The 56809-nt window shown below is 70.0% G+C and carries 51 protein-coding genes and 2 pseudogenes (1 of these 53 running past the window's edge); 29 read left to right on the forward strand and 24 right to left on the reverse strand.

What is annotated here, in order from left to right; genetic code table 11:
* Positions 1 to 143: 143 nt before the first annotated feature.
* Genes ACFXC1_RS04770 through ACFXC1_RS04780 form a run of 3 tightly spaced genes read right to left on the reverse strand, consistent with a single transcriptional unit; the run spans position 144 to position 5118 of the window.
* Entirely contained in the window at positions 144 to 1442 is a 1299-nt protein-coding gene (locus ACFXC1_RS04770; RefSeq protein ID WP_381238736.1) for a ThuA domain-containing protein, read from the reverse strand.
* Positions 1443 to 1469: 27 nt separating this feature from the next.
* The gene (locus ACFXC1_RS04775; protein WP_381238739.1) at positions 1470 to 3695 is read right to left on the reverse strand and encodes an RICIN domain-containing protein; all 2226 of its coding nucleotides are present in this window, start codon (positions 3693 to 3695) and stop codon (positions 1470 to 1472) included.
* Between the two features lie 52 nt (positions 3696 to 3747).
* On the reverse strand, positions 3748 to 5118 hold the full coding sequence (locus ACFXC1_RS04780; RefSeq protein ID WP_381238741.1) for a lectin: 1371 nt from the start codon (positions 5116 to 5118) through the stop codon (positions 3748 to 3750).
* 306 nt (positions 5119 to 5424) lie between these two features.
* On the opposite strand from ACFXC1_RS04780, the gene ACFXC1_RS04785 reads away from it, so the two are divergent.
* From ACFXC1_RS04785 to ACFXC1_RS04795, 3 genes are all read left to right on the forward strand, one after another.
* Positions 5425 to 5934, forward strand: a complete 510-nt coding sequence (locus ACFXC1_RS04785; RefSeq protein WP_381238744.1) for a hypothetical protein — start codon at positions 5425 to 5427, stop codon at positions 5932 to 5934.
* A 105-nt stretch (positions 5935 to 6039) separates the two neighbouring features.
* Positions 6040 to 8640: a helix-turn-helix transcriptional regulator gene (locus ACFXC1_RS04790; protein ID WP_381238746.1), complete on the forward strand. Its 2601-nt coding sequence runs from the start codon at positions 6040 to 6042 to the stop codon at positions 8638 to 8640.
* A gap of 102 nt (positions 8641 to 8742) precedes the next feature.
* The gene (locus ACFXC1_RS04795; RefSeq protein ID WP_381238749.1) at positions 8743 to 10158 is read left to right on the forward strand and encodes an FAD-binding oxidoreductase; all 1416 of its coding nucleotides are present in this window, start codon (positions 8743 to 8745) and stop codon (positions 10156 to 10158) included.
* A 25-nt stretch (positions 10159 to 10183) separates the two neighbouring features.
* Here the strand turns inward: ACFXC1_RS04795 and ACFXC1_RS04800 are convergent, their stop codons facing one another.
* From ACFXC1_RS04800 to mgrA, 4 genes are all read right to left on the reverse strand, one after another.
* Positions 10184 to 10936: an NPP1 family protein gene (locus tag ACFXC1_RS04800; RefSeq protein WP_381239455.1), complete on the reverse strand. Its 753-nt coding sequence runs from the start codon at positions 10934 to 10936 to the stop codon at positions 10184 to 10186.
* A gap of 305 nt (positions 10937 to 11241) precedes the next feature.
* Positions 11242 to 12123, reverse strand: a complete 882-nt coding sequence (locus ACFXC1_RS04805; RefSeq protein ID WP_381238752.1) for an FAD binding domain-containing protein — start codon at positions 12121 to 12123, stop codon at positions 11242 to 11244.
* Positions 12124 to 12233: 110 nt separating this feature from the next.
* Complete coding sequence (locus ACFXC1_RS04810) at positions 12234 to 13229, reverse strand: Dyp-type peroxidase (RefSeq protein WP_381239458.1); 996 nt, start codon at positions 13227 to 13229, stop codon at positions 12234 to 12236.
* Between the two features lie 52 nt (positions 13230 to 13281).
* Positions 13282 to 14325 (reverse strand): L-glyceraldehyde 3-phosphate reductase, encoded by a 1044-nt coding sequence (mgrA, locus tag ACFXC1_RS04815; RefSeq protein WP_381238755.1) that lies wholly within the window; start codon positions 14323 to 14325, stop codon positions 13282 to 13284.
* Positions 14326 to 14470: 145 nt separating this feature from the next.
* Between mgrA and ACFXC1_RS04820 the strand changes: the two are divergent.
* The 6 genes and pseudogenes from ACFXC1_RS04820 (at position 14471) to ACFXC1_RS04845 (ending at position 20760) form a co-directional block, all read left to right on the forward strand.
* A pseudogene (locus ACFXC1_RS04820) lies at positions 14471 to 15406 on the forward strand (LLM class flavin-dependent oxidoreductase).
* Between the two features lie 166 nt (positions 15407 to 15572).
* Positions 15573 to 16010 (forward strand): Fur family transcriptional regulator, encoded by a 438-nt coding sequence (locus ACFXC1_RS04825; RefSeq protein ID WP_381238757.1) that lies wholly within the window; start codon positions 15573 to 15575, stop codon positions 16008 to 16010.
* A gap of 33 nt (positions 16011 to 16043) precedes the next feature.
* On the forward strand, positions 16044 to 18254 hold the full coding sequence (katG, locus tag ACFXC1_RS04830) for a catalase/peroxidase HPI (RefSeq protein ID WP_381238759.1): 2211 nt from the start codon (positions 16044 to 16046) through the stop codon (positions 18252 to 18254).
* A 111-nt stretch (positions 18255 to 18365) separates the two neighbouring features.
* Positions 18366 to 19943 (forward strand): serine/threonine-protein kinase, encoded by a 1578-nt coding sequence (locus tag ACFXC1_RS04835; protein WP_381238762.1) that lies wholly within the window; start codon positions 18366 to 18368, stop codon positions 19941 to 19943.
* 9 nt (positions 19944 to 19952) lie between these two features.
* Positions 19953 to 20405, forward strand: a complete 453-nt coding sequence (locus ACFXC1_RS04840) for a flavodoxin family protein (protein WP_381238764.1) — start codon at positions 19953 to 19955, stop codon at positions 20403 to 20405.
* A 124-nt stretch (positions 20406 to 20529) separates the two neighbouring features.
* On the forward strand, positions 20530 to 20760 hold the full coding sequence (locus tag ACFXC1_RS04845) for a chaplin (protein WP_381238767.1): 231 nt from the start codon (positions 20530 to 20532) through the stop codon (positions 20758 to 20760).
* 54 nt (positions 20761 to 20814) lie between these two features.
* On the opposite strand, the gene ACFXC1_RS04850 is transcribed toward ACFXC1_RS04845, so the two are convergent.
* On the reverse strand, positions 20815 to 21489 hold the full coding sequence (locus ACFXC1_RS04850; protein WP_381238770.1) for a hypothetical protein: 675 nt from the start codon (positions 21487 to 21489) through the stop codon (positions 20815 to 20817).
* Positions 21490 to 21752: 263 nt separating this feature from the next.
* On the opposite strand from ACFXC1_RS04850, the gene ACFXC1_RS04855 reads away from it, so the two are divergent.
* The 8 genes from ACFXC1_RS04855 to ACFXC1_RS04890 all read left to right on the forward strand — a co-directional run bounded on the left by ACFXC1_RS04855 (position 21753) and on the right by ACFXC1_RS04890 (position 29087).
* Entirely contained in the window at positions 21753 to 22673 is a 921-nt protein-coding gene (locus ACFXC1_RS04855; protein WP_381238772.1) for an SGNH/GDSL hydrolase family protein, read from the forward strand.
* Between the two features lie 115 nt (positions 22674 to 22788).
* Positions 22789 to 24429 (forward strand): phosphoglucomutase (alpha-D-glucose-1,6-bisphosphate-dependent), encoded by a 1641-nt coding sequence (gene pgm, locus ACFXC1_RS04860; protein WP_381238773.1) that lies wholly within the window; start codon positions 22789 to 22791, stop codon positions 24427 to 24429.
* Positions 24430 to 24531: 102 nt separating this feature from the next.
* Positions 24532 to 26415 carry a Na+/H+ antiporter NhaA gene (gene nhaA, locus ACFXC1_RS04865; protein ID WP_381238775.1) on the forward strand — a complete coding sequence of 628 codons (1884 nt, stop codon included), beginning with the start codon at positions 24532 to 24534 and terminating at the stop codon, positions 26413 to 26415.
* A gap of 94 nt (positions 26416 to 26509) precedes the next feature.
* Entirely contained in the window at positions 26510 to 26674 is a 165-nt protein-coding gene (gene rpmG, locus ACFXC1_RS04870; protein ID WP_381238778.1) for a 50S ribosomal protein L33, read from the forward strand.
* Between the two features lie 50 nt (positions 26675 to 26724).
* The gene (locus tag ACFXC1_RS04875; RefSeq protein WP_381238780.1) at positions 26725 to 26973 is read left to right on the forward strand and encodes a type B 50S ribosomal protein L31; all 249 of its coding nucleotides are present in this window, start codon (positions 26725 to 26727) and stop codon (positions 26971 to 26973) included.
* Positions 26970 to 27092, forward strand: a complete 123-nt coding sequence (gene ykgO, locus ACFXC1_RS04880) for a type B 50S ribosomal protein L36 (RefSeq protein WP_006130958.1) — start codon at positions 26970 to 26972, stop codon at positions 27090 to 27092. The genes ACFXC1_RS04875 and ykgO overlap by 4 nt, the downstream gene beginning before the upstream one ends.
* 141 nt (positions 27093 to 27233) lie before the next feature.
* Positions 27234 to 28064 (forward strand): PP2C family protein-serine/threonine phosphatase, encoded by an 831-nt coding sequence (locus ACFXC1_RS04885; RefSeq protein WP_381238783.1) that lies wholly within the window; start codon positions 27234 to 27236, stop codon positions 28062 to 28064.
* 48 nt (positions 28065 to 28112) lie between these two features.
* Positions 28113 to 29087, forward strand: a complete 975-nt coding sequence (locus tag ACFXC1_RS04890) for an MASE1 domain-containing protein (protein WP_381238785.1) — start codon at positions 28113 to 28115, stop codon at positions 29085 to 29087.
* A gap of 13 nt (positions 29088 to 29100) precedes the next feature.
* Here ACFXC1_RS04890 and ACFXC1_RS04895 read toward each other — a convergent pair whose 3' ends face one another.
* The gene (locus ACFXC1_RS04895; protein WP_381238788.1) at positions 29101 to 30237 is read right to left on the reverse strand and encodes a PP2C family protein-serine/threonine phosphatase; all 1137 of its coding nucleotides are present in this window, start codon (positions 30235 to 30237) and stop codon (positions 29101 to 29103) included.
* 186 nt (positions 30238 to 30423) lie between these two features.
* Here ACFXC1_RS04895 and ACFXC1_RS04900 point away from each other — a divergent pair, with 186 nt between their 5' ends.
* Positions 30424 to 31152 carry a hypothetical protein gene (locus ACFXC1_RS04900; protein ID WP_381238791.1) on the forward strand — a complete coding sequence of 243 codons (729 nt, stop codon included), beginning with the start codon at positions 30424 to 30426 and terminating at the stop codon, positions 31150 to 31152.
* Here ACFXC1_RS04900 and ACFXC1_RS04905 read toward each other — a convergent pair.
* From ACFXC1_RS04905 to ACFXC1_RS04930, 6 genes are all read right to left on the reverse strand, one after another.
* Positions 31118 to 31651 carry a TerD family protein gene (locus ACFXC1_RS04905; RefSeq protein WP_381238793.1) on the reverse strand — a complete coding sequence of 178 codons (534 nt, stop codon included), beginning with the start codon at positions 31649 to 31651 and terminating at the stop codon, positions 31118 to 31120. The two genes, ACFXC1_RS04900 and ACFXC1_RS04905, sit on opposite strands and share 35 nt — an antisense overlap.
* Positions 31652 to 31761: 110 nt before the next feature.
* Entirely contained in the window at positions 31762 to 32838 is a 1077-nt protein-coding gene (locus ACFXC1_RS04910; RefSeq protein WP_381239460.1) for a M20/M25/M40 family metallo-hydrolase, read from the reverse strand.
* Between the two features lie 130 nt (positions 32839 to 32968).
* The gene (argG, locus tag ACFXC1_RS04915; protein WP_381238796.1) at positions 32969 to 34414 is read right to left on the reverse strand and encodes an argininosuccinate synthase; all 1446 of its coding nucleotides are present in this window, start codon (positions 34412 to 34414) and stop codon (positions 32969 to 32971) included.
* A gap of 113 nt (positions 34415 to 34527) precedes the next feature.
* Complete coding sequence (locus ACFXC1_RS04920; RefSeq protein ID WP_381238799.1) at positions 34528 to 35529, reverse strand: ABC transporter substrate-binding protein; 1002 nt, start codon at positions 35527 to 35529, stop codon at positions 34528 to 34530.
* A gap of 52 nt (positions 35530 to 35581) precedes the next feature.
* The gene (locus ACFXC1_RS04925) at positions 35582 to 36643 is read right to left on the reverse strand and encodes an ABC transporter permease (protein ID WP_381238801.1); all 1062 of its coding nucleotides are present in this window, start codon (positions 36641 to 36643) and stop codon (positions 35582 to 35584) included.
* Positions 36640 to 37449, reverse strand: a complete 810-nt coding sequence (locus tag ACFXC1_RS04930) for an ATP-binding cassette domain-containing protein (protein ID WP_381238804.1) — start codon at positions 37447 to 37449, stop codon at positions 36640 to 36642. The genes ACFXC1_RS04925 and ACFXC1_RS04930 overlap by 4 nt, the downstream gene beginning before the upstream one ends.
* Positions 37450 to 37594: 145 nt before the next feature.
* Here ACFXC1_RS04930 and ACFXC1_RS04935 point away from each other — a divergent pair, with 145 nt between their 5' ends.
* The gene (locus ACFXC1_RS04935; RefSeq protein WP_381238807.1) at positions 37595 to 38620 is read left to right on the forward strand and encodes a LacI family DNA-binding transcriptional regulator; all 1026 of its coding nucleotides are present in this window, start codon (positions 37595 to 37597) and stop codon (positions 38618 to 38620) included.
* A gap of 123 nt (positions 38621 to 38743) precedes the next feature.
* On the opposite strand, the gene ACFXC1_RS04940 is transcribed toward ACFXC1_RS04935, so the two are convergent.
* Positions 38744 to 38959 (reverse strand): DUF4177 domain-containing protein, encoded by a 216-nt coding sequence (locus ACFXC1_RS04940; protein WP_329264014.1) that lies wholly within the window; start codon positions 38957 to 38959, stop codon positions 38744 to 38746.
* 274 nt (positions 38960 to 39233) lie between these two features.
* On the opposite strand from ACFXC1_RS04940, the gene ACFXC1_RS04945 reads away from it, so the two are divergent.
* The gene (locus ACFXC1_RS04945; protein ID WP_381239463.1) at positions 39234 to 39899 is read left to right on the forward strand and encodes a DUF6629 family protein; all 666 of its coding nucleotides are present in this window, start codon (positions 39234 to 39236) and stop codon (positions 39897 to 39899) included.
* An 88-nt stretch (positions 39900 to 39987) separates the two neighbouring features.
* Positions 39988 to 40254 (forward strand): DUF6959 family protein, encoded by a 267-nt coding sequence (locus ACFXC1_RS04950; protein ID WP_362980418.1) that lies wholly within the window; start codon positions 39988 to 39990, stop codon positions 40252 to 40254.
* 11 nt (positions 40255 to 40265) lie between these two features.
* On the opposite strand, the gene ACFXC1_RS04955 is transcribed toward ACFXC1_RS04950, so the two are convergent.
* On the reverse strand, positions 40266 to 41735 hold the full coding sequence (locus ACFXC1_RS04955; RefSeq protein ID WP_381238810.1) for an arabinose isomerase: 1470 nt from the start codon (positions 41733 to 41735) through the stop codon (positions 40266 to 40268).
* Positions 41736 to 41767: 32 nt separating this feature from the next.
* Positions 41768 to 43060 carry an MFS transporter gene (locus tag ACFXC1_RS04960; protein WP_381238812.1) on the reverse strand — a complete coding sequence of 431 codons (1293 nt, stop codon included), beginning with the start codon at positions 43058 to 43060 and terminating at the stop codon, positions 41768 to 41770.
* Positions 43061 to 43279: 219 nt separating this feature from the next.
* Between ACFXC1_RS04960 and ACFXC1_RS04965 the strand changes: the two genes are divergently transcribed.
* Positions 43280 to 47230, forward strand: a complete 3951-nt coding sequence (locus ACFXC1_RS04965; protein WP_381238815.1) for a glycosyl hydrolase — start codon at positions 43280 to 43282, stop codon at positions 47228 to 47230.
* On the opposite strand, the gene ACFXC1_RS04970 is transcribed toward ACFXC1_RS04965, so the two are convergent.
* Positions 47213 to 48238 carry a LacI family DNA-binding transcriptional regulator gene (locus ACFXC1_RS04970; RefSeq protein WP_381238817.1) on the reverse strand — a complete coding sequence of 342 codons (1026 nt, stop codon included), beginning with the start codon at positions 48236 to 48238 and terminating at the stop codon, positions 47213 to 47215. The genes ACFXC1_RS04965 and ACFXC1_RS04970 overlap by 18 nt on opposite strands.
* Before the next feature lie 147 nt (positions 48239 to 48385).
* Between ACFXC1_RS04970 and ACFXC1_RS04975 the strand changes: the two genes are divergently transcribed.
* The 5 genes and pseudogenes from ACFXC1_RS04975 (at position 48386) to ACFXC1_RS04995 (ending at position 51145) form a co-directional block, all read left to right on the forward strand.
* Entirely contained in the window at positions 48386 to 49072 is a 687-nt protein-coding gene (locus ACFXC1_RS04975; protein ID WP_381238819.1) for a TetR/AcrR family transcriptional regulator, read from the forward strand.
* A gap of 257 nt (positions 49073 to 49329) precedes the next feature.
* The gene (locus tag ACFXC1_RS04980; protein ID WP_381238822.1) at positions 49330 to 49692 is read left to right on the forward strand and encodes an Imm21 family immunity protein; all 363 of its coding nucleotides are present in this window, start codon (positions 49330 to 49332) and stop codon (positions 49690 to 49692) included.
* 197 nt (positions 49693 to 49889) lie between these two features.
* A pseudogene (locus ACFXC1_RS04985) lies at positions 49890 to 50726 on the forward strand (IS5 family transposase).
* The gene (locus ACFXC1_RS04990) at positions 50723 to 50959 is read left to right on the forward strand and encodes a hypothetical protein (RefSeq protein ID WP_381238825.1); all 237 of its coding nucleotides are present in this window, start codon (positions 50723 to 50725) and stop codon (positions 50957 to 50959) included. The pseudogene ACFXC1_RS04985 and the gene ACFXC1_RS04990 overlap by 4 nt, the downstream one beginning before the upstream one ends.
* 9 nt (positions 50960 to 50968) lie before the next feature.
* Positions 50969 to 51145 (forward strand): hypothetical protein, encoded by a 177-nt coding sequence (locus tag ACFXC1_RS04995; RefSeq protein WP_381238828.1) that lies wholly within the window; start codon positions 50969 to 50971, stop codon positions 51143 to 51145.
* Positions 51146 to 51207: 62 nt separating this feature from the next.
* Here the strand turns inward: ACFXC1_RS04995 and ACFXC1_RS05000 are convergent, their stop codons facing one another.
* On the reverse strand, positions 51208 to 51744 hold the full coding sequence (locus ACFXC1_RS05000) for a P-loop NTPase family protein (RefSeq protein WP_381238831.1): 537 nt from the start codon (positions 51742 to 51744) through the stop codon (positions 51208 to 51210).
* A gap of 444 nt (positions 51745 to 52188) precedes the next feature.
* Here ACFXC1_RS05000 and ACFXC1_RS05005 point away from each other — a divergent pair, with 444 nt between their 5' ends.
* A complete protein-coding gene (locus tag ACFXC1_RS05005) occupies positions 52189 to 53028 on the forward strand; it encodes an IS5 family transposase (protein WP_381238834.1) in 840 nt (279 codons plus the stop codon).
* Positions 53029 to 53142: 114 nt separating this feature from the next.
* Here the strand turns inward: ACFXC1_RS05005 and ACFXC1_RS05010 are convergent, their stop codons facing one another.
* A complete protein-coding gene (locus ACFXC1_RS05010; RefSeq protein WP_381238837.1) occupies positions 53143 to 53550 on the reverse strand; it encodes a nuclear transport factor 2 family protein in 408 nt (135 codons plus the stop codon).
* A 115-nt stretch (positions 53551 to 53665) separates the two neighbouring features.
* Between ACFXC1_RS05010 and ACFXC1_RS05015 the strand changes: the two genes are divergently transcribed.
* On the forward strand, positions 53666 to 54625 hold the full coding sequence (locus ACFXC1_RS05015; RefSeq protein WP_381238840.1) for an alpha/beta hydrolase family protein: 960 nt from the start codon (positions 53666 to 53668) through the stop codon (positions 54623 to 54625).
* An 80-nt stretch (positions 54626 to 54705) separates the two neighbouring features.
* On the opposite strand, the gene ACFXC1_RS05020 is transcribed toward ACFXC1_RS05015, so the two are convergent.
* The 3 genes in view from ACFXC1_RS05020 to ACFXC1_RS05030 are tightly spaced (at most 48 nt apart) and all read right to left on the reverse strand, a layout consistent with a single transcriptional unit that may run on beyond the window.
* On the reverse strand, positions 54706 to 56193 hold the full coding sequence (locus ACFXC1_RS05020) for an MFS transporter (RefSeq protein ID WP_381238842.1): 1488 nt from the start codon (positions 56191 to 56193) through the stop codon (positions 54706 to 54708).
* A gap of 48 nt (positions 56194 to 56241) precedes the next feature.
* On the reverse strand, positions 56242 to 56619 hold the full coding sequence (locus ACFXC1_RS05025; RefSeq protein WP_381238845.1) for a putative quinol monooxygenase: 378 nt from the start codon (positions 56617 to 56619) through the stop codon (positions 56242 to 56244).
* Between the two features lie 3 nt (positions 56620 to 56622).
* Positions 56623 to 56809: the 3' portion of an MBL fold metallo-hydrolase gene (locus tag ACFXC1_RS05030; protein WP_381238848.1), read on the reverse strand. Its footprint extends 155 nt past the window's final position; the window shows 187 of its 342 coding nt (coding positions 156-342); its start codon lies off the right edge, out of view — the gene reads right to left on this strand; it ends in the stop codon at positions 56623 to 56625.

Raw genomic sequence — 56809 nt, forward strand, 5'->3', positions numbered from 1 at the left:
ATCAGATCTCTTTTTTTTTATATATACTCCACAAAAATTTATTTTGTCATCGCACCCGCGGTCTTTTTTTGGCCGAAAAAAACACCCCCCCCCCCCCCCGCGCGCGCGGGGGGGGCGCCGCCCTTGTTCTGCCGTGCGGTGGCTCAGGACTGCACGGCGAGTGAGAAGGACTGCGCGGTCGAGCCGTCACAGGTCCGCTGGGTGAGCTGGACACTGTTGGTCGCCGCCGTGGCGGCGCTCAGGCACTTGCCGCTGTGTCGGGCGACGAAGTGGTAGCGCCCGCTCGTCTCCCGCACCGGCTGCCACTGCTGGTTCGTGCCGCCGGAGTAGGCCCACAGCTGCAACGGCGCGTTGTCGGCCGTCGAGCGGTCGGTCACGTCGATGACCTGTGCGGGGTTGCCGCGCGCGGTGATCTCCATGTACCCGCTGTCGGTGGAGCGGAACTGGTACTGCTGCGCCGTCGTGCCGTTGCAGGCGTACTGCTGGATCGCCGTCCCGTTGGCCGTGGCCGCCGAACGGGCGTCCACACAGGTGCCGTTGCCGCCGTTCTGCACGGAATACCAGGACGTCTCGGAGATCGGGGTGTCCGTCGGCGGCGTCGAAGTGTCGCCCACGCCCAGCCACTTGAGCCCGTTCAGCAGGAACTGGTTCTGCGTGGCGCTCGCGAACGTCGACGACAGTCGCGTGTTGGTCGTGTAGTTCATCGCGTTGTGGCCGAAGTTCGCGTACAGCATCTTGTACTTCGTGTTGGTCCAGATGATGGGGTAATACCCGCTGTACCAGGACTGGTTGGGATCGGTGCCGACCGGGAAGCTGCTCGGGTCGATCGACGCCAGGATCTTGATGTCCGGGTTCTGCCGCAGATCGTTGGACCAGCTGTACCACTCGCTGACCGACGAGGTGAACGTGGCCGGCAGGGCGGCGGTGGGCGGGATCGAATGGTCCTCCACCTTCAGGGTCACCGAGGTCGGACCCCAGGTGTTGGACACGAAGTTCCCCGAGCCGAGCAACGTGTTGTGGTACCAGGACCAGCTCGCCGCGTTCGTCGTGAAGGCGGAGACGTGGAAGCCCATGAAGCCGCCGCCACCCCGCATGTACGCCTCGAATCCGCTGCGTTGGGCGGCGGTCTGCGGCAAGTCGTCGAGGAACAGGACGACTTGGTACGCGTTGACCCCGCCGTTGGCGAGCAGATCCCAGTTGGTGCTGGCCGTGTAGGTGTAGCCGTTCGCCGCCGCCTGCTGCGGGAACCAGACGTTGGCCTCCTTGTCGAAGTCGATGTGCGCCGCGTCGTAGGTCCCGCTGTAGAGCGCGAGGATCTTGAACGGTGTTGCCGCGGTGCTCGCGTGGGCGGCGGGCGGTACGGACGCGAGGCCCAGCAGCGTCGCCAGCAGGAGGAGGACCCGCAGGAGCGCGCTGGTGGAACCGGATCTGATGGTGTTCATGTGGGTGATCGATCCTTTCCGTGCGGTCTACGGGTAGTTGGTCAGGTAGGCGACATTGGTGCTGGAGTTGGACGGCCCGCCGGTGCTGTTGATGATGTGGCTGATCGTGCCGACCCCGCCCAGCGAGACGGTCACCATGTCGTGGAACTTGACCCCGGACACGCTCGGCACCTCGAAGGCGTGATCGGCCACCACGCTGGAGTTGGAGCTGAAGTAGCAGTAGCTGCCAAGTCCCCACGCCTCATGGGTGGTTACGCCCGCGGCGACCTTGTAGGCCGGATAGCCCTTGCCGCTGCCGTTCATCCACGAGGCCTGGTTCGGCGGGTCGTAGGGCATCTCGTTCTGGAAGAAGTACGTTCTGCCTCCGTTGCCGTTCCAGACGACCTGGGTCTTCTGGAAGTGCTCGACGAACAGGCCGTACGCCGTCACGTTGGCGCCGTTGACGATCAGTCCGGTGTCCGCCGTGTTGGTGGTCCAGCCGACCGTGCCGGAGTTGCCGTGGTCGGCCCGCCAGATCCAGGTGTGGTCGATGATCGTGTTGGCGCTGTTGATGACAAGGGAGTTGGTGGCCTTGCCGACGGTTGCGCCGCCGATGCGGACGAAGACATCGGACAACTGCGTCGGGTCGGACGCGTGGGTGGCCGTCGAACCGGACGGGCCGATCTGCACCAGGGTCGCGGAGTTGGTGGCGCCCGCGTCGATCAGCAGGCCCGCCAGCTCGATGCCGTCCACGTCGGCCGTGGAGATCGCGGTGATCCCGCCGTCCGGCACGAGGGTGGCGAGGCCCATGCCCAGCACGACCGTGTCGGGGCGGGTGATGTTGAGCGTCTGGTTGAGGTGGTAGACGCCCGGGGTGACCAGGAGGTTCTTGCCGGCCGCGAGGGCGGTGTTCATGTCCGCCGCGGTCGCGCCGGGCTTGACGATGTAGAACTGGTCGATCGGCAGGGACTTGCCCGCCGGGGTCTTCCCGCTCCACGTCGTACCGACGGCGTTGGACTGCAACCCCGGCACGAACACCTGGTAGTTGCCCGCGCTGTCGACGTAGAGGAAGGGCTTCTCGCGGATCGTCGGGGAGCTGGCGACGTTGGTGTACGTCGGGAAGGACTGGGCGGGCGCGCCCTGGTCGCCGACGAAGACCATGTTCCAGTTGGAGCCGGACCAACTGCCCATCGTGGAGTTCCGGGTGAGGAACTGCTGCTGGGAGCCGGACTGGATCTGGCCGTCGACCTTGGTGTCGGAGATGAAGCCGCCGCTGGACCAACCGCCGTCGTCCAGCGCCAGGTTGCCGCGCACGTGCATGCGCCGGTAGGGCGCGGCCTGCGAGACGGCCCAACGGTCGGTGCCGCCCGTGGGGTTGACCGACAGGTTCTCGGCGTCGCGCCAGAAGTTCTGGGTCGCGTTGCCCTGGAACCAGTCGGCCTCCGCGTGCACCGCGCCGTTGATCGTCACGTCGTCGGGGGAGAAGCCGAGACCCGCGACCTGCGTGTAGAAGCCGACGTTGGCGTTCGCGCTGTACGTGCCCGGCTTGAACAGCAGGGCCTGGCGGGCCGAGCCGAACTGGTTGCTCTCCTGCTGGGAGAAGACCGAGTCCAGCTTGGACTGGATGCCGGCCGCCGACATCGATGGGTCGAACACCGTCACGTTGGGGCCGAAGTCCGGGGTGCCCGGCGGGTTGGTCGTACCGCCGCCGCTCAGCGTGAAGGACTGCGCGGCCGTGCCGTTGCAGGTGTACTGCGCCAGCTGCACGCTGTCGGCGGTCGACGCGCTCGGCACGTCGAGGCACTTGCCGCTGTTGCGGTTGACGAAGTGGTAGGAGCCGTCGGACTCGGCGACCGGCAGCCACTGCTGGTTGTTGCCGCCGGAGTACGTCCACAGTTGGATCGGCGCGGAGTCGGCGGTCGAGACGTTGGTGACGTCCCAGGCCTCGGCGCCGTTCAGGTTGCTGTTGACGCGGTAGTAGCCGCTGTCGGTGGCGACCAACTGCCAGTTCTGCGCGGTGCTTCCGTTGCAGGTGTACTGCTGTACGGCGGTGCCGTCGGCGCTCGCGGCCGAGCGGGCGTCGACGCACTTGCCGCTGCCCTTGTTGACCACGGTGGTGTAGCCGGTCGGTATCGCGGCGGCGGCCGAGTTCGCGGCGCTCGCGGAGCCCTGCGCGGCGAACTCGATGCCGGTCACGGTGGTCGCCACGAGCGCGACAGCCGTGAGCGCTCTCGGAATGACGTGGCGGCCGGACGGCCTTTTCCGTCTGAGCACGGATTCTCCTGTGGTGATGGGGGGTTGGGGGGAAATGGTCGGAGGGCGTCCGTCAGCCGGTGTACTGGGCGAAGATGCTGGTGAACTGCCAGTTGCTCTGGCTCACGCCCGAGCAGGTGTCGTCGTTCGGGTAGGCGCCGGGGCAGGGCCGGTCACGGTTGGCCGACCAGAACGTCAGCCGCGCCAGGTGGTGCGCCTGCGCGTAGCTCAGGATGGTCTGGAAGTCGGCGGTGGTGACGGTCTCGTTGTTGTCGGTGATGCCGTTCATCGACGAGATGCCCATGTCCCGGTAGGCCGCGTCGTCGCTGTAGCCGTACGCGTTCTTCAGCGCGGTCTTCAGGCCCTCGGCCGCGCGCTGGGTGAGCGTGCCCATGTTCTGGCCCGCGCCACCGAAGTCGAACGGCATGATCGTCCAGGCGTCGACGGTCAGCCCGGACGAGGCGGCCCGGTTGATGAGGCTGGTGTCGGGCCCGCTCTGCCCGGTGCCGATGGTGACGTACACCTTGATGCCCGGGTTGTTGGCCTTGACGGTCTTGAGCGCGTCGACCGTCCGCTGCTGCACGGTCCCGTTGCTGTACGCGTCGGCCTCGATGTCGATGTCGATGGCCTTCAGCGAGTAGGCGCTGATGACCTTCTGGTAGGCCGCCGCCAGTTCGCTCGCGCTGGAGCAGGAGCTCTCCAGCTTGTTGCCGCTGTAGCCGCCGAAGGACGGGACGACATCGCCGCCGTTGGCGCGCACCGTGTTGATGGTCGACTGGTCGACCCCGCCGGTCAGCGCCCGGCCGCCGTCCCACTGCGGGTTGCAGTAGCCGTTGCTCAGGACGAACGCCAGCGTGAACCACTTCACGCCGGTTGCGTTCATGACAGTCGTGGGGCTGGGCGGGTTGCCCCAGCCGTTGTAGAGGTACGGCGCCACGGCCATCGGCGCGGTCGTGGGCGGGGTGGTGCCGCCCGCGGCGGGGGCCGTCCACTTCTGGTTGGCGGCGCCGGAGCAGGTCCAGATCTGGGTGCGGGTGCCGTTGGCCGTCGAACTCCCGGTGACGTCGAGGCACTTGTTGGCGGCCGGGTTCACGATGTCGCGCGCGGCCGTGACCGTCCACTGCTGGTTGGCGCTGCCTGCGCACGTCCAGAGCTGGAGCTGGGCGCCGTTGGCCGTCGAATTGCCGGTGACGTCGAGGCACTTGCCGAGGGCTCTGATGGTGCCGTCGGAGCCGACCGTCCACTGCTGGGCGGCGGTGCCGTTGCAGTCGTAGAGCTGTACGGCCGTGCCGTCGGCAGAGCCGGCGCCGGCCACGTCGAGACACTTGCCGCCGAGGCCGGTGATGGTGCCGGTCGCGGCCGAGGCGGAGGGGGCTGCGAGGGTGCCGACGGCGGTGAGGCCGAGGGAGAGCGCGAGGGCGCAGCGCAGGGCGAGGCGTTGCATGACGAGGGAGCCTTTCGTCCTGGGGTGGGGGGTGGACGCCGCCGGCGTGAGGGCGGTGAGAGGTGAACACGCGCGTTCACATATGTGAGCGTGGAATGCATTCATGGGAGGTCTGTTGGCTGGTGAACCTAAAGGTCTGCACCAAAGCCGTCAAGAGGTGCGACCGGAGAAGTCCCGCAGGTCGTACCTGAGTTGAGAAGTTGTAGGCGAAGGAAAAGAAATCACCAGGACCATTGAGCGGCCGGTTCCCACAGGTCACACTGTGCGAACTTCGTGATGATCGTCAGGGTGCGTGTCGGAGGAACCATGAACACAGCGGGGACCGCGGAGGTCGCAGTCCGGCACATACTCAGTGACAAGGTCACGGGAGGCTTCCTCGCGCCGAGGACGCGCACGATCACCTGGTCCGCCGCCCACTACGTGGTTAAACGGCCCCCGTCGGGCAAGCAGACGGTGGAGCTGACCTGCACCGAGTGCTCGGCGTCCCTGCTGGCCGAGGTCCGCGACCAGTCCTTCACCCGCACGCTCTCCGCCGTCCTGAGGGTCATCGGCGTGGTCTGCGCCGTCGTCTTCTTCGCCGCGTTCGCCTACGCCGTCCACGAGGGCGGCAAGACCCTCCCCGAGGGGCAGTCGCTGCCGGTCCTCTTCCCGATCAGCGTGATCGCCATCGCCGTCACCTTCGTCGCCGCGCCCACGTTCTACGTGCACGGCCGGAACTACAACGGCGTCAGCATGCTCGACGCCCCCAAACCGCGCCGCCGGCACCAGATCAGACCGGTCCGGCCCGGACAGCGGGGTGCGCGAACTACCCGCTGAGCCGGTCGGGTCCGGTTCCGTGGGCGTCCGGACTCAAGCGGGCGGCGCGGGTCCGGAATGTGACACCCGTACGGGATTTCCCCTCCGAGTGGCAGAATCGACGCCGTGGATCGGGGGATCCTGGAACGCGAGCCGGAGCTGGTACGGCTGGCCGCGGCCGCGCGTGAGGCGGCGGACGGGGCCGGATCCGTCGCGCTCGTCTTCGGCGAGGCCGGCATCGGCAAGTCGAGCCTGATCAGGGCCATGCCCGAGCGGCTGCCGCAGCACACCCGCATCCTCCTGGGCCAGTGCGACGACCTCGCCACCCGCCGCCCCCTCGGCCCCTTCCGCGACCTGATCGGCAGCGTCGGCGCCGAACTCGCCCGGGCCGTCATGGAGGGCGGCGACCGCCACCGCGTCTACGAAGCCCTGCAAGGTGAGCTGTCCGGTGTACCGCATCCGGCGGTGCTCGTCGTCGAGGACGTCCACTGGGCCGACGAGGCCTCACTGGACGCACTGCGCTTCCTGGTCCGGCGGATGGCACAGCTGCCCGCCGTACTCGTCCTCACCTACCGGGACGACGAGTTGAGCCGCGAGCACCCCCTGCGCCATCTCCTCGGGCAGGTCTCCCGCGCGGACCGCGTGCACCGGCTGCCGCTGGCCCGCCTCTCCAGGTCGGCCGTGCGCACGCTCAGTTCGGCCAGCCGGCTCGACCCGGCCCAGGTGTACGAGGTGACCTCCGGCAACCCCTTCTTCGTCACCGAGATCCTCGCGGCCGGCGGCACCGGGACCGTGCCCCCGACGGTCGTCGACGCGGTGCTCGCCCGGCTGCGCGGACTCTACGGCCGCAGCGTCGACGCGCTGGAGCAGCTCGCCGTGGTCCCCTCCGCCGTCGAACGCACCCTCGTCGACGCGCTGTTGGCGGACGGCGTGGCCGGGCTCGCCGCCGCCGAACAACGCGGACTGCTCACCGTCACCCCCGAACGGGTCGCGTTCCGCCACGAGTTGATCCGCCGGGCCGTCGCCGACTCACTGCCCACAGCCCGCCGAATCGACCTCGACCGGCGGGTGCTCACCGCGCTCGTGGCCCGGCCCGGCTCCGACCCGGCCCGCATCGTCCACCACGCCGCGCAGGCCGGCGACCAGGACGCCATCGCCCGCTACGGCCCCGACGCCGCCCGCGACGCCACCGAGGCCGGCGCCCACCGCGAGGCCGCCGCTCATCTCCGGCTCGTACTGCGACAGCGGCACCGCTACACCCCCGCCGAACTCGCCGACCTGCTCGAACGCTACGCCGTGGAGTGCTACACCCTCGCCGACTCCGTCGAGGCCGTCGCCGCCCAGCGCGAGGCCGTGGCCCTGCGCCGCTCTCTCGGCGACACCCTCGCGCTCGGCGCCGACCTGCGCTGGCTCTCCCGCATCCACTGGTGGGCGGGCCACGCGGAGGAGGCCCAGGAGGCGGCACGCGAGGCCATCGCCGTCCTCGAACACGCCGGTGACGACAGGCTGTTGGCCCTCGCGCTCAGCAACACCGCTCAACTGCGGATGCTGTCCGACCGGTACGCCGAGGCCATCGCGCACGGCGAGCGCGCCATCGCCCTGGCCCGGCGCGCGGACGACGCCGCGATCCTGGCCCACGCCCTCAACAACGTGGGCGCAGCCCGCTGGCGCGGCGGAGACCCGGACGGGCGACGGCAGCTGGAGGAGAGCCTCGCCGTGGCGCTCGTCGCAGGGGAGGTCGAGCACGCCTGCCGGTCCTACGCCAACATCATCTGGTCCCTCCTCGACAACCTCCAGTACGCCGAGGCCGACCGCTTCCTGCCCCCGGCCATGGAACTCGCCGACCGCGCCGAGCACTTGGGGTTCCTCAACTACCTGCACGTCGAGCAGGCCATGCGCCGACTCGCTGCCGCCGACTGGGAGGACGCCGAGCGGCACGCCGAGTACGGGATGCACGAGTTCGTACCGGCCCGCTGTCCCGCGCTGACCGTCCTGGCCCGGGTGCGGGTCCGCCGCGGCAGGCCCGGCGCCGGTGAACTCCTCGACCAGGCCTGGGAGATCGCCGTACGGACCCAGGAACTCCAGCGCACCGGACCGGTGGCCGCCGCACGGGCGGAGGCGGCCTGGCTGCGCGGCGACCACGCGGCGGCGGCCGAGGCGGCGGCACCGGTCCACGCGCAGGCCGGGCGGCTCGACTACGGGCCCTACCGGGCCGAACTCGGCTACTGGCTCACCAAAGTCGGGCACGCCGTGCCCGCAGAAGACAGTGACCACCCATACGCGCTGCAGGCGGCGGGGGAGTGGAAGCGGGCCGCGGACCTGTGGCAGCAGGCTGGCTGCCCCTACGAACACGCCTCCGCGCTGGCCGAGAGCCCCGACCCGGCCGACAAACTCACCGCCCTCGCCCAACTCGACGCACTCGGTGCCGAACCCCTCGCCCGCCTCGTCCGCACCGAACTGCGAGGCCTCGGTGTGCGCCGCATCCCGCGCGGCCCGCACGCGGCGACCAGGGGCAACCCGGGCGGTCTCACGGAACGGCAGCTCCAGGTCCTGCGACTGCTTGTGAAAGGCCTCACGAACCCCGAGATCGCCGACCGGCTCGTGGTCTCCGTCCGGACCGTCGACAACCACGTACACGCCGTCCTGGAGAAGCTCGACGCGCCCACCCGGCGACGGGCCGCCGCCCGCGCTGCGGAACTCGGGCTGCTGCCCTACCGTGAAACGTAGGTACCCGACATCACCGAGCTGGGTGACGGGCACGGATGCCCGCACAGGTCCGGGCGAAATAGAACATGCAGGTCACCCAGAACACCAGGAACGGGGAACCGCATGTCCAGCACGCCCGCACAAGCCGCATCCCGTGAACTGACCGACTTCACCGGAGAGTTGATCGGCCCCGAGGACTCCGCCTATCCGGAGGCCCGCGCCGTCTACAACGCGATGATCGACAAACGGCCCGCGCTGATCGCGCGCTGCGCCGACGCGGACGCCGTGGCCCGCGTGATCGCCTTCGCGCGCGCCCACGACCTGCCCCTCGCGGTACGCGGCGGTGGCCACCACGGGGCCGGACTCGGCACCGTCGACGGGGGAGTGGTCGCCGACCTCTCACCGCTGAAGGACATCCACGTGGACCCCGAGGCCCGTACGGTCCGGGTCGGCGGCGGCTGTGTGTGGGGCGAGGTGGACCGTTCCACGAACGCGTACGGGCTCGCCACTCCCAGCGGCATCATCTCCACCACCGGCGTCGGCGGCATCGCCACCGGCGGCGGGCTCGGCCACCTCACCCGCAAGTGCGGGCTGACCATCGACAACCTGCTGGAGGCCGAGCTCGTCCTCGCCGACGGCAGCCGGGTGCGGGCGAGCGCCGACGAGAACACCGACCTGTTCTGGGCGGTCCGGGGCGGCGGCGGCAACTTCGGCGTCGTCACCTCGTTCCTGTTCCGGCTGCACGAGATCAGCACGGTCGTCGCAGGACCCACCTTCTGGCCGGTCGAGATCAGCGCCGAAGTCCTCACCGCCTACCGGGAGTTCCTGCCCGGCGCACCCCGCGAACTGAACGCGTTCTTCCTCTACGGCACTGTCCCGCCCGCCCCGCCGTTCCCCGAGGAGATCCAGCTGCGCAAGACGGCGGGAGTCGTGTGGTGCTGGACCGGCGGCGACACCGAGGCCGCCGCACACGAGATGGCCCCGCTGCTCGACGCCCTGCCGGCACCACTTCTGCACGCGCCCGGACCGATGCAACACCCTGACATGCAGGGCATGTTCGACGGGCTCTACCCGCCCGGCGACCAGTGGTACTGGCGCGCAGACTTCGTCAACGAGATCTCCGACGAGGCCGTGCAACTCCACGCCAAGTTCGGTGCCGAGGTCCCCACCCCGCAGTCGACGATGCACCTCTACCCGATCGACGGCGCCGCCCACGACGTCGGCAACGACGAGACTCCGTGGGCCTATCGCGACGCGACCTGGGCATCCGTGTTCGCCGGCGTTGACGGGGACCCCGCCAACGCCGACCTCATCAAGAGGTGGACCGTCGACTACCAGGAGGCCCTGCACCCGTACTCGGCGGGCGGCGCCTACGTGAACATGATGATGGACGAGGGACAGGAACGCGTCCGGGCCAGTTACCGGGGCAACTACGACCGGCTGGCCCGCATCAAGGCCGACCGCGACCCGGACAACGTCTTCCGCCTCAACCAGAACATCCACCCGGCCCCGAAAGCGCGGTACGAGACCCGCCCATAGCCACGATCCCGAGGCCGGGCCGGCATCACGCGTTCGGGTCGAACGAGATGCCGGACGGCTTCGCGATGGACAGGGCGTAGTCGAAGTCGCTGTCCCTGATCTTCAGCGTGGCCGAACCGAAGTCGGCGGCCAGAAGCTTGTCCTTGAGGCCGGCCGGGTAGCCGTTCCAGCCCACCAGACGTGGGTAGAACCAGTTGCCGGTGGCGTTCTCCGCGGGCTCGTCGTTGGTGTTGGCGAAGCGGAAGTCGTGCGAGCCGATGCCGTCCTTGTGGTAGACGATCTTGGGGTGTGTGCCGTCGAAGCGCACCCCCGAGGCCGCCGACACCTGGTAGGCGGAGTGCTGCGACACCGACACGTACTGGACCGTGTTGTCCTTGATCCACACCACGACGTGCTCCCAGTCGTGGGTGTGCCCGATCGCCGCCGGACCCAGCGTGACCTGGTCCTTCTCGAAGTAGCTGGCGTACATCACCGCGCACCAGTCGTTGTTGCACTTCTCGCGGGAGTACGTGTTGGCGTTGTTCAGCTGGGCCATGTCGTGGCAGTGCCCGTTGACGTCGCCGCCGAGCTTCAGCCCGGGGTTGATGGTGCCGTCCAGACCGATGGCGGCCGTGGCGTAGCAGCCGTCGCCGTCGTAGTCGTAGGCCGGGGAGAAGGTCTGCTCCAGGCCGTCGGCGTTCTGGGGGAGCAGGGTGAGGACATTCGCCTGGGCGGCCGTCGCCTGGCCGACCACGAGGGCCAGCGCACCGAGGACGGTGACGACGGCGGAGCGGCGCAGGCGCCGGCCGCGGGACTTCGGAGTTCTCGCCGGGCTGTCGGTGGGGGGTGTCAGTTCGGGCACGCCGACTCCAGTTTCTTGGCGGTGGGGGGCGCTACTGGATGCGCCAGGTCCAGACCATCGCAGTCCGGTGTGTGCACGTCAACACCCTTGCGATGTACGGGCCTTGACCCACCGCTGAACTCTCCAGCCTGTGCTTTTCCTGTGTTCGCACGGCTCTCGACGCGACCATGACTCTCGGCGAACAGGTGCGCTTGTCTCCCGGGTGACCACTTCGCCGTTCACAGTCATGCTCACCTGCACGATCACACCTCCTGTCCGTCGATGCGGGCCACGGCCCGGCGCAGCACGCGCACGGTCAACTCCCGTGCCGGATGGCGCTTGTACTCGGCGCTGCCGCGCCGGTCGGTCACGGGGGAGCCGGCCTCGCCGGCGAGGTCCCCGGCTCGTCCGTACAGTTCCTCGGTCGGGCGCCGGCCGCGCAGGGCGTCGGCGATGCCGGGGATGCCGGCCGTGTTGGGTCCCACGGCGGCGAGACCCACCCGGGCGTCGGCGATCAGTCCGTCACCGTTCAGCCACACTGCCGCGCCGGCCGACACCACCGCCCAGTCCCCGGCCCGCCGTTCGACCTTCTCGTACGCGCTGGACCCGTTCGGGCGGACCGGGAAGCGGACCTCGGTAAGGATCTCCGCGTCGCCCACGGCAGTCTCGAACGGTCCCCGGTGGAAGTCCTCCATGGACACCACCCGTTCGCCGTCCATGCCCTGGATCACGCAGCTCGCGTCGAGCGTCGTGCACACGGCGGACAGGTCTTCGGACGGATCGGCCTGGCACGGCGAGCCGCCGAGCGTGCCCCGGTTGCGTACCACGGGGTCGGCGATGACGCGCTCGGCGTCACGGAACACCGGGAAGGCGGCGGCGAGTTCGTCCGACTCCAGCAATTCGCGGTGCCGGGTCATCGCGCCGATGCGGATCAGCCCGGGTTCGACGCGGACGTAACCCAGCTCGTCGTGCAGGTCGTTGATGTCGATCAGGTACCCGAAGTTGGCCGGCCGCAACTTCATCATCGGGATCAGACTGTGCCCGCCGGCCACCAGCCGTGCCGTGTCGCCCAGCTGGTCGAGCAGCGCGACCGCCTCGCCCACGCTGCCGACCCGCTGGTACTCGAACGGAGCGGGAACCTGCATACCGCAATCCCCCTGTCCTGCACGGCAGTTGGCCGGTCGGCCGGGTGCCGTGTCCGGGCCTCATTGGGCGCCCGGCGGACAGGGGTGTCAACGGCTGGTCAACCGTTCACTTAAGTTGGCTGTCCTGGAGAGGCGGGCAGGTCCTCCAGGAAGTCCGCCGAGGGGACGAAGAAGAGACTCCCGGTGACGGCCGTGGAGAAGTCCAGGATGCGGTCGTGGGACGCGGAGTCGGTGCCCAGGAACATGTTCCGCAGCATCTGTTCGGTGACCGAGGGGGTGCGGGCGTACCCGATGAAGTAGGTGCCGAACTCGCCCTGTGCCGCGCTGCCGAACGGCATGTTGTCGCGCAGGATCTTCCGCTCGGTGCCGTCCGGGCCCGTGATGACGTTGAGCGCGATGTGCGAGTCGGCCGGTTTGACGTCGTCGTCCATCTCCATGTTGGTCAACTTCGTGCGTCCGACGGCCCGTTCCTGCTGCTCGACCGTCAACGCGTTCCAGGCCGCCATGTCGTGGACGTACTTCTGCACGATCACATAGCTGCCGCCCGCGAACTCCGGGTCCTCGCCGCCGACCACCACCGCCTGGCGGGCCGCCTCCCCGACGGGGTTCTCGGTGCCGTCGACGAAGCCCAGCAGATCCCGTACGTCGAAGTACTGGAACCCGGACACCTCGTCGCGCACGGCGACCGCGCCGCCGAGCCGGCCCATGATCTCGGTGACCAACTCGAAGCAGAGGTCGGCCCGTACGGCCTTGATGTGGAACAGCAGGTCGCCGGGGGTGGAGACGGCGGTGTGGCGGGAACCAGTGAGTTCCTGGAACGGATGCAGCTCGGCGGGGCGCGGCCCGTCGAAGAGCCGGTCCCAGGCCTCCGATCCGACACCGGTCACGCAGCTGAGCCGCCCGTCCGGGGCGCGGAAGCCGATGGACCGGATCAACCCGCCCAGATCGCCGAGGAGTTGGCGCACCGCCTCCTCGCCGCCCGGCTCCACGGTGACGACGAGGAAGGTCGCGCTGGGAGTCAGGGACTCCAGCACCGCCTGCGTGGTCGGGGCCCTCTCGCCGCCGCTGGTGCCGTCCAGGTGCTCGACCGAGCCGTCAACTGTCATGTACTCCATGCCTCCGCTGCGTCCTGCGAGGCACCCGGCGGCACCTCGGAACTCAGCCGAGTTTCCCAGTCCGCGCGTCCTGCCACAGATCCACCCCGCCGTCGACGGCGTACGAGTCGATCTCGGCCAGCTCCTCGGCGCTGAAGTCGAGGTTGTCCAGCGCGGCCACGTTCTGTTCGAGCTGCTCCGCGCGCGAGGCGCCGATGACCAGTGAGGTGACCCGTTCGTCGCGCAGCGCCCAGGCGAGCGCCATCTGCGCCAGGGTCTGACCGCGCTTGGCCGCGATGTCGTTCAGCGCCCGCAGCCTGCGCACCATGTCCTCGGTCAGCCAGCCCGCGTCGAACGACGTGCCCTGCGCGGCCCGCGACCCCTCCGGAATACCGTCCAGGTACCGCCCGGTCAGCAGCCCCTGTGCCAGCGCGGTGAAACCGATGACCCCGAAGCCCTCGTCCCGTGCGGCGTCCAGCAGCCCGTCGGTCTCTATCCAGCGGTTGAGCATGCTGTACGACGGCTGGTGGATGAGCAGCGGAGTGCCCAGCTCGCGGAGGATCGCGGCGGCCTCGCGGGAGCGCTCGGCGTCGTAGGACGAGATGCCGACGTAGAGCGCCTTGCCCTGGCGGACGGCGGTGTCCAGCGCGCCCATTGTCTCCTCGAGCGGGGTGCCGGCGTCGAGGCGGTGGGAGTAGAAGATGTCCACGTAGTCGAGGCCGGTCCGCTTGAGGGACTGGTCGAGGGAGGCCAGCACGTATTTGCGGGAGCCGCCGCCCTGGCCGTAGGGGCCGGGCCACATGTCCCAGCCGGCCTTGGTGGAGACGATCAGCTCGTCCCGGTACGGCGCGAGGTCCTGCTTCAGCAGCCGGCCGAAGTTGGACTCGGCGGCGCCGTAGGGAGGGCCGTAGTTGTTGGCCAGGTCGTGGTGGGTGATGCCGAGGTCGAAGGCGCGCAGCGCGATCTCGCGCTGGGTCTCGAACGGCCGGTCGTCACCGAAGTTGTGCCAGTAGCCCAGCGACAGAAGAGGCAGGTCGAGCCCCGAGCGGCCCGTGCGGCGGTAGCGCATCGTGCTGTCGTAGCGCCCCGGATCTGCGATGTGGTTCACCCCGCCCACTCTGCCCGCGCCCGCCGCACGCGTCCAACCGATCGCGGTCATCGCATTCAGCAGCACCGGCGCATAATCCGGCAGCGGATCGCTGAGCGGACCGCTGCTGGTAGATGGCCTCCGGCTCGTCCCGAGGGTCCTTCTCATGAACTGCGACATATCGGTGGGCGTCGACCCGGTGGGCGTCGGCGCGGAACCGCTGCGGATCGGCGTGCGCGTCCCGCCCTGCGACCGGGCGGACCGGGTGGCCCGCACCGTACGGCGGGCCGAGGAGCTCGGCTTCGACCAAGTGTGGTTCCCCGACTCGCAGTTGCTGTGGCGGGACGTGTTCACCACCCTCACCGCCGCGGCCTTCGCCACCGAGCGGATCGGCCTCGGCACCGCCGTCACCAACCTGGCCACCCGGCATCCGTCCGTCGTCGCGCCGGCCGCGCGCAGCGTCGCCGAACTCGCGCCCGGCAGGCTCGCCTTCGGCCCGGGCATGGGCAACAGCTCCGTAGGACCCGCGGGACTGCCGCAGACCGGCTCGGCGGCACTGCGCGAGGGGCTGACCATGCCGCGCGCCCCGCTGGACGGGCGCGAGGGGGACTTCGAGGGCTAGGTCCGCTCCCGGCCCCGCGACCCGCAGCCGTCCGTGCCGCTGCACCTGGCGGCCGGCGGACCCCCGGAATCTGCGCCTCGCCGGGAGATCGCCGACTGGGTCATCCTGCTCAGCGGTGTCTCGCCGCGCACCCTGGCCGCCGCCACGGCCCGGGTCGGGGAGGGCGCCGATGCGGCCGGCCGGAGCGCCGGGAAACTGCCGGTGACCGTGTCCGCGCTCTGCGAGTTGACCGACGACATCGAGGCCGACGCCCGCCTGATCAAACCGATCTGCGCCTCGATCGCCCAGAACGACGGCGCGTTCTTCCTCGCCCTCGTCGGCATCGACGGGGACGTCCCCGCGATGGTCGGGGGCGGCTACCCGGACCTTGTGCACGCCGAGGAGCCGAGGACCGGGACGTTTCCCCGTGGCTTCCGGGCCGGCGGAGGCGGAGGAGCTGCCCCCGTTCGCGGTGCCCCGCTACCTCGACACCGTCCGTGAGCTCCCGCTCACCGAGACCGGCAAAGTTCGCAAGACCGCATTGCGGGAACGTTGGGGTCACCGCCACCACCTGGGACCGTTCCACATCGGCCACCCCGGCACGACATCTAACTTGAACCGTTTGTTTTCTTGAATCACTCGTGTTTATGGCTGTAGGTTGAGCGCCATGACCGCTTCCCCGCCTCCGACCACCGCCGAGGAGCTGCGCGGTGCCGGCCTGCGGGTGACGGCAGCCCGCGTCGCGCTGCTCGAGACCGTCCGGCACGGCGACCACCTCGATGTCGAGGCGGTCGCGTCCGGGGTCCGTGACCGCGTAGGACACATATCGCTCCAGGCCGTGTACGACGCCCTCCACGCGCTGACCTCGGCCGGACTCATACGCCGTATCGAACCGGCCGGCAGTCCCGCCCGCTTCGAAGGACGCGTCGGCGACAACCACCACCACCTCATGTGCAGGTCGTGCGGTGTCGTCGCCGACGTCGACTGCGCGGTCGGCGAGGCACCCTGCCTGACCGCCTCCGACGACCACGGCTTCTCGATCGACGAGGCCGAGGTCATCTACTGGGGTCTGTGCCCCACCTGTACCGCTGCCCCCAGTTCCTGAGTCACGTGATCCACCCCGTTTGGAAGGATTCCCATGTCTGAGAACCACGACGCAATCGTCACGGACGCGAAGTCGGAGGATGCCGGGGGCTGCCCCGTCGCGCACGGACGCGCCCCGCACCCGACCCAGGGCGGCGGCAACCGTCAGTGGTGGCCCGAGCGGCTCAACCTGAAGATCCTCGCCAAGGACCCGGTGGTCGCGAACCCGCTCGGCGCGGACTTCGACTACGCCGCTGCCTTCGAGGCCCTCGACCTCGCGGCCGTCAAACAGGACATCGCCGAGGTGCTGACCACCTCGCAGGACTGGTGGCCGGCCGACTTCGGCAACTACGGCCCGCTGATGATCCGCATGGCCTGGCACAGCGCCGGCACCTACCGCATCAGCGACGGCCGCGGCGGTGGCGGCCGCGGCCAGCAGCGCTTCGCCCCGCTCAACAGCTGGCCGGACAACGGCAACCTCGACAAGGCCCGCCGTCTGCTGTGGCCGGTCAAGAAGAAGTACGGCCAGTCCATCTCCTGGGCCGACCTCATGATCCTCACCGGCAACGTCGCGCTGGAGACCATGGGCTTCGAGACCTTCGGCTTCGGCGGCGGCCGCGCCGACGTCTGGGAGGCCGACGAGGACGTCTACTGGGGTCCCGAGACCACCTGGCTCGACGACCAGCGCTACACCGGCGACCGCGAGCTGGAGAACCCGCTCGGCGCCGTCCAGATGGGCCTCATCTACGTCAACCCCGAGGGCCCCAACGGCAACCCGGACCCGCTGGCCGCGGCCCGCGACATCCGTGAGACCTTCCGCCGCATGGCGATGAACGACGAGGAGACCGTCGCCCTCATCGCCGGTGGCCACACCTTCGGCAAGACCCACGGCGCCGGCCCGGCCGAATCGGTCGGCGACGACCCCGAGGCCGCCCCGCTGGAGCAGCAGGGCCTCGGCTGGAAGTCCACCTACGGCACCGGCAAGGGCGGCGACGCCATCACCTCCGGCCTCGAGGTCACCTGGACCACCAAGCCCACCCAGTGGAGCAACGACTTCTTCGACATCCTCTTCGGCTACGAGTGGGAGCTCACCCAGAGCCCCGCCGGCGCCAACCAGTGGGTGGCCAAGGACGCCGAGGCGATCATCCCGGACGCCCACAGCGACGCCAAGAAGCTCCCCACGATGCTCACCACCGACCTCTCGCTGCGCTTCGACCCGATCTACGGTGAGATCTCGAAGCGCTTCCACGAGAACCCGGCCGAGTTCGCGGACGCCTTCGCCCGCGCCTGGTACAAGCTGACCCACCGTGACCTGGGCCCGAAGTCCCTGTACCTCGGCCCGGAGGTCCCGTCCGAGACCCTGCTGTGGCAGGACCCGCTGCCGGCCGCCGAGGGCGAGGCCATCGACGCCGCCGACATCACGGCCCTCAAGGCGAAGATCCTCGCCTCGGACCTGACCGTCTCGCAGCTCGTGTCCGTCGCGTGGGCCTCCGCCTCCACCCACCGGGGCAGCGACAAGCGCGGCGGCGCCAACGGTGCCCGCATCCGCCTGGAGCCGCAGCGCGGCTGGGAGGCCAACGACCCCGACCAGCTCGCGCAGGTGCTGCGGGTCCTCGAAGGCATCCAGGCGGAGTTCAACTCCGGCGCCAAGAAGGTCTCCCTCGCCGACCTGATCGTCCTCGGCGGTGCCGCCGCGGTCGAGAAGGCCGCCAAGGACGGCGGCGTCGACGTGGAGGTCCCCTTCACTCCGGGCCGTGTCGACGCGACCGAGGAGCACACGGACGTCGAGTCGTTCGCGGCGCTGGAGCCCACCTCCGACGGCTTCCGCAACTACCTCGGCAAGGGCAACCGCCTCCCCGCCGAGTACCTGCTGCTCGACCGGGCCAACCTGCTCACGCTGACCGCCCCCGAGCTGACCGTCCTCGTCGGCGGCCTGCGGGTCCTGGGCGCCAACCAGGGCCAGTCCACCCACGGTGTCCTCACCGACAAGGTGGGCACGCTGACGAACGACTTCTTCGTCAACCTGCTCGACCTGGGCACCACCTGGTCCTCGACCTCCTCGGACCAGCAGACCTTCGAGGCCCGTGACGCCTCCGGCGCGGTCAAGTGGACCGGCACCCGTGCCGACCTCGTCTTCGGCTCGAACTCCGAGCTGCGCGCGCTCGCCGAGGTCTACGCGAGCGACGACGCGAAGGAGAAGTTCGTGAAGGACTTCGTCGACGCGTGGGTCAAGGTCTCCAACCTGGACCGCTTCGACCTGATCTGAGCAGTCCGCACCACCTGACGTCCGGGTCGGCCCACGCGGGTCGGCCCGGACGTTTCTCAATCACCGAACGCGCGGCACAGGAGTGCACGTTCGTCACATAAGCTCCTCCGCATGAACGAGGGGGAGCCCGACAGACGGGTTGTCGACGGCCGCTTCGAGCTGGAGTCCCGGCTGGGCGGCGGAGGCATGGGCACCGTGTGGCGCGCCCGCGACCTGCTGCTGCACCGTTACGTAGCCGTCAAGGAGGTCCGGCCGCCGGACCTCGACCTCGCCGAGTACGACCCCGGCGCCGCCGAGATGCTGCGCCAGCGGGTCCTGCGCGAGGCACGAGCGCTGGCCCGGGTCGAGCACCCGAACGTGGTGACGATCCATCACATCGTCGACGGCGGCGAGGGCACCTACCCCTGGCTCGTCATGGAACTCGTCCAAGGCGGCTCACTGGCCGACCGGTTGGAGCGCGGCCCCATGGCACCGGCCGAGGCCGCCCGGCTCGGCTCCGGAGTGCTCGACGCCCTCAACGCGGCACACGCTGCGGGCGTCCAGCACCGCGACGTGAAACCCGCCAACGTCCTGCTGCGCACCGACGGCCGCCCCGTCCTCACGGACTTCGGCATCGCCGCGATCCGCGACGCCACGGCTCTCACCGCCACCGGCTCCATCATCGGCACCCCCGACTACATGGCCCCGGAACGCGTCTCCGGCCACAGCGGCGGCCCCGCCGCCGACCTGTGGTCCCTGGCGATGATGCTCTACGTCGCCGTCGAGGGCCACCACCCGCTCCGGCGCGGTACGACACTGGCCACCCTGGCCGCCGTACTCCAGGAGGAGGTCCCGCCACCGGTACGGGCCGGGTCACTGACACCGATGCTGTCCTGCGTCCTGGTCCGCGATCCCGAGGCACGGCCGGACGCCGGGACGGTGGGCCGGATGCTGGCCGCGGCGGCTGTCCAGCCGGTGGCCCGCGGCCCCGAGACCACGTCCTACCCGCTCGCACCTCCGGCCCCGCCGGCGCTGCCGCCCACCGACGACATGCAGGCGGTACGCCAACGCGGGCGACCGGGCGTCGCGGTCGCCTCCAGCGTCGTGGGCGTACTGCTGATCGGGACGCTCGCCTGGAAGGTGCTGCCGGGCGGGAACAGCGACGACAAGGGTGCGACCAAGTCCCCGGGCGCCACCGGACAGACACAGCAGAGTTCACCCACGGCCACGCCTTCCAACTCGGGCTCCGCGAAGACCACCGACCTGCTCACCCCCAATGGCATCCGTACCGCGATCAAGGCCATCGAGAAGGAGACGGGGCGGGACAGCTTCGGCGACCTGAGCGTCTATCCCGGATATGTCATTGCAGAGGTAATGGTCGAGGGCAGCAAGACCAAGTACGACACGTACACCTACCGCCCCGGTAGCGGCGTGGAGAAGGGCATCATCAACGGCAAGTTGGGGGACGGGTGGGAGCCGGTGGACTTGCGGAAGTTCCAGTGGGACGCCGTTCCGGCATTGCTCGCCCGTGCGGCGAAGGTGCTCAATGTCAAGAATCCGACGTCCCGCTACTTGTTGGTCAAGGGCACGTGGAAGGTCTTCAACGACCCTGCACACATGTCCGTCTATCTGGGTGACGACTACGGGAGCGGTTATCTCGAGGCCGATCCGCAGGGCAAGGTGACCAAGGTGTACCCGGCCGAAGGGTAGGTTCACCCCGTGCCCACCCTCCTGATCGTCCATCACACCCCCTCGCCCAACTGCCAGGCGATGTTCGAAGCCGTCGTCTCCGGAGCCACCACGCCAGAGATCGAGAACGTGCAGGTCGTACGGCGTGCCGCCCTGTCCGCGACCGCGTCCGACGTGCTGGGCGCCGACGGGTATCTGCTCGGCACGCCCGCGAACCTCGGCTACATGTCCGGCGCGCTGAAGCACTTCTTCGACCAGGTCTACTACCCGTGCCTGGACGAGACGCGCGGCAGGCCCTTCGGGTACTACGTGCACGGCGGGAGCGACGTGACGGGAGCCGTGCGCGGCATCGAGTCGATCACGACCGGGCTGGGCTGGCGGCGTGCGGCGGAGCCGGTGACGCTCACCGGGGAGCCCGACAGGTCGGGTATCGAGGCCTGCTGGGAACTCGGGGCGACGGTCGCCGCCGGGCTGACGGGCTGAGCGGGCGGCCTGGAGGGACGGCCTGGAGGACGGCCGCCACCCGTTCGGACGCCGAAGAGTGTCGTCACCCCCGGGAGCACCCTCAGCGTGGAGGGACATGCCCCCCGAGTGACAGGAGTTCTTCATGAGGAAGCGTCTGACGGCCGCGGTGGGTCTTGCCGGAGCGGCGTTGCTCTTGTGCGCCGGTACGGCGAGCGCGGACCCCGACCCCGTCGGTGTCGCCGTCGACAGCCCGGGCGTGCTCTCCGGAAACGTCGTCCAGATCCCCATCGACCTGGACCTCAACGTGTGCGGCAACTCGATCAACGTGATCGGTCTGCTGAACCCGGCGTCGGGCAACCACTGCGAGGGCTGACGAGCCGTACCGTGAACGAGTCGTGGGTGTCGTGCCCGCGGCTCGTTCCGCGTTTCACGGGACGTCGGTCAGCCGGTGCAGGGGAGTGCCGTGGGCCCAGCGCCGTAATCGCGTGCCGTCGATGAGCTGGACGCCGCCCTGTCGGCGCGCCCACTGCACATCACGTCCGCTGAAGGTCCCCCGGTGGACGACGAGCCGTAGGTGCGGCCCGGAGCCGGCCGTGCGCCCCGAGCGCGCCGGCGCCTCCTCGTCGGGCAGCGGTTCGGCGACCGGCCGGAAGGCCACCTCCAGACGGCGACCGCGCCGGTCGCGGGCCCGCACCCGCGGTTGGCCCAGTGCGTCGGGCCGGGCGAGCGCCCGCCAGCCGTCGCGGCGCAGCATCCGGGACACGGCCAGCGCGAGGCCCTCCACGTCCAGGTCCGCGATCTCCTCGGGCGTGTAGAAACCCAGGCGGCGACGGGCCAGCGGCCGGTGGTGCACGACCGCGGCCACGGCGATCACCCCGAGCAGCGCCAGACCGCCGACGAGCGCGCCGGTGCCGAGGGCGCGGTACGCCTCGGCGAGGCCGGCCACGATCCCGCACACGAGGAGGGCCACGACCATGAGCGCGGGCAGCACCTCGCGCAGTCCGGGGCCGTAGAGTCCCTGGGCGCGCAGCGCGCGGATCGTCTCCCGCCGCCGCGAACGGCGCGACGCGCGCTTCTCGTTCCTCCGCAACCTCTGCGTCAACAGCGCCAACTCCCCCCACCCCCAAGCGCGTTGGTGCCTGCCGTAGAGATACCCGGCGGAGGCGGTCCATGTGCGTTGCGCCGGGAACCGGCCACCGAACCGGCCGAACCATTTCGGCGGGCCTTGCCTCCGGGGGCAGCGAACTCCTCCCTTCCGACCTCTGGCACCTCGGGACTACCGACCGGTATACAAGGCCAGTTGAAGGAGAGACGACCACGTCGGGGTGTCCTGTCGCGCCGTCTCCTACCTGGGGGAGGAACTCCATGAACCGTGAGACGCATCCGGCAGCGTCGGCGCACCACCGGGGCAGGGCCGTGGCGGTCGCGGCGGCGGTCAGCGGCTGCGCCCTCGTCGTCGCGTCCGCGGCGCCCGCGGCGGCACACGACTCGGGCCACGGCCACGACCGCACCACGCAGTACGTGGCGCTCGGGGACTCCTACACGTCGGGCCCGTACATACCGACCCAGGTGGACGCCAACTGCGCCCGCTCCGACCACAACTACCCCTCGGTGGTGACGGCCGACCAGAAAGGGACCGTCCTCACGGACGTGAGCTGCAGCGGGGCGACGACCGCGGAGATGTGGCAGGCGCAGGGCACCAACCCGCCCCAACTGGACGCCGTACAGCGGGACACGGACCTGGTGACCGTCCAGATCGGCGGCAACGACATCGGGTTCAGCACCATCATCGGCACCTGCGCCAAGCTCAGCGCCACGGACCTCACGGGCAACCCCTGCCAGCGCTACTACAACTCCTCCGGTGTCGACCAGTTGGTGCTGAACATCCTCAACACCGCGCCGAAGGTGACCAAGGTGCTGCGCGCGGTCCACAAGAAGGCACCGCACGCGCGCGTGCTCGTCGTGGGCTACCCGGACCTCCTGCCCGACGACGGCAGCGGCTGTTATCCCTCGGTGCCGTTCGCCGCCAAGGACTTCCCCTACCTGCGCGACACCGGCAAGCGCCTCAACCTGATGCTCCGTCTGGTGGCCGCGCTCAACGGCGCGGAGTACGTCGACACCTACGGCCCGACCGTCGGCCACGACATGTGCAAGGCACCCGCCGACCGCTGGATAGAGCCGCTGCAGCCGGCCTCCCCGGCGGCTCCGGCGCATCCCAACGCGAAGGGCGAGGCGGCCATGGCGGGCGCGGTCCTGAAGCGACTGGACAGGCGACACCGCTACTGACGGACAGCGGAGGCCCGGGTTTTCCACAGGCGGCGGGGGTGTACTCGCGAAAGGCGCCCCTGACGAGCAAAGATGGGGCCGTACGCGAAGTCGGTCGACACGGAGGAGCGGGCAGATGCCATACGAGCGAGCGGGCGAACAGGCCCGTGCAGAGGATCTCGTAGACGTGGCCCGACTGGTCACCGCGTACTACGCGCTGCACCCGGACCCCGCCGAGCCGGGGCAGCGCGTGGCGTTCGGCACCTCCGGGCACCGCGGGTCCTCCCTGAACACGGCGTTCAACGAGGACCACATCGCCGCCACCAGCCAGGCCATCTGCGAGTACCGGTCCGGCCAGGGCACCGACGGCCCGCTCTTCCTCGGCGCCGACACCCACGCGCTGTCCGAGCCCGCGCAGGTCACCGCGCTGGAGGTGTTCGCCGCCAACGAGGTCACCGTCCTCATCGACAGCGCGGACGGCTACACACCCACCCCGGCGGTGTCGCACGCCATCCTCACCCACAACCGCGGCCGGACCTCGGGCCTCGCGGACGGCGTCGTGGTCACCCCCTCGCACAACCCGCCCGCAGACGGAGGCTTCAAGTACAACCCGCCCAACGGCGGACCGGCCGGCTCCGAGATCACCTCCTGGATCCAGGACCGCGCCAACGAGATCATCGCCGGCGGCATGAAGGACGTCCGCCGTGTCCCGTACACGCGGGCGCTCGCCGCCCCGGGCACGGGCCGCTACGACTTCCTCGGCACGTATGTCGCCGACCTGCCGAGCGTCCTCGACCTGGACGCGATCCGGACGGCCGGGGTGCGGATCGGCGCCGACCCGCTGGGCGGGGCGTCCGTCGCCTACTGGGGCCGGATCGCCGACGAGCACCGGCTCGACCTGACCGTGGTCAATCCGCTCACGGACCCGACCTGGCGGTTCATGACGCTGGACTGGGACGGCAAGATCCGCATGGACTGCTCGTCGCCGTACGCGATGGCCTCGCTGATCGCCCAGCGCGACCGTTTCGACATCGCCACGGGAAACGACGCCGACTCCGACCGGCACGGCATCGTCACCCCGGACGCGGGCCTGATGAACCCCAACCACTATCTGGCCGTGGCCATTTCGTACCTCTACGCCCACCGTGAGCAGTGGCCCGCGGACGCCGGGGTCGGCAAGACGCTGGTGTCCTCGTCGATGATCGACCGGGTCGCCGCCGACCTCGGGCGCCGGCTCGTCGAGGTGCCCGTCGGCTTCAAGTGGTTCGTGGACGGCCTGGTCGACGGCTCGCTCGGTTTCGGCGGCGAGGAGTCGGCCGGCGCCTCCTTCCTGCGCCGGGACGGCTCAGTGTGGACCACCGACAAGGACGGCATCATCCTCGCCCTGCTCGCCAGCGAGATCACCGCCGTCACCGGGAAGACGCCTTCGCAGCACTACGCCGCCCTCACCGACCGCTTCGGCACCCCGGCCTACGCCCGGATCGACGCCCCCGCGTCGCGCGAGGAGAAGGCGCTGCTCGCCAAGCTCTCGCCCGCGCAGGTCACCGCCGACACCCTGGCCGGCGAGCCCGTCACCGGCGTGCTCACCGAGGCGCCCGGCAACGGCGCGGCCCTCGGCGGCATCAAGGTGACCACCGCCAACGCCTGGTTCGCGGCGCGGCCCTCCGGCACCGAGGATGTGTACAAGATCTACGCCGAGTCCTTCCTCGGCCCCGACCACCTCGCTCAGGTGCAGGAGGAGGCCAAGGCCGTGGTCGGCGCGGCACTCGGCGGCTGACCGCGCTGGTGGCCGTGTGCCGCCCGTGGCCGGAATGAACGGTGGGGCGGCCGGTGTTGGGCCGACACGTGAGTCACGACGCCAGGTGGAGTTGAACCCCGTATGTCCCTCGAAGCCACCGACTACACGGGGCAGACGTCGTGCGGCGACGAAGCCCGCACCCCGCTGCGCGACTTCCTGCGGACCGAGACCGGAAGCGCCGCCGTCCTCGTGGCGGCGGCGCTGGTCGCCCTCGTCTGGGCCAATGCCGCGCCGTCGGCGTACGAGTCGTTCTGGGGGACCCACCTCTCCGTCCGGCTCGGCGCGCACGGGGTCTCCCTCGATCTGCGGGAGTGGGTCAACAGCGGGCTGATGACGCTGTTCTTCCTCGTCGTCGGCCTGGAGGCGCGCCGCGAGTTCGACATGGGCGAGCTGCGCGAACGCAAGCGACTGGCCCTGCCGCTCGTCGCGGGCCTGAGCGGCATGCTGGTGCCGATCGGTATCTACCTGGCGATCAACGCCGGCCACGGCACGGCGGGCGGCTGGGGCGCGGCGATGTCCACCGACACGGCGTTCGCGCTCGGCATGCTGGCCGTCGTGGGCCGGGACATGCCGCCGGGACTGCGCGTCTTCCTCCTCACGATCACCGTCGTCGACGACTTCCTGGCGCTCGTGGTGATCGCCGTCTTCTACAGCGACCACATCGCCGTACCGGCGCTCCTGGTCGCGGTGGCCATGTTCGCCGTCGTCATCGTGCTCCGCCGGTTCCAGGTGCGCCGGGGACCCGTGTACGCGCTGCTCGGGGTCGTCGCCTGGGTCGCGCTGCTCAAGTCGGGCGTGGACCCTGTCGTCATCGGGCTCGCCATGGGGCTGATCACCTTCGCCTACCCGGCGGGACGCGACGACCTGGAACGCGCCACCGGACTGTTCCGGCTCTTCCGCGAACAGCCCACCCCCGAACTGGAACGCGACGTGCGGGCCGGTATCGCCGCGTCCATCTCCCCGAACGACCGCCTCCAGCGCATCTACCACCCGTGGGCGAGCTATGTCGTGGTCCCGCTGTTCGCGCTGGCCAACGCCGGACTGCAGATCAGCGGGGAGCAACTGGCGAGAGCCTTCACCTCGCCCGTCGGGCTGGGCATCCTCATCGGGTACGTCGTCGGCAAGCCGCTCGGCATCATCGCCTCGACGGCGCTGACCAGCGTCCTGTCCCGGGGCCGGGTCCGGCCGCCGGTCGGCTGGGGCGCCGTGACGACGGGCGGCACCCTGGCGGGCGTCGGCTTCACCGTCTCCCTGCTGATCGCGACGCTCGCCTTCGACGGGACCACCCTGGAGGACGCGAAGACGGGCATCCTCAGCGCCGTCGTCGGCTCGTTCCTGGTATCCCGGCTGGTCACCGCGGTGATCGGACTGCTGCCGCCGCAGATCAGGCCCAGGGTGCTGTTCGGCCGGGCGGAGACCATCGTGGACCTGTCCGTCCCCGTCGACCCCGACCGCGACCACCTGCGCGGCCCGCGGCACGCCCCGGTGACCGTCGTGGAGTACGGCGACTACGAGTGCCCGTACTGCGGCCAGGCCGAGCCGGTCGTCCGTGAACTGCTCGGCGACTTCGGGGGCGAGGTGCGCTACGTGTGGCGGCACCTCCCGCTCACCGACGTCCACCTGCACGCCCAGCTCGCCGCGGAGGCCGCGGAGGCCGCAGCGCTCCAGGGCGGCTACTGGGCCATGCACGACCTGCTCCTCAGCCACCAGGGCGCCCTGCGCCTCAAGGATCTGCGGGGCTACGCCGAACAGATCGGCCTGGACATCGCCCGCTTCGAACGCGACATGCGGGCCCACGCCGGGGCAGGTCATGTCGCCGAGGACGTCGAGTCGGCCGACCTCAGCGGGGTGGCGGGCACTCCCACCTTCTTCGTGAACGGCCGTCGGCACTACGGCGCCTACGACATCGAGGGCCTCTCCCAGGCCGTACGGGCGGCCCGGCAGAAGGCCGCGCTACGGGTCTAGGCGGCGGGAATGCGCCGAGGGGTGCCGGTGTTGGAACGCATGTAGCTGACATGCTCGGGACAAGATCCCGGGATGTGGGCGGAAGGAGGTCCTCATGGCACGCGCAACGAACCGTCCCGTCGTCACCCTCAGGTCGACGGCCGGGACCGGCGTCACCTACGTGACACGCAAGAACCGTCGCAACGACCCCGACCGGCTGGTCCTTCGCAAGTACGACCCGGTCGCCGGCGAGCACGTCGAATTCCGCGAACAGCGTTGAACCCCGCAGAGCGGCCGTCCCTCCGGGGACGGCCTGAGGAAGGAAACACCATGAGGTCTGGCATCCACCCCGTGTCCCGTCCGGTCGTCTTCCGCGACCGCGCCGCGGACACCGCGTTCCTCGCCACCTCGACCGCGCGGTCCGCGCGCACGATCGAGTGGGCGGACGGGAACACCTACCCGCTGATCGACGTCGAGATCTCGTCGGCCAGCCACCCCTTCTACACCGGCAACACGCGGGTCGTGGACACCGCCGGCCGGGTGGAGCGCTTCGAGCGCCGCTACGGGAGGAAGTCATGAAGGTCCGCAAGTCCCTGCGCTCGCTGAAGGCCAAGCCCGGCGCGCAGGTGGTCCGCCGCCGCGGTGTGACGTTCGTCATCAACAAGAAGGACCCGCGCTTCAAGGCCCGCCAGGGCTGACCCAGCGCATACGACCCATCGGCCCGGCCCCGCTTCGGCGGTGGCCGGGCCTTTGCCGTACCGTCCCCGTCTTCACACTCCGGGAGGAGGAAAATCGGTTCTTTATGCTTATAGCGGTACCAACCCCCTTTGGAGTGGTCGATGTCCCGGATACGCCCCACGGACGACGGCGACGAGCTGCTGGCCAGGCTCGGGACGCTGACCGCCCAGGCGCGCGAGCGGGCGGAGCTGCAGCGCTCCCTGCTGCAACTGGCCGTAGCCCTGCAACGCGGCATGCTGCCCGGAGACATGCCCGTCACCCCCCGGTTCCACCTGGCGGTCAAGTACTCGCCCGCCAACCACGGCCTCAACGTGGGCGGTGACTGGTACGACGCCTTCACCATGCCCGACGGGCGCATAGGCCTGTCGATCGGCGACGTCCAGGGCCACAACATCGAGGCCGCCGCGTTCATGGGGCAGGTCCGGGTCGGTCTGCGCGCCCTCGCCTCCGTCACCAGCGAACCCGGCGAACTCCTCGCCCTGACCAACGACCTGCTCCTGTCGCTGGGCACCGAACTCTTCGCGACCTGCACCTTCGTACGGCTCGACCCGGCCACCGGGGTGCTGGAGAGCGCGCGGGCCGGACACATACCCTCCGTCTGGGCCACCGCCGACGGCCGGTGCGGCATCGCCGACGACGAGGGCGGGCCCCCGCTCGGCATCGTCGCCGGACAGCGCTACCCGGTGACCGAGCACCGGCTCACCGCCGGCGGAGTCTTCGTCCTGGTCACCGACGGCGTGGTGGAGGGCCCCTCCATGAGCGTCGACGAAGGCCTCGACCAGGTGATGCGCCTCGCCGGAATCGCCGCCGTGGCAGGCATGGAGGCGGGCTCGCTCGCGGCCGCTGTGATCAAGGGAGCCGAGCGTGTGGGGCACGAGGACGACGCGGCCGTCCTGGTCGTGGGACACGACGCGCCCGAGACCGGCCCATAGGTCCGGCCGCCGTCGCTCGCCTCGCCGACAGGGCGGGGTCGGTGTCTGATGGCAGCTGTGGTGGGTTTCGATGATCTGCGGCGACCGGCCGGGTACGCACTCCTGACGCTGGCCGTCGCCGGCTGCTACTTCGCGGCGGGACGGCTCGGTCTGCTCCGTGAGCTCGTGGTCGAAGGAGCCGTGTTCACCCCGATCTACCCTCCCACCGGCGTAGCGGTCGCCGCCCTGCTGATCTTCGGGCTGCGGGTCTGGCCCGGCATCGCCCTCGGCATCCTCTTCGTGATCATGTCCCTCACCTCGCTCCACCCGACCGCGCTCGTCGTCCTCGCCGGCAACACCGTGGCCCCCGTCTGCGCCTGTCTGATGCTGCGCCGGGTGGGCTTCCGCACCGACCTCGGCAGACTCCGCGACGGCCTCGCCCTGGTGTTCCTGGGCGCCCTGGCCGCGATGCTGATCAGCGCGAGCTGCGGGGTCGTCCTGCTCCTCGTCACCGACAAGCTGGCCTCGCACTCGTTCTGGCCGGTCTGGCTGGGCTGGTGGGTGGGCGACGCGATGGGCGTCCTCATCGTCACCCCGCTCCTGCTCATGCTGCGTACGGTGCGCTTCCCGCTGGACCTGCACCGCTGGAAGGAGGCCCTGCTGCTGGCGGCCACCATCGCCGTCATCGTCCCCCTGGTCACCCACAGCCACATCAGCCTGCTGTTCCTGATCTATCCCATGCTGATCTGGGCCGCGCTGCGGTTCCGGTTCGCGGGCAGCATGCTGTGCGCCCTGTTCGCCTCCGTGATGGCCACCATCGCGGCGACCCGGGAGTCGGGTCCCTTCGCCGACCTGACGCATGTCGAGGTGATGATGAAACTCCAGGCCTTCAACGGCACGATGGCCCTCACCGCCCTGCTGCTCTCCTCCGTCATCACCGAGCAGCGCAACACCAGACTCTCGGTGGAACAGGCCTGCCAGGAACTGGCCGAGGTCCTCGAACACCTCACCGCGGGCGACCCCCGCCAGGGCGGCCGGCCCTGACCGGCCCGTTCAGTCAGAGAAGGCCCGCGTCGCCCCTGCGGCGCAGCACCAGCAGCGCGGTGTCGTCGCGTGGCGTTCCCGCCGTATGGCGGCGCAGATCGCCGTAGACGGTGGCCGGAACGTCCTTCGGGAGGACATCGGCCCAGGCCGCCGCCCGCTCCTCAAGGGGGTAGAAGGCCCCCGCCGGATCGCGTGCCTCGGTGACGCCGTCCGTGCAGAGCAGGAGCGTGCCGTCGGCGGGGAAGGCGAACCACTCGACGGTACGGGGTTCGGGGGCCAGCGCGTCCAGGCCCAGCGGGACGCACGGCTCCTGCCGCAGCACCGGATCGGCCCGCTCCTCGCGCAGCAGCAGCGGCGCCACATGACCGCAGTTGATCGCCTGGACCTCCTGCTCGCCGTCGACGCCCAGGACGATCGCCGTCACGAACCGCTCCCGCTCACCGGTCTGCGCCGCGAAGGAGTTGTGCCGTAGCACCGCCTCCTCCAGGGCGTCCACCACGGCGGTGAGCGTGGGCTCGGCCACGGCGGCCTCGCGGAAGGCGCTCAGTACGGCGAAGGCCGCGCTGATCGCCTGGAGGCCCTTGCCCTGGACGTCGGCGATGAAGACGCGGGTGCCGTAGGGGGAGGCGACGACCTCGTAGACGTCGCCACCCACCCGGCTGTCCTCCTCCACCGGCCGGTACAGGCCGTGGACCAGCAACTGGTCGGTCATCAGCGGGAACGGGCGCAGGATCTGCCGTTGCAGGGCCACTGCCGCCGAGCGCAGCCGGGCGATCTCGCCCTCCCAGCGGATCCGCTGCGCCGCCCGCGCCACGCTGAGGCTGTTGAACACCAGGGCGAAGGCGATGACCGCCGCGTCCGCCCCCACCGTGTGCAGCGGGCTGTCGAAGAGGGAGCCGACGATGACGATCGTCACCCACACGGACGCCACAGTGGTCTGCCGCACAGTCCCGCGCCCGGCGATCAGCGCGGGCAGCACCACCAGGAAGGGGGCCGGCCGGGTGTCGCGGCCCAGGACGATACCGGTCAATGCCACCAGTGCGGTGATGCTGACCAGCCAGAACACCACCGCGGCCCAGCTGAGTGGAGGCGTGGTCCGCTGCCCGGGGTCGGCCGCGGTGGAACCGGCCAGATCACCAGAGATACGCACCGGCCCTCCCACTGACTGCGGTCGTCGGCCAACCGTCGGGAACACTTCCCACTCTTCAATATCAGCCCCACGTGTACCGTCCGCGAGCCGCAACACCACTCCGGCCCGAGCCGGGACGCATCTGACCCGTCAGGGGGCTAGATTCCGATCCGTGTGTTCGTCCAAGGGTGGGGGAGTGGGGAGAGCGTGTTCATCTGGCGCACACTGCGGGGTGAATGGCAGGGCATCGTCGTCGATCCCGTACGACAGCTGCTGCGGCGCGGACTGCCGGGTATGTCCCTGGCGTTCGTCGCCGCCTTCGGCGTCATCTTCTTCCACGCGCTGGCGCAGCGGCCGGGCGGCGCGGCGATCGTCCGGGACATCGGCGGCGTCCAGGGCGACCTGCCGCTGTGGCTCGCCCTGCTGCGCACCCCGATATCGCTTTACGTACCCGCCCTGGACCTGCCCGTGTGGGCCGGCATCACCCAGTTGTTCCTGGCGTTCGCGCTCGCCGAACTGGCACTGGGCCGGGTCCGTACCCTGGTCGTCGCCTACGCGACCACACTGGCCGGCACCCTCACCGTGCGCGTCATGCTCCTGATCGGGCCCGGCTGCGGGGGCATCGGACTGCGCCCCGAGATCGGGCACGTTCTCGACACCGGGCCGTCCGCAGCCGTCGTAGGACTCTTCACCTATCTCGCCGTCGTCCGCCGGGCGCCCGTCGTGTTCGTCCTCACCGGCGGTTCGATGGTGTGGGAGTCGATCGTGAAGCCCAATCTGGCGGGCCGCGAGCACCTCGTCGCGGTGGGCACCGCCGTCGTCCTCGGCCTGGTCCACGAACTGCGCCACAGGCGGCCGACCGCCGTGGCGCTGCTCCCGCACTTCAAAGCGGACCGGCCGGTCAGGCCTGAGGCACGCTGCCCATCTCCGCACTGAAGCCGAGCGGCTCGCTGTCGAACCCGCGCACCATCGGGCGGAACTCCCAGTCCCCGGCGGCGTCCTTGGTGAACTCCCCGACGGTCGCCGCGGTGGACCCGCTCACCTTGGCGAAGTCGTCCGACAGCAACTCCTTGTACCCCTCCACGACCTGCGTTCTGGCGTGCGACAGATCACCGAAGATCCGGGCACCGCCGTTCTGATGGATCGCCACCCCCACGACCACCCGCCCGAAGGACGCGGCCAGGCGGTCGAGTTCCAGCACCATCACCTCGATGTCGCCGTACCCCTGACCGGTCTCGCTGTGCCGGCTCATGTTGATGGTGCCGTCCGGCGAGCGGCTCTCGGAGTTGACGACGTACACCGGACGTCCGTGCGGGGCGTCGGCCGTGTAGGTCGCCGCGATGATGTCCAGCCGGCACGGCCGGCTGCCCCAGGGACTGGGATCCCAGCGGAGCCGTACCTCGACCTTGCCCGCCACCTTGCTGATGCTGCTCACCGGATGCCGCTCTCCCGATTCAGGCCAGGACGGGACAATGCCCCGTATGGTCAAGTATGGCTCTTCGCCGGTCGGTTGATGCCGTCCGAGCGGTTCTGACATGACCGGGATCAAACACTCCGGATCGCGTCCACCAGCCCGGCGACGAGCCACGCCCGCTCGGCCATCGACGCGACGACCAGATACTCGTGGTCGGCATGCGCCCCGCCCCCGACCGCGCCCAGCCCGTCGAGTGTCGGCACTCCCAGCGCGGCCGTGAAGTTGCCGTCGCTGCCACCACCGACCGCCCTGCCTTCCAGACCGGGCAGCAGCCGCCGCGCCACCGCGAACAGGCCGGCCGCCGCCGACTCGGGCATCGGCGGCCGGCCGACACTTCCCCGTACGGTGATCACGGCCTCGTCCAGATACGGGGTCAGCGCCGCGAACGCGGACTCGATCCGCTCCTTCTCCTCGGCCGACTCGACGCGGACGTCCACGACGACGGTCGCCGCCGCCGGTACGACGTTGTCCAGCGTGCCCGCAGACGCGACGGTCGGCGTGACCGTCGTACCGACCTCGGGCCGCCCCAACTCCGCGATGGCCAGCACCTGATGGGCCGCCTCGACCAGCGCGTTCACCCCGGCGGCGGGCTCCAGCCCGGCGTGCGAGGCCCGGCCCGCGACGGACACCTCGAAGGTGCCGCAGCCCTTGCGGCCGGTCTTCACGCCCCCGCCGTCGGCGGCACCCTCGACCACCAGCACGGCACCGCAGGCGAGCGCGCGTTCCTCGATCAGGGCCCGGGAGGAGTGGGAGCCGACCTCCTCGTCGGCGGTCACCAGGATCTCGACGCCGGACCGGTCGTCGAGCGACGCCAGCCCGTGGACCGCCTGCACCAGACCGCCGAGCATGTCGAAGACACCGGGTCCGGTGGCGTGACCGTCCTCGACCTCGAACGGGCGGCGTTCGAGGGTGCCCAGCGGGAACACCGTGTCGTGGTGACCGAGGATCAGCACGCGGGGTGTGCCACCGCCGGACCAGTGGACGTGCGGCCCGCCCTCACTGTCGACGAGTACGGCCCGACCGCCGAGCCGCCCCTCGATCACGGCGGCGACGGTCTCGGCCGACTTCCGCAAGGCGTCCAGATCGCGGGAGGGGGACTCGACCTCGACCAGGGTCCGGAGGTCATCGATCATCGCGTCGACACTCATGCCGACCGGCTCGCTTGTGGTCACGGGGGAAGGTTACGCGGGCCCTGTGTTGACTTCGACCGACGAAGGGCCGGCCCGACGGCGAACGCGTCGAACCGGCCCAACGGCGGTGCTGTGTCCCGGAGTTCGGTCAGTCCGTGCCGGACTCCATCGCGGCGCGGTCCAGCAGCGCCTCGTCCTCGGAGACCTCGCCACGGGAGGCGATGGCCTCGGCGCCGCCCTCCGGCATGCTGCCGATGAGACCGGTCGCGGCGGCCTGCGCGGCGCCGATCGCCGCGTTGCCGCTGCCGATCAGACCGAGCACGGCGTACTGCTCCAGCTTGGCGCGGGAGTCGGCGATGTCGAGGTTGCGCATGGTCAGCTGGCCGATCCGGTCGACCGGGCCGAACGCCGAGTCCTCGGTGCGCTCCATCGACAGCTTGTCCGGGTGGTAGCTGAACGCCGGGCCCGTGGTGTCGAGCAGCGAGTAGTCCTCGCCGCGCCGCAGCCGCAGGGTGACCTCACCGGTGATCGCCGAGCCGACCCAGCGCTGCAGGGACTCCCGGACCATCAGGGCCTGCGGGTCCAGCCAGCGGCCCTCGTACATGAGGCGGCCCAGGCGCCGGCCCTCGTTGTGGTACTGGGCGACGGTGTCCTCGTTGTGGATCGCGTTCACGAGGCGCTCGTAGGCGGCGTGCAGCAGGGCCATGCCGGGCGCCTCGTAGATGCCGCGGCTCTTGGCCTCGATGATCCGGTTCTCGATCTGGTCGGACATGCCCAGGCCGTGGCGGCCGCCGATGGCGTTGGCCTCCATCACCAGGTCGACGGGGGAGGCGAACTCCTTGCCGTTGATCGTCACCGGGCGGCCCTGGTCGAAACCGATCGTCACGTCCTCGGTGGCGATCTCGACCGACGGGTCCCAGAAGCGGACGCCCATGATCGGCTCGACGGTCTCCACGCCCGTGTCCAGGTGCTCCAGCGTCTTGGCCTCGTGGGTGGCACCCCAGATGTTGGCGTCGGTGGAGTACGCCTTCTCCGTGCTGTCGCGGTAGGGCAGCTCGTGTGCGAGCAGCCACTCCGACATCTCCTTGCGGCCGCCGAGCTCGGTCACGAAGTCCGCGTCCAGCCAGGGCTTGTAGATCCGCAGGTGCGGGTTGGCGAGCAGGCCGTAGCGGTAGAACCGCTCGATGTCGTTGCCCTTGAAGGTCGAGCCGTCGCCCCAGATCTGGACGTCGTCCTCGAGCATCGCCCGGACCAGCAGGGTGCCGGTGACGGCACGGCCCAGCGGGGTGGTGTTGAAATAGGCGCGCCCGCCGGAGCGGATGTGGAACGCCCCGCAGGTCAGCGCGGCCAGACCTTCCTCGACCAGCGCCGCTCGGCAGTCGACCAGACGCGCGATCTCGGCGCCGTAGGCCTGCGCGCGGCCGGGCACCGAGGCGATGTCGGGCTCGTCGTACTGGCCGATGTCGGCGGTGTAGGTGCAGGGGACGGCACCCTTGTCGCGCATCCAGGCGACCGCGACGGAGGTGTCGAGTCCGCCCGAGAAGGCGATGCCGACGCGCTCGCCGGTGGGGAGGGAGGTGAGGACCTTAGACATAGGAAGATTATGCACGCTCGCGCATGGTCATGCAAAGTCCCTCTCCTGGAGCAGTTCTGCCGGGCACCCCGGAAGCGCGGGAGTGCCCGGCAGAACCTGTGGTCGCGGTCCGGTCAGCAGCCCGCCTTGTAGAAGTACTTGCTGATCTCGGGCTGGTCCATGTTCGCCTTGGTGATGGCGACCATGTTGGTGCCGATCGACTTCTGGACCGACTTGCCCTCGAAGGCCGCGGCCAGCTGGTCCACGGCCTCCTTGCCGATCGCCGCCGGGTCCTGCGCGACCAGCACCTGGAGGGTGCCCGCCTTGAGGGAGGCGACCTCGTCCGGCTCGGCGTCGAACGCGGCGACCTTCACGGTGCCCTGCTTGCCGGCCTGCTTGAGACCCGTGGCTATGCCGGTACCGGTGTTGGTGTTGCCCGCGAAGACACCGCCCAGGTCGGGATGGGCCGCCAGCGTCGACTGGATCTGCGAGGCCGCGGTCGCCGGCAGGTCGTTGTCGTAGAGCGTGGGCAGCATCTTGATGTCCGGGTACTTCTTCATCTCCTCGGTGAAGCCCTTGATGCGGGCGTCCGTGGTGGAGACACCGGGTTTGACGCTGATGACGATCGCCGAGCCCTTCTCGTTCATCAGCTTGGCGAGCGCGTCGGCCGCCACCCGGCCGCCCTTCTCGTTGTCCGACGAGATCCGGGTCATGCCGATCGAGGGATCGGTCACCGTGGTGTCGACGAGGGCGACCTTGGTCCCGGCCGACTGGATCTGCTTGAGCGACGGGGTGAGCGCGCTGACGTCGACCGGCGAGATCAGCAGCCCGTCCGGCCGGGAGGCCGCCACCGAGTCGAGGAGGGGCCGCTGCACCGACACGTCCCACTGCGCGGAACCGTCCGCCGAGAAGTCCATGCCCTTGGCCTTGGCCTCGGTCTGCGCCGCGCAGGTCATGGTGATGTAGAAGGGGTCGCTCTTCACACCGGTGATCAGCCGGACCTTCTTCCCGGAGGCACCCCCCTTCGACCCCGAACCGCCGCTGTCGCTCGACGAACTGCAGGCGGCGGCACCGGTCAGGACCAGCACGGTGCCGGCGGCGACCAGTGCTTTGCGCGTGATGCGAATGCTCGACATAAGGCTGTCCTCCAGAGTCGTACGAGGGTGGGGGCGAAGGTCGGGGAGGGGGTCACGCACGCTCTCGGGTCTTCCGGCGCATCTGGTCGATGTAGACGGCCGCGACCAGGACGACACCGACGGCGACGTCCTGCCAGTACTGCTGCACACCGATGACGATCAGCCCGGTCGTCAGCACGGCGGGGATGAACACACCGATCACCGTGCCGAGCACGGAGCCCCGCCCGCCGAACAGGCTGGTGCCACCGAGGACCACGGCGGTGATCACCTTCAGGTTGTCGGTGGAGTGCCCGGCGATGGACGTCGTCCCGTACGAGGCCAGCCACATCACCGCGCCGAGACCGGCCAGCAGGCCCATCAGGCCGTACACCATGATCAGATGACGGCCCACCGGGATGCCCGCGCGCCGGACGGCGGTCGGGTTGGAGCCGATCGCCAGGGTGTGGCTGCCGAACCTCGTGGCGCCGAGCACCGCGCCGAACAGGGCGGTGACCGCCGCGGCCAGGATCACCATCCACGGGATGCCGGCCAACTTGCCGAAGCCCAGGCTGTTCTGGAGGTGGGTGGCGGCGGCACCCGCCGGGTCCTGGCCGCCGGTGGCGAGTTCGGCGATGCCCAGCGCCGCGCCCAGACCGCCCAGGGTCACGATCAGCGGGGGCACCTTCCCGGTCGCCACCACCGCCCCCTGCAACGCGCCCCAACCCGCGCCCACCGCAAGGGCGATGACGACACAGACGGCGACCGTGCCCCAGCTGGAGGCGGGTCCGCCGTGGTGGATGTTGTACTCGCCCGCCGCGACCGCCGCCAGCACCAGCACCGAGCCGATCGACAGGTCGATGCCCGCGGTGATGATCACGAACGTCATGCCGACACCGAGGACAAGATAGATGGCCGCGTTCACGGCGATCTGCGTGAGGTCGTACTGCGTGAAGAACTTGCCCGGCGCCGCGATGGTGAAGAACGCGACCAGCGCGAGAAGGATCACGAAGGTCCACAACTCGCTGATGCCGGCGGCCCGTCGCAGCCACGGGGGTACGGCGAACCTTCCACCGTCGGACGGGGACACGTCCGGCGCCTTGGCCGCCGGCTTGATGTCCTGGCTGTTGGCGCTCATCGGCCGTCCTCCGCTTCGGTCGCGCCGAGGTTCCCGTTGTGCGCGGGCTCGTCCAGCGATCCGGTCATGGCGCCGACGAGTTTCTCGATCGTGGCGTCGGCCGCGGTGAACGAGGCGACCCGGCGGCCCAGTCGCAGCACCTCGACCCGGTCCGCGACCGACAGCACCTCGGGCATGTTGTGGCTGATGAGGACGACGCAGATGCCCCGGTCGGCGACCCTGCGCACGGTCTCCAGAACCCGGGCGCGCTGGACGACGCCCAGGGCGGCGGTCGGCTCGTCCATGAAGATGACCTTGTTGGCGAAGGCCACCGCGCGGGCTACGGCAACCGACTGCCGCTGCCCTCCCGACAACGTTGTCACAGGAGCCGTCACATCTTTCAGTTCGACTCCCAGTTCACCGAAGGCCGCGATCGCCTCGCGCCGCATCGTGGGCCGGTCGAGCACGCCCAGGCGGCCGAGCAGACCCCCGCGCACGAGTTCCCTGCCGAGGTAGAGATTGGCCGCCGCGTCCAGATCGGGCGCCAGCGAAAGATCCTGGTAGACGGTCTCGACTCCGTGCCGTTGCGCGTCCATCGGGCCCGTGAACCGGACCGGCACTCCCTCCAGGCGCACTTCGCCCTCGTCCGGGGTGAGCACACCGGAAAGTACGTTCACCAACGTCGACTTGCCGGCACCGTTGTCACCGATCAGTGCGACGACCTCACCGGCGTACGCCGTGAAGTCGGCGCCCTGGAGCGCCTGGACATGGCCGAAACGCTTGACCACACCATGTGCCGCGAGAAGTGGTTCCCTTGCAGAGGCCATGCTGTGCTTTCTGGTTGGTATCGTTAACAGTTCGTCGATTCTGGGAGGCCCATGAGTGGGCGTCAAGGGTCGTGACGGACACGGTTCGGGCGCACGCCGACGGCCGTCGGTCTCGTCGCGCGCGACGAGATCTGGAGGACGCGGCGTGACCGGTCGTCCCAGGATGAAAGACGTGGCCGCGGAGGCGGGCGTGAGCGTGATGACGGTGTCCCGGGTGGTCAACCGCGAGGCGGGCGTGGCGCCCCGCACCGCCGCTCGCGTCGAGGCCGCGGTCCGCAAACTGGGCTATCAACGCGACGACGTGGCACGGCAGTTGCGCCGCACGGACCAGTTGAGCCAGACCATCGGACTGATGGTGGACAACGTTGCCGACCCCTTCATGGCCACCGTCGCCTCGGCCATCGAGGACATCGCCCACCGGCGCGGCAACATGGTCCTCATCGGCTCCAGCCGCGCCGACCCGCACCGCGAACGAGAGGTCGTCGCGGCCTTCACCGCCCGACGCGTCGACGGACTGATCCTCACCCCGGCCGCGGGCAGCCACCGCTTTCTGCGCCCGGCGCAGGCGCGGGGCACGAAGATCGTGTGCGTGGACCGGGCTGCACCGGGCCTGGACGTGGACACCGTCGTGGTGGACAACTTCGGCGCGGTGGAACGGGCCGTACGCCATCTCGTCGCGTACGGCCACCGCCGGATCGGCTACCTCGGCGACAGGCAGGAGATCTGGACCTTCGGCGAACGCCACCGCGGCTATCTGGCGGCCCTGAGCGCCGCGGGCATCGACGCCGATCCGGCGCTCGCCCGGCACGGACTCGGCTCCGGCGCGGACGCCGCCCGGGCCGTCACCGCGATCCTCTCCGCACCCGAACCGCCCACGGCCCTACTCGCGGGCAACGAGGTCCTCGCGCTGGGCGCACTGCCGGTGCTGCCCGCCGGCGTCGCGTTCATCGCCTTCGACGACTTCGCGCTGGCCGCGCAGTTGACCCCGCCGGTCACCGTCATCGCGCAGGACCCGGTCGCCCTCGCGACGAGCGCCGCGCACCTGCTGTTCGCCCGCATCCACGGCGACATGTCACCACCGCGCCGGGTCGTCATGCCGACCGAACTGATCCCGCGCGGGTCGGGGGAGATCCCGGGGCCCGGTACGCCGCCCACGACTCCCCGGCGCTGACCGCTCCCGGCCTGTCCGGACGGATCATGCCGCAGACGCGGAGCCCGGCACGCCCTCCTCCGCCTTACGGCTGGACGAGCCGAGCCTCGCTCACCGGCACCGGTCGGCCGCCGTTTCCAGCCGCTACGCGCGGGGCCGCTCGAAGGTGAGGAGCAGGCCCTCGACCGCGCCGGGACCGATCCGGCCCTTGACGTCGGCGGCCGTGATCGCCTTCAGGCCCCAGCCGTCCTCGGCGTGCTTGTTCAGGACCTTCTCCAGCTTGTCGCCGTCCAGCGCGTCGCCGATCAGCGACTCCCGGAAGCTGACGACCTTGTACTCGAACGTGTAGGCGTTGCTCATGGCTGCGATGTCCTCCTGTGCGTGCGCACGGTGTGCGGTGGGCGGGCTCAGCCAATCACGGGAGGACGCTCGCGCGCAGGCCGGGGGTGGTTTCGGGGCCCGGCCGTCAACTGGGCCGGGGGACGGGTGCGTTGAACGGGCGGGGGATCGAAAGGGCGCGCGCGGGTATGTGATCACGGCACGCCGCGCCTGCGATGTCACCCGGCACACGGCGGGGTGGAGACGTAGCGTGAAGGTGGCGCAGGCGGACGCGGACCGATCACGTGGGGGAGCGATGTGCTGGAGTGCGAAGGCCGATCTCGTCGCGGGCGCCGGAGTACTCGCCGTGGGGGTGGCCTGTGTGGCCCGGACCCGCCGGCCGGCCGATCTGCCCATGGCCGCCCTGCCGTGGGTGCTCGGTGTCCACCAGATCGTCGAATCGCTGGTGTGGGCCGCCGGCGGAGGCACCGGCGCGGCCACCGTCACCTGGGCCGTCATCGCCCTGCCGCTGCTGGCGGTATGGGTCCCGGCGGGGGTGTGGTGCGCCGCGCCACCACAGGCCCGGCCCCGGATCGCCGTACTGCTGGCGATCGGGGCGGCCACGGCCGCGGCACTCGCCTACGCCCTCGTCGTGCACCCGGTGACGTCCGAGATCCGCGGCCACACCGTCGGGTACGTCGTCGACCTTGCCCACCCCCAACTGGTCATCGCCGGCTACCTCGTGGCGACGGTCGGCTCGCTGCTGCTGTCCGGTGACCGCGGGCTGCTGGTGCTGGGGGTCCTGGTCACGGTCGGCGCGCTGATCTGCTGGACCTTGTGGGAGCTGGAGTTCGTCTCGACCTGGTGCGCGGTCGCCGCGGTGTCCTCGGTGGTTCTGTTCTTCTGGGTGCGCGGCCGGGGCGGGCAGTCGGGGAAGCGGTCGTACGCCGGTGTGGCGGGCGGCGGATCCGCGCGACCGTGACGAGGACGGGACGAGTCGCGCGGGGGCTCAAAGTGCGCTGTGTACAACTTCGTTGATGTCGGGCGGTGCTGTCCGGTTGGATGGCGCCATGGAACACGTTGACGTAGAGCTGTTCACTGACGGCGGGAACGACGCCGTGGTCCGTCTGCCCGGGCGCCGGTTTCCCGGTGTGCTGATCCAGGGCGACTCCCTGCACATACTCCGCAGCGATGTGGCCGAGGTGGTCGAGGCCTGCGAGCGCGGCGACCTCGCCGAGGCGGGGGAGTCCGCGGGATTGCTGCTGGCGGGCCTCGACGCGCTGCTGACCCGCTACTCCGTGGCGCTGGCGAACCACAGCATCCAGGCGCCCTACTGACCCGGCCGCCCTCACACCTCCCGGTGTTCGATGCCCAGCAGGCACGCGGCGGCGCGGAAGTCGGCGGAGTGGTGGCCGAGGGCGAGGGACCAGTGATGGCCGACGCCCGTGGCGCTCCACGCGTCGACCCACTCGCCGGGATCGCGGCCGAAGTCGACGCGGCTGGTGGTGTTGCCGATCGCGAGCAGCGGTCCGGGTACGACGCTGCCCTCGGACGTGATGAACGACAGGGAGCCGTCGGCGTCCTGGCCCAGGCCGAGCAGGGTCACGGGACCGCGCTGGACGTCCAACTCCACGCTGACGCCCCACCCACGCTTGCCGTGGTAGACGCCCAGGCCGCGCAGCAGCGGGTCACGGGCGCCGACCGCGAGGTGCGCGGGCCCGTCGTGCCCCATCTCCACGACCCCGTCCTCGAAGTCGAGGGCCTGGATCTCGGTGAAGGAGCCACCGGCGCCGATGCTCTGCGTCACCAACTGGGCCAGGCTGGTGCGGAGTTCGTACTCACCGGCGGCCGGCACACCCCGGGCGGTGAGCAGGGAGGCGCCCAGGATCATGCCGGCGCCGAGCCGTTCGTGCAGTTCGCCGTCGAGACCGCGGTGGTAGTAGGCGAGGGTGTCGAGGCCGAAGTCCTCGACGAGCCGGTCGAGCGCGACCGAGACGGTCGCTCCCCACGCGAGGTCCTCGTCGACCACGCTGTCGTCCACGGCGAAGATCCGCCGGGCGAGAGCCGTCCGCTCACGGGTCTCGGCCTCGCTCACCCGCTCCACCCGTTGCCGTAGATCGTCGAACTCCAACACCTCGACATGCGAGCCGAAGGTCGCCGGGAGCAGCGTCAGGTCGGTCGACACGTCGAGCATGCCGGGATACAGATGCCCCATCAGGCCGTGCCGGGCGTGTCGGAGCGCGGCCCGGACCCGGGCCGCCCGGACCCACTGCTCGATGCGCCGCCAGGCCGACTCCTGGCGCAGCCAGCCCGACACCGACCGGAAGGGGATGCCGGCCCGGCGGAAGACATTGCCGACCTCGGGCACCGGGCACTGTCCGCAGTACGCGAGCCAGGCGCCCGTGTCGAAGGAGGCGTGGTCCATCCGCTCGGACGGCTGGAGGTCGATGACCAGGACGGGGGTGTGCGAGCGCTGTGCGATCGGCAGCACCATCGACGAGGTCAGGTAGGTCGTCAGGAACAGCACGATCAAGTCGCAGTCCGCGTAGCGCAGCTGCTCCGCCGCTGCCGCTCCCTCCACCGCGTCGGAGACGAAGCCGACGTCGGTCACCTCCGCGTCCAACTGCTGGAAACGGTCGGCCACATAGGCGGACGACTCCTGCAACTGCGGAAGGAGGTCGGGGAATTGCGGCCAGTAGGTGCCGAGTCCGCCCGCCACCAGTCCGATCCGGGTCCGACGACGGGTCACCGGGGGCAGCAACTCCCGCAGGGCGGCGGCGCGTTCCGCGGTCGCGGTCAGGGGGTCGGTCGTTGTCATGCGGGGTGTCCCTTCCGGGTTCCGGTGCGGACTCAGGTCCGGGCCACGCCGAGTCCCTCGACCCGGGCGGCCGTTGTCTCGGGGGAACGCCGGATGAGGACATGGATGACGTACACGCCCGCGACGCCCGACGCCGCCATGCAGAGAGTTATCGACCAGAGCAGGACCGAGGCGCTGTAGTCCATCAGGGCGGGCGTGACGAACGCGACGCCGGCGAAGACCCCGCGCGACAGGGCGTAGGTGAGGCCCTGCGTGGTGCCGCGGGTGTCCGGGGGCAGGGTCAGCTGCGACCACACCTTGTAACTGGCCTCCCCGGCAAAGGGGTTGGAGATCTGGTACAGCACGAAGAAGACGAGCATGCCGACCAGGGCACCGGCCGTGAGGGAGGCGATGCAGAAGGCGACGACCTGCACGACCGTGAAGACGTAGAAGAGCCGGTCGCGCCAGGGGGTGTCGGCGAGCCGGACGAAGACGAACGTCAGCACCAGCGCGATGGGCAGGAACGCCAGGTTGATCCCGGTGGCCAGGCTCTGCGAGGCACCGCTGACCGTGACCAGCAGGTAAGTGCCGAACTGGCCGAAGGTGTTGGCGCCGATGCCCCAGGTGACGTAGTAGACGAAGGTCGCGGCCATCGGCAGCAGCGTGGCGCGGTTGCAGATGTTCCTCAGCTCGATGCCGCGCGGCACGACCTCCTGCGGTACTTCCTCCTCGGCCGGCTCGTCGGGCAGTTCCAGCCGGGAGCGGAGCTGCCAGGTGACCAGTGCGGCGACGACCAGATGGCCGGTGATGAACCGCGCCCCGGTCAGGCCCGTGTCGGACAGGAGATAGCCGAGGAAGATCACGACGACGATGCCCAGCACCCACATGACCTGGGTGAAGGACACCAGCCGCGCCCGGCCCTCGGGGGGCGCGGCGTCCGAGACCACGGCCAGGGACGTCGGCAGGTCCGCACCGGCCGCCAGTCCCGCGACGAGCACGCCTACGAAGAGCACGATGTCGTTCGGCGCCAGCGTGATGACGATCGCGCCCACCGCGTAGCAGAGGATGTCCAGGTTGTAGACGCGGCGGCGCCCGAACAGGTCGGCGAGGCGTCCGCCGACGAGGGAGCCGACGGCGATGCAGCCGGTGACGATCGCGCTGATCGCCCCGGCCATCCACACGCCCATGTCGTAACTGTCGCGGTAGATGGCCAGGTTGACGGCGATGCTGACGATGAGCGCGGCGTCCAGGTAGGAGGCCATGCCCGAAAGGGCGGCGACCTTCCACAAGTGCTTCGGGATGGGCTGCTCCGGGTGGGCCTGGGCAGCGGGTAGGAATCGGCTCATGATGCGGCTCCTCACGGCTCCGGGGCCGGGGTCGCAGTGAATATAGGGTTCGGAAAACGTTCCAACAAGTCCCCTTGCGCCATTCGACGTGAAGAAGTGTCAGCCTTCTTCCCGCTCCCCGTCACCGGTGCCAACATTGCAGGTGGCAGACGACTGAGTCGACCTAAAACGTTTTTGATCCATGTGGGTGACCGAGCCGCACTCGGAAGGACCGCCGACGTGATCTCTCCCGCGCTCCAGCAGCTCTTCGACGCCCCGCCCCGCGACTTCGGCCCCACCCCGCTGTGGTGGTGGTCCGGCGCCAAGGTCACCCGCGAGCGTCTCGACTGGCAGCTGCGCAGATTCGCCGACGGCGGTGTCCACAACCTCGTGGTGATCAACCTGGCCCCGGCGGGCCCGAGTTTCGGCGCCCGGACCGACGACCCGCCGTGGTTCGGCGAGGAATGGTGGGACCGCTTCACGGACGCCTGCCGGATCGCCCGGGACATCGGCACCCGCCTGTGGTTCTACGACCAGATCGGCTTCTCCGGCGCCAACGTCCAAGGAGCCGTCACCCGATGGCACTTGGCCGCCACCGGCCGCGCACTGCGCTCCCGCCGGGCCACCGTCTCGGGCTGCACGGTCGCCCCGCACGGTGCCGAAACCATCGTCGCCGCCTACGACTTGACGGGCCGTCGGCTACAAGTGGCCCTCGACTCCGACACCTTCCGGATCACGGCCGCCGACGGCACGGACGTCCGGCTCGTCGTCGCCGTCCCCACCGCCTTCGACTACCTCTCCCCGCACGCCGGGGAACTGCTGCTGGACGCCGTGCACCACGGGTACGACCGCCGCGTCCCCGAGTACCTGGGCAACGTGATCGCGGGCAGCTTCCAGGACGAACTGCCCGCCACGAACTCCTGGAGCCCCGGCTTCCCCGAGGAGTTCCGCGCCCGCCGCGGCTACGACCTGCTCGACCACCTGCCGGCCCTGTTCGGCCCGGCGGACGCCCGCGCGTCGAAGATCCGCGGCGACTACTACGCCGTCCGCGCCGAACTCACCGAGGAGGCTCTCTTCAAGCCCCTCGCGGCCTGGCACGAGGAACGCGGCATGCTCATCGGGGCCGACCAGAGCAACCCCGCGCGAGCCGGATTCCCGGCCCAGTCGACACAGCTCTACACCGACTACTTCCGCACCCACCGTTGGTACGGCGCCGTCGGCAGCGACCACCACGGCGACTCCAAGGTCCACTCCTCCATGGCCCATCTCTACGGACACGAGCGCGTCTGGATCGAGGCGTTCCACTCCTCCGGCTGGGGCGGCACCCTCGCCGACACCTACGACTGGCTGCTGCCCTTCCTGCGCAGCGGCGCCAACCTGTACAACCCGCACGCCAGTTACTTCGGCACCGCGGGCGGCTGGTTCGAGTGGGCACCGCCGTCCACCGACTGGCGTCAGCCCTACTGGCAGCAGTACCCGGCGTTCGCCCGCGCCGTCGCCCGGATCTGCTCGATCATGTCCTGGGGCACCTACAGCGCCGACGTCGCGGTCCTCCACCCCACCGCCACCATGCAGGCCCTTCTCCCGCTCGACGCACCCGTCCACCACTTCGGCGACGGCCGCCTCGGCGACGACCACGCCGACGTCGACGAGACGCAGGAGCACTACCTCGGCCTGTGCGGCACGAACAACTGGCTCGGCCCGCGCGTCGGTTCACTGGACCGCCACCGCATCTCCTACGACATCATCGACGACGCCTCCGTGCAGCGCGCCACGGCCACCGAAGGCGCCCTGAGAGTAAGGGACTTGGCGTACCGCGCCGTTCTGCTGCCCTCGGCGGGCGTCCTGGAGGAGGAGACGGCACACCGGCTGACCCAACTCCTCGACGCGGGCGGCCGGGTGGTGGTCGTGGGCCGTCCGCCCGCGTCGGCCGCAGGACTGGCCGGCGACGACTCCGTGGTCGCCGCCCTACTGAAGCACCCGCGACTGGAGCGGGCGAGCGACGCGGAGGACGGCGCGGCGACGGTGGCGGACAACGCCGGACACGCGACCGGCGAGATGCCACTCCTCGTCAGGAGAAAGGGAGTCGAGGCGGTGGCCCTGGTGACGGGGGCCTTCCCCGACGCCCGCAAGCAGCCGGGAGACGCCGACCACGAGGCGGACCCCGCCCGTTACGCCCGCCACTCGACCGTCACCGTGCACGCCGAGGTCGCCGAGGCCGAGATCTGGAACCCTGCGACCGGCACCCGGCAGCGGGCGGACATCACGGTCCGGGACGGCCGCTCGACCATCGCGGTGCCACTGGAAGGCGCCCCCGCCGTCCTCGTGGTGTGGCGCGAAGGCACCCCGCAGACACCCCGGACGGCCACGCCGCCGCTGAGGCCGGAGCGGACGACCGACATCTCGGACGGCTGGGAAGGGCGCCTGGTCTCCACCATGGACAACACCTGGGGCGACCTGGCGCTCCCGGCGGGCTCGTCCGTCGCCGCACCGCAGATCTGGACCATGCGCTGGACCGAGACGGAGGGACCGGACGCCAACTGGCAACCCACACGGGCGACTTACGGCAACCTTGTCCGCGTCCTGTCTCCGACACCCGCCGCCCAGGCCCCCGAACCGCTGGACGGGCCCGACGTCGAACGAGTCCTCGCCGGTACCCTCCCCCTCACCCTGTCCGACGAGGACTGGCGGGTCTCGCTGTACTCGTCGAGCCGGGGGATCCCGGAACCGGATGGCCTGCTCGGCAACAAGGGGCTGGTGCCCGAGGAGTTCGTGCGCGTCCCCGTGCCCGGACCCGGCACGGTTGCCAGGGTCCGGGCGATCGCCGAGACGGACCACCGCGGACCCGCCGATCTGCATGTGGGCGCCGCGGCCGTCAAACGGGTGTGGTGGAATGGCGAACTCCTCGACACCACCACCGGATACCTCACCACCGCACGCGTGACGGTCGAACGGCCCCGCAACGTCCTCGAATACGAACTGGCCGATGCCCAGGACAGGCCGCTGCTGATCTCCGGCACCGCGGGCACCCCCCTGGGCAGCTACTTCTGCCTGACCCGCCCGGACGGATTCACCGCGCGCCCACAGTTCATGTGCCTGCCCGAGGACGTACGACCGCACGGCGGCGTCACCTATCGAGGCCGTCTGCACGCCTCTGGAGAGGCGGTACTCGTGGTGGGCGCCGCGGTGGGCGTCACCGTGCTCCTCGACGGGTCGGTCGTGGCACGCCAGGAGAAGGCGGAGTACTACGAGTCCGACTGGGGCGCCGTACCGATGTTCTTCCGCCACCAACTCGCCCTGGAAGAAGGCGAACACGTTCTGGAGGTGGTGGCCGACGCCGTGCACCCGAGCGAGGCGGTGTTCGTCGACTGCGTGGCCCGCACAGAGTCGGCGGTGAACTCTCTGACCAGTGGGGCCGGTTGGGAGGCCGAGACAGGGGAGTGGCACGGCCGGACCGTCGAACATGACGGCCGTTGGGGCGAGTTGCAGCACTGCTACGCGGCCGTACGACCGCACCCGTTGCCGGAGACCGAGTGGCTGAGCGGCGCACCGGTGCTCGGCACCGCCGTACTGCCCCTGCGGTCGACGGACACCGTCCGGCCCCGCGCGCAACGGTTCCGCTTCACCGTGCCGCCGGGCACCGTATCGCTGGATCTGCCGCTGGAGTTGGCTGCGATGGTGCGGGTCGGTGACGGTGGCCAGATGTCCCTCGACGGTGAATCGCTGACCTTGGATCAACCGCTGGCACAGGCAACGGAGTTGGAGATCGTCACCGAGCCCGCGGCGGCCCTGCGGGGAGGGTCCGCATGGCGCGGACCGGTGCGCGTCCGTACCGTGCCGGCGCGATATCCGCTGGGGGACTGGCAGTTGCTGGGGCTGGGCGGCTGGAGCGGTGGGGTGACGTACTCGCGGGAGGTGGCGGTGCCGGCCGGGGCGGACCCGGTGCTGGACCTCGGGCGGGTGCGCGGCAGCATGTCGGTGGCTCTCGACGGGGAGTGCGTCGGCGAGGCGTTCTGTCCCCCGTACCTGTTTCAACTCCCGGGCGCCGCAGGGCGGACGGTCCGTGTGGAGGTGACGGTCAACAACACCCTCGCCCCCTATCTGGCGGAAGCCACCCCCACCGCCTGGGCTTTCCCGTCCCAGTTCGCGTCGGGGCTGATGGGGCCCGTGACGCTACGAACTCGGGTCTGACGGGGGCAGCGTGGAGTCGCGCAGGACGAGGTCGGGGGCGAACACCCTTGTCTCGTGGGCGTGTTCGGCGCGGGCCTCCACCTCGTCGAGCAGCATCCCCACGGCTGCCCGGCCGAGCTCCTCGACCGGTTGCCGAACCGTCGTCAGGGTCGTCCCCACGAAGCTCGCTATGTCGAGGTCGCCGTAGCCGACCACCTGCACTTCCTCGGGTATGCGCACTCCACGCTCGCCCAGTCCCCGGCACAGCCCGGCGGCGAGGAAGTCGTTGGTGCAGAAGACGCCGTCGGGCAGTTCGTCGAGGCCACGGGCGATTTCCAGGCCGTACGCCACCGTCATCTCGTCGGCGACGATCTGGCGCAGCCGCGCCTCGCGCTGGGTGCGGACGGCCTGGCGCGCGCCCTGGTGGCGGTCCGCGCACTGTACGATCCCGCGCTCGCCGTTCACGACGAGGATGTCGCGCGCCCCGCGGTCCAGGAGGTGCTGTACGGCGATCCGGCCGCCGGCGATGTCGTCGACGGAGACGGAACAGCCGTCCTGGGACGGCAACGCGCGGTCCGCGAGCACGAGTGGGATGCCGCGTTCGCGCAGCCTGGTGAGCCGGGTGGGATCGGCGCCGAGCGGGACCACCACCGCGCCGACGGCCCGTTGCTCGATGAGCATCGTGAAGTAGCCCTGCTCCCGCTCGGGGTCGTCTCCGCTGTCGCAGAGCACGAGCGAGTAGCCGTGGTCGTAGGCCGCGCTGGCCGCGCCCCGCGCGATGCGTGAGTAGAAGGAGTTGGCAACGTCGGGCAGTACCAGCCCGATCGAGGAGGAGTGCCCCGTGCGCAGGCCGGCGGCTCCCGGATGCGGCACGTAGTCGAGGGCGGCGACGGCGTCACGGACCCGCTCGGCGGTGCGGGCGTTGACCCGCTCCGGCCGGTTCAGGACGTTCGACACCGTGGACACCGAGACTCCCGCGGCGGCCGCGACATCCTGGATACGGGCGGGGCGAACCTGGATGACGTCCACCCCCCTCGCTCTGACAGCCGCGCGACCAGGCACGACACGGTCCTCATGGGCGCGGAAAGTCTACCTCGACGGGTCTTGGAACGTTTTCCGCGGGTGCGGGACACCGAACGCAAACCCGGTCGTGATCAACGGAGCTAGCATGTCGGCATGGCTGAGGGTGCTGGGGCTGATGGTCCGACGGAGGGCGACCGCCCGCTGAGGCGCGATGCCGCCCTCAACCGGGAGAAGATCCTGCGCGCCGCGCGGGAGGTCTTCGGTCAGTACGGGCTGGGAGTCACGCTCGACGACGTGGCCCGGCACGCCGGCGTGGGGGTCGGCACCGTGTATCGGCGCTTCCCCGACAAGGACTCCCTCGTACGGGCCCTGTTCCAGCAGGATTTGGAGATCCGCCAGCAGTCCGCCGAGCGGGCGCTCGTCCATCCGGACCCGTGGCAGGGGTTCGTCGATTTCCTCACGGAGATGGGGGCCGATCTCGCCGAGAACCGTGGCCTGCACGAAGTGATCATGCTGGGCAGTCACAGTTCCGAGCCCCTGGAGACCGCGCGGGGCGGCATGCTCCCCTTTCTGGAGGCCTTGATCCGGCGGGCCCAGGAGAGCGGGGACCTGCGCCCGGAGATCACTCCCTCCGACATCCCGGTCATGGTGGAGATGCTGAGCGCCGCCAGTCGGTTCACCCAGGGCAGGCGGCCCGACATCTGGCGGCGCTGTATCGAGATCCTGCTGAACGGCGTCCGGCAGCGGCCCGACAACCTTCCCCTGACGACACCGAGCCTGGGCAACGAGACGGTGGAGCAGATGATGGGGCTGGTCCGGCCGGCCCCGACGGAGGAGTAGCAGGTCTGCCGTACGAACAGACCTGCCCTCCGTGTGGTCAGGAGGACGGTCCCCGGTCCTCGCCGCTGGGAGTCGCCGAACTCGGCGTCGTCAGAGGCAGGTTGACGAATGAGGCGGCCTGTGGGGAGCGTTCGATCGTGTAGACGCCCCCGGCCGGGTTCGCCGACTCCTGCGGGGTCGGGGCGACGGGGAAGTGGAAGTCCGCCGGCGGCTGGCTGTTGATGCTGATCTGAATGCGGTAACCGGCCGGAATCCTGGTGCAGTTGGACAGCAGAGAGACCAGCTGCTGTCTGCCGGAGCGCAGAGCCTTCCTGCAGTGGCTCGGAGCCACTTCCGAGGCCGGTCTGAGGGCGGCGGCGGAGGCGGTGCTCGCGGGACCCCGCCACCCCTTGGGAAGAGTGCGGCACACATGGGTGTCGGACGGCCCGGCCGTGCTCATGGACTCCGCCGAAGCGGGTGCCGACCTGGGCGTCGAGTATCCCGGTGGCGGGTTGCCCGCCGAGGCGCCGGTCCCGCTGTCCGCCGGCCGCTGGAGAGTGCGGGCCGTCCACATCAAGGCGGACGAGGAGAACCGGGTCGGCCTGGTCCACCTGCTGCCCGCCGAGGAGGTCTCCGCCTGAGGGGCCGGGCGCTATGGCGTGTCGCACCGTCTGCGTCAGGGGCGTCCGCGCAACAGTGTGCGCCGGGCGGTACGCCCTCACTTGCCCGCACTGAGAGTGCGGTATGTGAATTTTTTGACGGCTTTGTCGTCACCTGAACGAATGGGATTGCGGTATCCGGGCCGGTCGGTGGGCTCGGGCGTGCTGGGCTGAACACCGTGAGCGAGCGCAAGCCCTACAAGACCGACCTGTCCGACGAGCAGTGGGCGCTGGTCGAGCCGGTGATCGCCGCGTGGAAGGCCGCGCACCCCTCGGTCAGCGGTCAGCGGTCACCGGGGCCGGTACGAGATGCGGGAGATCGTCAACGCGCTGCTCTACCAGGGCCGCACTGGCTGCCAGTGGGACCTGCTTCCGCACGACCTGCCGCCGCGCGGCGCGGTGATGTACTACTTCACCAAGTGGCGCGATGACGGCACCGACCGGACCATCCACGACCTGTTGCGCTGGCAGGTGCGGGAGAAGGCGCGGCGGAAGGCGGACCCGAGCCTGGTGGTGCTCGACACCCAGAGCGTGCACGTGGCGGCCGGGGTGCCCGCGGAGTCGACGGGGTGTGATGCGGCAAAAAAGTACCGGGCCGCAAGCGCGGTCTGGCCGTTGACGTATTAGGTCTGGTGATCGCGGTGGTGGTGCTCGCTGCGTCCGTGTACGACAACGCTGCGGGCATCGCGTTGCTGGACCAGGTCGCCGCCGACACCGACACCGTTCAGAAGGCTCTGGTCGACCAGGGCTTCAAGAACGCCGTCGTCATGCACGGGCAGAAGGTGGGCATCAAGGTGGAGATCGTGGATCGCAACCCGGCCCGGACCGGGTTCGTGCCGATCCCCAAACGGTGGATCGTGGAGCGCGCCTACGGGATCTTGATGCTGCACCGCAGGCTGGTGCGCGACTACGAGCACCTGCCGCGCAGTTCGGAGTCGCGGGTGTACTGGGCGATGACCGCGGTGATACTGCGCCGGCTGACCGAGGCCGCCGCTCCGTCCTGGCGCAGCACATGACCGGCGGGGAGCTGACCCTCGGGGCGGTACTTGCGCGGCTGGAGGAGCAGGAACGGCAGATCGCCGGGCAGGCCGAGACGACCAGGGAGCAGATCGCGCAGCTGACCGCACGGCTGGACGAACTCAGCCAGGCCGCCGAGGAGGTCCGGATCACCCGCAAGACGTTGCTGGAACTGCCCGACCCGGCCTCGCCCGCGCCGCCAGCCCCGAAGCTGCCGGACCATCCGGCCTAGCAGCAGATCATGGCGGTGTTCGCCGCGGCCGATGCGCCGCTGAGGGCGCGGCAGGTGTGTGAGGCGATGGACCTGGAGATCGCACCCAACAACATCAACAACACCCGCCTGAAACTCAAGCGGCTGACTGAACGCAGAATCCTGGTCGAGACTGAGCAGGGCTTGTTCACCCAGCCGCGGCCGTAGCCGTCCGCCGACACCGTGGCCAGCCCGCTCGCCCCTCCCGAAAACGCGAAACGGACATCAACTTACGCACCGCCTCTCAGCTCCTGAACTGCATCGACCACGCTGTCCACCACCTCGGTCACCGGCTTGGATGCATCGATGATCGTCGCGCCGAGGCGTTCGTAGATCGCTCGCATCCGAGGATTCCACTTCAGGGCCGCTGCGAGCTCTTCGGGATGTTGACCGAATGCGTTCGTAGTGCGGGTCGCGAGCCGGTGACGGAGGTTGTCCTCGTCGATCACCAGGCACACGATGACGTCGAAAAGATCGCGGACGTCTGCCTCGTTCTCCGCCGACCCACACAAGAACGCGATGCGGAAACGAGACTCCTCGACGAGGGTCTCAACGCGCTCACGGACGATCGCCCACCCGTATCGATCGAGCCAGCCCCTGGGAACCGGATACGGAGGATCCATCACGACCTCGCCCTTAGCTCGGTCGATCCAGCGACTGAAGCCGTCCTCGTCGGCGTCGAGCGCAACGTAGCCACGTTCTCGCAACACCCCGCAGACCGTGGACTTACCAGCCCCTGAATTACCCGTCACCCACACCAATGTCACGCCGCCAGCGTAGACATGACCACTCCGGGCCAGCGACGCCATTGCCGCGATCAGGCCAGGTGTAGCTTCGACCGAGTGACTGCTCCGGCACAGCCTGCAGACGGCCAAAGCCCCAGCTCAGCTACCAATGCCACGTCCGCCAAGCACGCCATCGCGACCGGTCGCTCAGCCAGAGCTGCACCCAAGCCGAGACAGGCAATGACTCACATACCGCCGTCTGAGAGGGCGTTTATGCAGGTCAAGGCTGCTATGCGGCTTACGTGAGCGCCCCGCTTCGACATAGTTCGCCTTGTGAGTGCCGAATATCCCAGGAGCGGACGTGAGCCCGGGTGCCCGTCTCATCCGCTTCTACGCCCGGAAACCCGTCTGACGTGGAGACGCGGCAGAATCTCCCGCTCTTCTGCGGAGCAGAGCCTTCCGCCTCGATCGTGATCACGCTGTGCCGTGAGTGAGCGCAAGCCGTACCCCAGCGACCTGTCCGACGCCCGATGGGCCCTGATCGAGCCGACGTTGACGGCCTGGCGGAACGCCCGGCTCGAACGCCGACCCACCGGAAAGCCGGCCCAAGTCGACTCACGTGACGTGTTCAACGCAATCCTTTATCTCAACCGCACCGGAATCCCCTGGAAATACCTCCCGCACGACTTCCCCGGCCATGGCACCGTCTACTTCTACTACGCCGCCTGGCGCGACGAGGGAATCTTCGCCCAGCTCAACTACGACCTCGCCGCGCTCGCCCGCGTGAAGGAAGGCCGCAAGCCCGAGCCGACCGCCTCCGTCATCGACACCCAGAGCGTCAAGACCTCCACCAACGTGCCTCTGGCCAGCCAGGGAACCGATGCCGCGAAGAAGATCGTCGGCAGGAAACGGGGGATCCTGACCGACACGATCGGCCTCATCCTCGCCGTGACCGTCGCCGGTGCCGGCCTCTCCGAGAACGCCATGGGAATACGCCTCCTCGACCAAGCGAAACAGACCTACCCGACCATCGCGAAAAGCTGGGTCGACACCGGGTTCAAGAACGCAGTCGTCGAGCACGGCGCCACCCTCGGAATCGACGTCGAGGTCGTCAACAGAAACCCCGAGAAGCGCGGCTTTCATGTCGCGAAAAGGCGCTGGGTGGTAGAGCGCAGCATCGGATGGATCATGAGGCACCGTCGCCTCGCCCGCGACTACGAGACCCTTCCCGCCAGCTCCGAGGCCATGATCCACGTCGCCTCGATCGACAACCTCGCCAAGCGCATAACGGACGAGACCACCCCGACCTGGCGAGGAACTTACTAGGAGATAAGGGGCAATCTTCCCAGATCAAACGCCCTCTGAGAGGGAGGCGGATCGTTTCTCGCCGGCACAGCCCGCGGTCTCGTACCGCGAGGACGAGCCAGGCAAGCCCATCCATCACGGCGACCGCGGCTGTCGGTGCACGGCTTCGCCGACCTCCACCGGCGCGCCGCCCGCGTCTGGATCAACGACCGGCTGAACGCAACCGCCGATCACCACATCACCCAAGCCCTGGGCGACGGGGTCCAGGTGGAAGCTCGCCTGCGAGGCCCGGCCATCCTCGGTGCGGACGATGACGACACCCCTCATCAACTGGGGCGTTCTGCCGACAGGGGTGCCGGACATCTCCCACCCGCTCCAGATGACGTCGCCGTTCTCGACAACCTGCAGTACGCGCGCCTCGATGTCCGGCACACGGGCGAAGAGGCCGACCCATCCTTGCCAAACGGAACGATGTTCCGTATCGTCGTTCCGGAACGACGTTCCGCTTGTCTGCGACGGCAGAACACCGGACCGGCAGCCCATCCACCTTCCCGGCGTCGATACCCCGCCGGCACCTCTCTACCCGACACCGCGCAGCCGCTGACGTCCGGGGCCGCCGCGCCCGTCATGCGATGAGACCGAACGAAAGGCACTTCCCATGTACGACTCGAACACCGCCGACTCGAACACCGCCGACGCGGTCGGGGCCACTCGTGCGCCCGCCACGGTGGTATCCGCGAAGCCGGTCGTCCTGTCCGCCGGCCCGGGCCGGGGTGAGGATCTTCAAGTCCGCGTCTCCGCCCCCGCGACCGGCAGTGATCTGCCCGTCGTCGTCTTCTCGCACGGTTTCGGCTGGTCGATGGACGGCTATGCCCCGCTCGCGGACTTCTGGGCCGCTCATGGCTTCGTGGTCGTGCAGCCCACTCACCTCGACTCCAGGACACTGGCCATTCCGCACGAGGACCCCCGTTTCCCGCGGATCTGGCGCTTCCGTGTCGACGACCTCAAGCGGGTGCTCGACGATCTCGACCTGATCGAGGACTCCGTGCCGGGCCTCGGCGGGCGCATCGACCGCAGCCGTATCGCTGTGGCCGGCCACTCCTGGGGAGCCCAGACGGCGAGCACACTGCTGGGCGCGCGTGTCCTCGACCCGGACGGCGTGCCCGGCGAGGACATGTCCGATCCCCGCGTCAAGGCGGGTGTGCTGCTCGCACTGACCGGCCTCGGCGACCGACTGACCCCGTTCGCCGCCGAGAACCTCCCCTTCATGAAGCCGTCCTTCGACAACATGACCACAACGGCCCTCGTCGTCGCCGGTGACCACGACCAGTCCGCGCTGTCCACTCGCGGACCGGACTGGTTCACCGACCCTTACACCTACAGCCCGGGTACCAAGAGCCTGCTCACGCTGTTCGGAGCAGAGCACTCGCTCGGTGGCATCCCCGGCTACGAGGTCGCCGAGACGACGGACGAGAGCCCCGCGCGCGTCGCCCTCCTCCAGCGGCTCACCACGGCCTTCCTGCGCAGCGCCCTCTACCCCGGGGACACCAGTTGGAAGGCAGCGGCCACCGCGCTGGAAGAAGATCCCAACCCGTTGGGGGAGCTGCGGAGCAAGTGAGCGATCCGGCACCCGGACCCGAGCCGCACCAGACGGCGACGCACCTACCAGTGGCCCTCTCACACAGCCATGACTCGGCATCACGCCGGTGTGCCTCCGCGGACGCCGGGCGCGTTGTTCAAGGCGGTCGCGGGATCGGTCGGGAACCGTGCGGCGACCCGGGCGGCGGTGGCGGTGGCGCGGGGGGTGGTGGTCGCCAGGCCTATCAGCGCGATCAGCAGGCCGCATGCCGTGAGGATCCACCAGGCGGGATGGCTGGCGGCGGCGAATCCGGCCCGGCCCGGGGAGTGGATGCGCGCGGAGGCGATCGCGCCCAGCACGGCGACGCCGAGGTTGTTGCCGACCTGGCGCCCGGTGGTGGTGATCGCGGCGGAGACCCCGGCCTGGGCGCGTGGCATACCGGCCACGGCGGTGCTGGTGATCGGGGCGTTGACCAGGCCGAATCCGATGCCGAGGAGCACGTAGGCGATGAGCAGGACCGCCCATGGGGTGGTCGGTGTGAGCCTGGTCAGGGTCAGCGTCGCGGTGGCGATCAGCAGGCCCGCAGCGACGAGTGGCGGGCGTGGACCGCGCAGGGCGGTGAGGCGCCCGGACAGTGGTGAGGCGAGCGCGGTGCCGACGGCCAGCGGCATGGTCAGCAGGCCGGCGTGCAGTGCGCTGTAGCCGCGTACGTCCTGCAGATACAGCGTGTTGAGGAACAGGAAGCCGGACAGGACGAGGAACGCGGTGACGGCGGCGACGAAGGAGCCGGTGAACGGGACCGAGCGGAAGAACGCCGGGTCGACCAAGGGCTGCTCGCGGCGTCGTTCGTAGCGGGGCAGCGCCACGAGCGCGGCTGCCGACAGCGCGAACAGGGCGATGATGGGGGTGCTGCCGTAGCCCTGGTGGGAGCCCTCGATGATCGCGAAGATCAGCGAGGTCAGGATCGTGACGACCAGCAACTGGCCGACGGGGTCCGGTCGTCGTGCTGTCGCGGCCCTGGACTCGGGAACGAACACCGCGGTGAGCACCAGGGCGGCCAGCCCGATCGGGATGTTGATCCAGAAGATCGAGCGCCAGCCGGCCGAGGCGACAAGCAGGCCGCCGACCACCGGGCCGGCGGCCAGGGACAGGCCGACCGTGGTGCCCCACAGCCCGATCGCGCGGGCGCGCTCGCGGGGATCGGGGAAGGCATGGGTGATGATCGACAGGGCGACCGGGTTGAGCATGCTGGCGCCCAGCCCCTGGGTGACACGGAAAACGATCAGCCAGCCCAGGGTCGGAGCCAGGGAACAGGCCAGCGAGCCCACGGTGAACAGGGTCAGTCCGGCCTGGAACACCCGGCGCCGTCCGATCCGGTCGGCGGTCGATCCGGCGAGCATCATGAAGGCGGCGACGACCAGCGTGTAACCGTCCACGGTCCACTGCAGGCCGCTCACCGAGGCGCCCAGATCGTGGCCGACGGCGGGCAGCGCGACGTTCACGGCGGTGGTGTCCAGGGCGGTGATCAGCAGGCTCAGGCAGCACACGGCCAGAATCACACCCGCCCGCCGACGGCCGCCGTCGGCCAGGGACTTGTGCGTCGTCATGTCCATCCTCTCTGTGGGCGGTGGTGTGGGTGCCGAAGGAGTCGCCAACTACGGCTGGTCGATGGGGAGTTCGTTCAGCTGGACGAGGCTCTCCGGGCCGCCGGTGCTGAGCTCGGGTATGGCGGAGAGGAAGCGGCGGACGTGCTCGGTGCGGAGGTGGGCGTCGAACGCGGCGGCGTCGGTGTAGACCTCGTGGAGGTAGAAGCGGCCGGGGACATCACGCGCTTCGTAGGCGGTGAAGGTGACGCAGCCGGGTTCGCGGCGCACCTCGCGGACGAGTTCGACGATCCTCGCGCGGAAGCTGTCCTCCAGGCCGGGCCTGGAGTCCAGAACGGCGATCATCGGGCGGGGGTTCGGGTCCTCCGCGTCGACCCGGAGGCTGTCGTGGTCGAGGCTCGCGGTGAGGAAGTCCTCCGTGTCGGTCATGGTTCAGAGCTCGATCCTGATGCCGGGTTCGACGATGCGGACGCTGGTGTCGGGGGCCAGGTCGTGTGCCGCGTCCTGGTAGCGCAGCGGGTTCTTGTCGCTGTGGGTGATCAACCGGTCGCCGAGGAAGCCCTTGGTGAAGGCGTAGTGGTGGGGGACGGCCAGCTCGGGCTTGAGGACGGCGGTCAGT

This window comes from Streptomyces hokutonensis, from assembly GCF_042751305.1.
Classification (GTDB): domain Bacteria; phylum Actinomycetota; class Actinomycetes; order Streptomycetales; family Streptomycetaceae; genus Streptomyces; species Streptomyces hokutonensis_A.

Excerpts from the sequence above, each read along its gene's own strand:
- ACFXC1_RS04770 (WP_381238736.1), bottom strand. The coding sequence starts at position 1,442 with ATGAACACCATCAGATCCGGTTCCACCAGCGCGCTCCTGCGGGTCCTC.
- ACFXC1_RS04780 (WP_381238741.1), bottom strand. The coding sequence starts at position 5,118 with ATGCAACGCCTCGCCCTGCGCTGCGCCCTCGCGCTCTCCCTCGGCCTC.
- ACFXC1_RS04785 (WP_381238744.1), top strand. The coding sequence starts at position 5,425 with ATGAACACAGCGGGGACCGCGGAGGTCGCAGTCCGGCACATACTCAGT.
- ACFXC1_RS04795 (WP_381238749.1), top strand. The coding sequence starts at position 8,743 with ATGTCCAGCACGCCCGCACAAGCCGCATCCCGTGAACTGACCGACTTC.
- ACFXC1_RS04805 (WP_381238752.1), bottom strand. The coding sequence starts at position 12,123 with ATGCAGGTTCCCGCTCCGTTCGAGTACCAGCGGGTCGGCAGCGTGGGC.
- ACFXC1_RS04810 (WP_381239458.1), bottom strand. The coding sequence starts at position 13,229 with ATGACAGTTGACGGCTCGGTCGAGCACCTGGACGGCACCAGCGGCGGC.
- ACFXC1_RS04825 (WP_381238757.1), top strand. The coding sequence starts at position 15,573 with ATGACCGCTTCCCCGCCTCCGACCACCGCCGAGGAGCTGCGCGGTGCC.
- katG (WP_381238759.1), top strand. The coding sequence starts at position 16,044 with ATGTCTGAGAACCACGACGCAATCGTCACGGACGCGAAGTCGGAGGAT.
- ACFXC1_RS04835 (WP_381238762.1), top strand. The coding sequence starts at position 18,366 with ATGAACGAGGGGGAGCCCGACAGACGGGTTGTCGACGGCCGCTTCGAG.
- ACFXC1_RS04845 (WP_381238767.1), top strand. The coding sequence starts at position 20,530 with ATGAGGAAGCGTCTGACGGCCGCGGTGGGTCTTGCCGGAGCGGCGTTG.
- ACFXC1_RS04855 (WP_381238772.1), top strand. The coding sequence starts at position 21,753 with ATGAACCGTGAGACGCATCCGGCAGCGTCGGCGCACCACCGGGGCAGG.
- pgm (WP_381238773.1), top strand. The coding sequence starts at position 22,789 with ATGCCATACGAGCGAGCGGGCGAACAGGCCCGTGCAGAGGATCTCGTA.
- nhaA (WP_381238775.1), top strand. The coding sequence starts at position 24,532 with ATGTCCCTCGAAGCCACCGACTACACGGGGCAGACGTCGTGCGGCGAC.
- rpmG (WP_381238778.1), top strand. The coding sequence starts at position 26,510 with ATGGCACGCGCAACGAACCGTCCCGTCGTCACCCTCAGGTCGACGGCC.
- ACFXC1_RS04875 (WP_381238780.1), top strand. The coding sequence starts at position 26,725 with ATGAGGTCTGGCATCCACCCCGTGTCCCGTCCGGTCGTCTTCCGCGAC.
- ykgO (WP_006130958.1), top strand. The coding sequence starts at position 26,970 with ATGAAGGTCCGCAAGTCCCTGCGCTCGCTGAAGGCCAAGCCCGGCGCG.
- ACFXC1_RS04885 (WP_381238783.1), top strand. The coding sequence starts at position 27,234 with ATGTCCCGGATACGCCCCACGGACGACGGCGACGAGCTGCTGGCCAGG.
- ACFXC1_RS04890 (WP_381238785.1), top strand. The coding sequence starts at position 28,113 with ATGGCAGCTGTGGTGGGTTTCGATGATCTGCGGCGACCGGCCGGGTAC.
- ACFXC1_RS04910 (WP_381239460.1), bottom strand. The coding sequence starts at position 32,838 with ATGAGTGTCGACGCGATGATCGATGACCTCCGGACCCTGGTCGAGGTC.
- argG (WP_381238796.1), bottom strand. The coding sequence starts at position 34,414 with ATGTCTAAGGTCCTCACCTCCCTCCCCACCGGCGAGCGCGTCGGCATC.
- ACFXC1_RS04920 (WP_381238799.1), bottom strand. The coding sequence starts at position 35,529 with ATGTCGAGCATTCGCATCACGCGCAAAGCACTGGTCGCCGCCGGCACC.
- ACFXC1_RS04925 (WP_381238801.1), bottom strand. The coding sequence starts at position 36,643 with ATGAGCGCCAACAGCCAGGACATCAAGCCGGCGGCCAAGGCGCCGGAC.
- ACFXC1_RS04930 (WP_381238804.1), bottom strand. The coding sequence starts at position 37,449 with ATGGCCTCTGCAAGGGAACCACTTCTCGCGGCACATGGTGTGGTCAAG.
- ACFXC1_RS04940 (WP_329264014.1), bottom strand. The coding sequence starts at position 38,959 with ATGAGCAACGCCTACACGTTCGAGTACAAGGTCGTCAGCTTCCGGGAG.
- ACFXC1_RS04945 (WP_381239463.1), top strand. The coding sequence starts at position 39,234 with ATGTGCTGGAGTGCGAAGGCCGATCTCGTCGCGGGCGCCGGAGTACTC.
- ACFXC1_RS04950 (WP_362980418.1), top strand. The coding sequence starts at position 39,988 with ATGGAACACGTTGACGTAGAGCTGTTCACTGACGGCGGGAACGACGCC.
- ACFXC1_RS04955 (WP_381238810.1), bottom strand. The coding sequence starts at position 41,735 with ATGACAACGACCGACCCCCTGACCGCGACCGCGGAACGCGCCGCCGCC.
- ACFXC1_RS04960 (WP_381238812.1), bottom strand. The coding sequence starts at position 43,060 with ATGAGCCGATTCCTACCCGCTGCCCAGGCCCACCCGGAGCAGCCCATC.
- ACFXC1_RS04975 (WP_381238819.1), top strand. The coding sequence starts at position 48,386 with ATGGCTGAGGGTGCTGGGGCTGATGGTCCGACGGAGGGCGACCGCCCG.
- ACFXC1_RS04990 (WP_381238825.1), top strand. The coding sequence starts at position 50,723 with ATGACCGGCGGGGAGCTGACCCTCGGGGCGGTACTTGCGCGGCTGGAG.
- ACFXC1_RS04995 (WP_381238828.1), top strand. The coding sequence starts at position 50,969 with ATGGCGGTGTTCGCCGCGGCCGATGCGCCGCTGAGGGCGCGGCAGGTG.
- ACFXC1_RS05010 (WP_381238837.1), bottom strand. The coding sequence starts at position 53,550 with ATGGGCTGCCGGTCCGGTGTTCTGCCGTCGCAGACAAGCGGAACGTCG.
- ACFXC1_RS05015 (WP_381238840.1), top strand. The coding sequence starts at position 53,666 with ATGTACGACTCGAACACCGCCGACTCGAACACCGCCGACGCGGTCGGG.
- ACFXC1_RS05020 (WP_381238842.1), bottom strand. The coding sequence starts at position 56,193 with ATGACGACGCACAAGTCCCTGGCCGACGGCGGCCGTCGGCGGGCGGGT.
- ACFXC1_RS05025 (WP_381238845.1), bottom strand. The coding sequence starts at position 56,619 with ATGACCGACACGGAGGACTTCCTCACCGCGAGCCTCGACCACGACAGC.